Annotated in this window: 41 protein-coding genes and 3 pseudogenes (2 of these 44 cut by a window edge); 28 read left to right on the top strand and 16 right to left on the bottom strand. The window is 44.8% G+C overall.

The window, feature by feature from the left end; translation table 11 throughout:
• A protein-coding gene (locus tag ACYX4W_RS06615; protein ID WP_474808731.1) for an SDR family NAD(P)-dependent oxidoreductase crosses the window boundary here: on the top strand, positions 1-372 show its 3' portion. Its footprint begins 420 nt before the window's first position; the window shows 372 of its 792 coding nt (coding positions 421-792); its start codon lies beyond the left edge, outside the window; the stop codon is at positions 370-372.
• A gap of 152 nt (positions 373-524) precedes the next feature.
• On the top strand, positions 525-1,400 hold the full coding sequence (locus ACYX4W_RS06620) for an amidohydrolase family protein (RefSeq protein WP_474808729.1): 876 nt from the start codon (positions 525-527) through the stop codon (positions 1,398-1,400).
• Positions 1,401-1,572: 172 nt separating this feature from the next.
• On the opposite strand, the gene ACYX4W_RS06625 is transcribed toward ACYX4W_RS06620, so the two are convergent.
• From ACYX4W_RS06625 to ACYX4W_RS06635, 3 genes are all read right to left on the bottom strand, one after another.
• Positions 1,573-2,757 (bottom strand): mandelate racemase/muconate lactonizing enzyme family protein, encoded by a 1,185-nt coding sequence (locus ACYX4W_RS06625; RefSeq protein WP_179982367.1) that lies wholly within the window; start codon positions 2,755-2,757, stop codon positions 1,573-1,575.
• 55 nt (positions 2,758-2,812) lie between these two features.
• On the bottom strand, positions 2,813-3,580 hold the full coding sequence (locus ACYX4W_RS06630; RefSeq protein ID WP_474808727.1) for a class II aldolase/adducin family protein: 768 nt from the start codon (positions 3,578-3,580) through the stop codon (positions 2,813-2,815).
• A 65-nt stretch (positions 3,581-3,645) separates the two neighbouring features.
• On the bottom strand, positions 3,646-4,110 hold the full coding sequence (locus ACYX4W_RS06635; RefSeq protein WP_474808725.1) for an NUDIX hydrolase: 465 nt from the start codon (positions 4,108-4,110) through the stop codon (positions 3,646-3,648).
• Between the two features lie 318 nt (positions 4,111-4,428).
• Here ACYX4W_RS06635 and ACYX4W_RS06640 point away from each other — a divergent pair, with 318 nt between their 5' ends.
• The 5 genes and pseudogenes from ACYX4W_RS06640 to ACYX4W_RS06660 all read left to right on the top strand — a co-directional run bounded on the left by ACYX4W_RS06640 (position 4,429) and on the right by ACYX4W_RS06660 (position 12,493).
• Entirely contained in the window at positions 4,429-5,478 is a 1,050-nt protein-coding gene (locus ACYX4W_RS06640; RefSeq protein WP_474808723.1) for an efflux RND transporter periplasmic adaptor subunit, read from the top strand.
• A gap of 13 nt (positions 5,479-5,491) precedes the next feature.
• Positions 5,492-8,600: pseudogene (locus ACYX4W_RS06645) on the top strand (efflux RND transporter permease subunit).
• 495 nt (positions 8,601-9,095) lie between these two features.
• On the top strand, positions 9,096-9,500 hold the full coding sequence (locus ACYX4W_RS06650) for a type 2 periplasmic-binding domain-containing protein (RefSeq protein WP_474808720.1): 405 nt from the start codon (positions 9,096-9,098) through the stop codon (positions 9,498-9,500).
• Positions 9,501-9,534: 34 nt separating this feature from the next.
• The gene (locus ACYX4W_RS06655) at positions 9,535-10,716 is read left to right on the top strand and encodes a topoisomerase IV (RefSeq protein WP_474853634.1); all 1,182 of its coding nucleotides are present in this window, start codon (positions 9,535-9,537) and stop codon (positions 10,714-10,716) included.
• A gap of 157 nt (positions 10,717-10,873) precedes the next feature.
• A complete protein-coding gene (locus tag ACYX4W_RS06660) occupies positions 10,874-12,493 on the top strand; it encodes a methyl-accepting chemotaxis protein (RefSeq protein WP_474808717.1) in 1,620 nt (539 codons plus the stop codon).
• Between the two features lie 173 nt (positions 12,494-12,666).
• On the opposite strand, the pseudogene rpoD reads toward ACYX4W_RS06660, so the two are convergent.
• The 4 genes and pseudogenes from rpoD to rpsU form a co-directional block, all read right to left on the bottom strand.
• Positions 12,667-14,504 (bottom strand): annotated as a pseudogene (gene rpoD, locus ACYX4W_RS06665) (RNA polymerase sigma factor RpoD).
• A 444-nt stretch (positions 14,505-14,948) separates the two neighbouring features.
• Positions 14,949-16,727, bottom strand: coding sequence for a DNA primase (gene dnaG / locus ACYX4W_RS06670; protein ID WP_476075055.1), 1,779 nt, complete (start codon positions 16,725-16,727; stop codon positions 14,949-14,951).
• 219 nt (positions 16,728-16,946) lie between these two features.
• On the bottom strand, positions 16,947-17,393 hold the full coding sequence (locus ACYX4W_RS06675; RefSeq protein ID WP_118490272.1) for a GatB/YqeY domain-containing protein: 447 nt from the start codon (positions 17,391-17,393) through the stop codon (positions 16,947-16,949).
• Between the two features lie 442 nt (positions 17,394-17,835).
• Entirely contained in the window at positions 17,836-18,051 is a 216-nt protein-coding gene (gene rpsU, locus ACYX4W_RS06680) for a 30S ribosomal protein S21 (RefSeq protein WP_012517258.1), read from the bottom strand.
• A gap of 521 nt (positions 18,052-18,572) precedes the next feature.
• Here rpsU and tsaD point away from each other — a divergent pair.
• Positions 18,573-19,599, top strand: a pseudogene (gene tsaD / locus ACYX4W_RS06685) (tRNA (adenosine(37)-N6)-threonylcarbamoyltransferase complex transferase subunit TsaD).
• A gap of 191 nt (positions 19,600-19,790) precedes the next feature.
• On the top strand, positions 19,791-21,122 hold the full coding sequence (locus ACYX4W_RS06690; RefSeq protein ID WP_476075056.1) for an alkaline phosphatase family protein: 1,332 nt from the start codon (positions 19,791-19,793) through the stop codon (positions 21,120-21,122).
• Here the strand turns inward: ACYX4W_RS06690 and plsY are convergent.
• Positions 21,112-21,714, bottom strand: coding sequence for a glycerol-3-phosphate 1-O-acyltransferase PlsY (gene plsY, locus ACYX4W_RS06695; RefSeq protein ID WP_476075057.1), 603 nt, complete (start codon positions 21,712-21,714; stop codon positions 21,112-21,114). The two genes, ACYX4W_RS06690 and plsY, sit on opposite strands and share 11 nt — an antisense overlap.
• 290 nt (positions 21,715-22,004) lie before the next feature.
• Between plsY and folB the strand changes: the two genes are divergently transcribed.
• The 4 genes from folB to ACYX4W_RS06715 all read left to right on the top strand — a co-directional run bounded on the left by folB (position 22,005) and on the right by ACYX4W_RS06715 (position 24,153).
• Positions 22,005-22,358, top strand: a complete 354-nt coding sequence (gene folB / locus ACYX4W_RS06700; RefSeq protein ID WP_476075058.1) for a dihydroneopterin aldolase — start codon at positions 22,005-22,007, stop codon at positions 22,356-22,358.
• Complete coding sequence (folK, locus tag ACYX4W_RS06705; protein WP_179982380.1) at positions 22,358-22,852, top strand: 2-amino-4-hydroxy-6-hydroxymethyldihydropteridine diphosphokinase; 495 nt, start codon at positions 22,358-22,360, stop codon at positions 22,850-22,852. The genes folB and folK overlap by 1 nt, the downstream gene beginning before the upstream one ends.
• 8 nt (positions 22,853-22,860) lie before the next feature.
• Positions 22,861-23,661: an undecaprenyl-diphosphate phosphatase gene (locus ACYX4W_RS06710; protein WP_474808706.1), complete on the top strand. Its 801-nt coding sequence runs from the start codon at positions 22,861-22,863 to the stop codon at positions 23,659-23,661.
• Between the two features lie 120 nt (positions 23,662-23,781).
• A complete protein-coding gene (locus tag ACYX4W_RS06715; RefSeq protein WP_179982381.1) occupies positions 23,782-24,153 on the top strand; it encodes a histidine triad nucleotide-binding protein in 372 nt (123 codons plus the stop codon).
• Positions 24,154-24,261: 108 nt separating this feature from the next.
• Here the strand turns inward: ACYX4W_RS06715 and ACYX4W_RS06720 are convergent, their stop codons facing one another.
• Positions 24,262-25,956 (bottom strand): dipeptidyl-peptidase 3 family protein, encoded by a 1,695-nt coding sequence (locus ACYX4W_RS06720; protein ID WP_476075449.1) that lies wholly within the window; start codon positions 25,954-25,956, stop codon positions 24,262-24,264.
• A 445-nt stretch (positions 25,957-26,401) separates the two neighbouring features.
• Between ACYX4W_RS06720 and ACYX4W_RS06725 the strand changes: the two genes are divergently transcribed.
• Complete coding sequence (locus ACYX4W_RS06725; RefSeq protein WP_474808704.1) at positions 26,402-27,238, top strand: HDOD domain-containing protein; 837 nt, start codon at positions 26,402-26,404, stop codon at positions 27,236-27,238.
• Positions 27,239-27,367: 129 nt separating this feature from the next.
• On the opposite strand, the gene ACYX4W_RS06730 is transcribed toward ACYX4W_RS06725, so the two are convergent.
• A complete protein-coding gene (locus ACYX4W_RS06730) occupies positions 27,368-28,558 on the bottom strand; it encodes a benzoate/H(+) symporter BenE family transporter (RefSeq protein WP_476075059.1) in 1,191 nt (396 codons plus the stop codon).
• A 185-nt stretch (positions 28,559-28,743) separates the two neighbouring features.
• Between ACYX4W_RS06730 and ACYX4W_RS06735 the strand changes: the two genes are divergently transcribed.
• Positions 28,744-29,313 (top strand): helix-turn-helix domain-containing protein, encoded by a 570-nt coding sequence (locus ACYX4W_RS06735; RefSeq protein ID WP_474808701.1) that lies wholly within the window; start codon positions 28,744-28,746, stop codon positions 29,311-29,313.
• 202 nt (positions 29,314-29,515) lie between these two features.
• Here the strand turns inward: ACYX4W_RS06735 and rdgC are convergent, their stop codons facing one another.
• Both rdgC and ACYX4W_RS06745 read right to left on the bottom strand, forming a co-directional pair.
• On the bottom strand, positions 29,516-30,427 hold the full coding sequence (gene rdgC, locus ACYX4W_RS06740) for a recombination-associated protein RdgC (protein ID WP_474808699.1): 912 nt from the start codon (positions 30,425-30,427) through the stop codon (positions 29,516-29,518).
• Between the two features lie 136 nt (positions 30,428-30,563).
• A complete protein-coding gene (locus ACYX4W_RS06745) occupies positions 30,564-32,294 on the bottom strand; it encodes a sensor histidine kinase (RefSeq protein WP_474808697.1) in 1,731 nt (576 codons plus the stop codon).
• Positions 32,295-32,560: 266 nt separating this feature from the next.
• On the opposite strand from ACYX4W_RS06745, the gene phoB reads away from it, so the two are divergent.
• From phoB to ACYX4W_RS06800, 11 genes are all read left to right on the top strand, one after another.
• Positions 32,561-33,250 (top strand): phosphate regulon transcriptional regulator PhoB, encoded by a 690-nt coding sequence (phoB, locus tag ACYX4W_RS06750; RefSeq protein ID WP_118490259.1) that lies wholly within the window; start codon positions 32,561-32,563, stop codon positions 33,248-33,250.
• A 101-nt stretch (positions 33,251-33,351) separates the two neighbouring features.
• The gene (gene phoR / locus ACYX4W_RS06755) at positions 33,352-34,653 is read left to right on the top strand and encodes a phosphate regulon sensor histidine kinase PhoR (protein ID WP_474808694.1); all 1,302 of its coding nucleotides are present in this window, start codon (positions 33,352-33,354) and stop codon (positions 34,651-34,653) included.
• A gap of 67 nt (positions 34,654-34,720) precedes the next feature.
• Positions 34,721-35,701 (top strand): PstS family phosphate ABC transporter substrate-binding protein, encoded by a 981-nt coding sequence (locus ACYX4W_RS06760; RefSeq protein ID WP_474808692.1) that lies wholly within the window; start codon positions 34,721-34,723, stop codon positions 35,699-35,701.
• A gap of 424 nt (positions 35,702-36,125) precedes the next feature.
• The gene (locus ACYX4W_RS06765; RefSeq protein WP_474808690.1) at positions 36,126-38,906 is read left to right on the top strand and encodes a hypothetical protein; all 2,781 of its coding nucleotides are present in this window, start codon (positions 36,126-36,128) and stop codon (positions 38,904-38,906) included.
• A gap of 117 nt (positions 38,907-39,023) precedes the next feature.
• Positions 39,024-41,672 (top strand): TonB-dependent receptor domain-containing protein, encoded by a 2,649-nt coding sequence (locus tag ACYX4W_RS06770; RefSeq protein WP_476075060.1) that lies wholly within the window; start codon positions 39,024-39,026, stop codon positions 41,670-41,672.
• Positions 41,673-41,848: 176 nt separating this feature from the next.
• Positions 41,849-42,607 (top strand): DUF3450 domain-containing protein, encoded by a 759-nt coding sequence (locus ACYX4W_RS06775; RefSeq protein ID WP_474806290.1) that lies wholly within the window; start codon positions 41,849-41,851, stop codon positions 42,605-42,607.
• A 13-nt stretch (positions 42,608-42,620) separates the two neighbouring features.
• On the top strand, positions 42,621-43,985 hold the full coding sequence (locus ACYX4W_RS06780; RefSeq protein WP_476075061.1) for a MotA/TolQ/ExbB proton channel family protein: 1,365 nt from the start codon (positions 42,621-42,623) through the stop codon (positions 43,983-43,985).
• Between the two features lie 2 nt (positions 43,986-43,987).
• Complete coding sequence (locus tag ACYX4W_RS06785; protein ID WP_025256525.1) at positions 43,988-44,506, top strand: MotA/TolQ/ExbB proton channel family protein; 519 nt, start codon at positions 43,988-43,990, stop codon at positions 44,504-44,506.
• A gap of 32 nt (positions 44,507-44,538) precedes the next feature.
• On the top strand, positions 44,539-44,946 hold the full coding sequence (locus ACYX4W_RS06790; protein WP_012517280.1) for an ExbD/TolR family protein: 408 nt from the start codon (positions 44,539-44,541) through the stop codon (positions 44,944-44,946).
• A gap of 3 nt (positions 44,947-44,949) precedes the next feature.
• A complete protein-coding gene (locus ACYX4W_RS06795; RefSeq protein ID WP_071817099.1) occupies positions 44,950-45,558 on the top strand; it encodes an energy transducer TonB in 609 nt (202 codons plus the stop codon).
• A 6-nt stretch (positions 45,559-45,564) separates the two neighbouring features.
• Complete coding sequence (locus ACYX4W_RS06800; RefSeq protein ID WP_474853660.1) at positions 45,565-46,890, top strand: tetratricopeptide repeat protein; 1,326 nt, start codon at positions 45,565-45,567, stop codon at positions 46,888-46,890.
• 150 nt (positions 46,891-47,040) lie between these two features.
• Here ACYX4W_RS06800 and ACYX4W_RS06805 read toward each other — a convergent pair whose 3' ends face one another.
• The 4 genes from ACYX4W_RS06805 to ACYX4W_RS06820 form a co-directional block, all read right to left on the bottom strand.
• On the bottom strand, positions 47,041-48,120 hold the full coding sequence (locus ACYX4W_RS06805) for a response regulator (RefSeq protein WP_476075062.1): 1,080 nt from the start codon (positions 48,118-48,120) through the stop codon (positions 47,041-47,043).
• Positions 48,104-50,992 (bottom strand): PAS domain S-box protein, encoded by a 2,889-nt coding sequence (locus tag ACYX4W_RS06810; RefSeq protein WP_476075063.1) that lies wholly within the window; start codon positions 50,990-50,992, stop codon positions 48,104-48,106. Before ACYX4W_RS06810 ends, ACYX4W_RS06805 begins: the two co-directional genes overlap by 17 nt.
• Before the next feature lie 251 nt (positions 50,993-51,243).
• Entirely contained in the window at positions 51,244-52,812 is a 1,569-nt protein-coding gene (locus ACYX4W_RS06815; RefSeq protein WP_476075064.1) for an AMP-binding protein, read from the bottom strand.
• 107 nt (positions 52,813-52,919) lie between these two features.
• A complete protein-coding gene (locus ACYX4W_RS06820) occupies positions 52,920-53,399 on the bottom strand; it encodes a hypothetical protein (protein ID WP_476075065.1) in 480 nt (159 codons plus the stop codon).
• 151 nt (positions 53,400-53,550) lie between these two features.
• Between ACYX4W_RS06820 and ACYX4W_RS06825 the strand changes: the two genes are divergently transcribed.
• Together ACYX4W_RS06825 and ACYX4W_RS06830 are read left to right on the top strand one after the other, a co-directional pair.
• Positions 53,551-54,786: a PQQ-dependent sugar dehydrogenase gene (locus ACYX4W_RS06825; protein WP_476075066.1), complete on the top strand. Its 1,236-nt coding sequence runs from the start codon at positions 53,551-53,553 to the stop codon at positions 54,784-54,786.
• Positions 54,787-55,178: 392 nt separating this feature from the next.
• A protein-coding gene (locus ACYX4W_RS06830; RefSeq protein WP_474808671.1) for a bifunctional aconitate hydratase 2/2-methylisocitrate dehydratase crosses the window boundary here: on the top strand, positions 55,179-57,671 show its 5' portion. It continues 318 nt past the right edge of the window; the window shows 2,493 of its 2,811 coding nt (coding positions 1-2,493); its start codon is at positions 55,179-55,181; the stop codon falls past the right edge of the window.

The raw sequence follows: 57,671 nt of genomic DNA on the forward strand, positions 1-57,671 counted from the left end.
ATTGTGGTGATGGGATCTGATCAGTCGTTTGTAGGAAAGCGAAACTCCTTTGCCTACGGGGTAAGTAAAGGTGCGCTGGCGTCTATCGCAAAAACCACGGCACTTGATTATGCCCCATACAACATTCGCGTTAACGCGGTATGCCCAGGAACCATTGAAACCCCTTTATTTCATAACGCGATTGACAATTATGTAGCTCGCTCTGGTGTAAATAAAAGCGATGTAGTAGCTGAAGAAGCTGCAGCCCAGCCCATTGGGCGATTAGGTCAGCCAGAGGATGTAGCGGAACTGACCTATTTTTTATGTAGCGACAAGGCGTCTTTCATCACAGGAAGTTTGTATGCTGTGGATGGGGGCTACACGGCTCAATAGAAAGGGCGAGATAAATAGAGCTCAACACAAGCGGCGCAAAAAGAGGCACAGAAGGCGCAGCTCACTAGTGAGAGCGAAATAGGAACACAGCAAGTAGGTGATGTAAAAAACGCCACAGTTAACCGTACAAACTTTGGGTTAAAGAATAAAAAATGATTCAGCATTCACAAAGGTGGGTAGACCCTCATATTCATCTTTTTGCTTTAGATGAAGGGCAGTACGATTGGCTAAAACCCACTAATGCGCCTTTTTGGGCTGATAAGAAAAATATTGCCAAAAATACCACAGAGGCGATGCTTCATCGGGCTTCTCTAGGACAGCTTTATGGGTTTGTGCATATTGAAGCTGGCTACGATAACAGTAGACCGTGGAGAGAAATTGCCTTTCTAGAGCGTCATTGTACGCTGCCATTTCGCTCGGTTGGTTGCATAGATTTAGCTGGCTATAGTGTTGGCAGTCATATTGACAAGCTAGAACTTTACCCCTCTGTACGTGGACTTCGCCATATTTTAGATGACGACGCTGCAACGCTTTTGCGCGCCCCTAGAGTAAAATGGGCGATTAGTCACATGGCTTCTAAAAGCTTGTCTTTTGATGCTCAGTTAAATATTGCGGATACTAACGCCGTAGTTGCATTACTTAATGTATTAGAACAAAACCCAGCTTTGAAAGTAGCAATCAACCACGCCGCTATTGCGCCACTTGATATAAATAGCTTTGCGTTTAGAACATGGCGGCAGAATATCCGCGACTTGAATGAAACCGGGCAGGTTGCGTTTAAGTTTTCAGGGTTAGAAATGCAAGAGCGGAGGTGGCACTGGCAGCGAGCCAACTATATTTTTGAAACCTTATTGAACACAGTTGGCACAAATCAGGTCATGTTTGCGAGCAACTTCCCGTTGTGCCAGTGGCGAATGCCTTATGCAGCGCTTTGGCGAGGGTTCTCGAATATGATAACGCCGCTTTCTGAAACTCAAAAAGCGGCGCTGTTATCTATAAACGCTAAGCAATGGTATGACATCGCTTAAGCGCTAACCTGAAACAAACTTCACAGCTTATTTCGGCGTTGTGAATCTGCGCAGGTATCTTTCATAAATACCTAGCGCAGATACCTAGCACAGATACTTTGCACAGATACCTTACACAGGTGCTTTGCGTAGGGACCGTGCAGGCTTACCAGTGTGCCTGTATGTCACTTTGCTATTTAAGTTCCGTTACCGTCATATGTGGCGAGCGGTAAACCACCTCATCGTTTAGGTCAATACCGATTCCAGGCGTGTCGGGCGCTTCTATAAAGCCGTTAACTGGCTGAGGGTCTTGAATACAAAGCTCACGGTTCCAGTCTTTGATGGCATAGGTGTGATGCTCGTGAATTAAAAAGTTTGGAATAGCCGTTTCTAGATGCAGACTTGCCGCCGTAGCAACTGGGCCGCCGCAAACGTGAGCCTGAATGCGAACGTCGTAAATGTCGGCATAGTCGCATACCTTTTTCGCTTCTGTGAATCCACCGCAAAGGCCAACGTCAGGTTGAAGTACATCAAGAGACTGGTCTTCAAGGTACGGGCGTACGTCCCAGCGGTGATACAAGCGTTCACCGCCCGCAATCGGCACGTTGACGTTCTTCGCCACTTTGTCGTGAAGTTTAGAGTTAAGGTAATTAACCGGCTCTTCATAATACAAGCAGCCAATTTCTTCTACGATATCGCCGAGCTGAATGGCCGTTGATGCACCTAACAAGCTGTGACATTCAAAGATAATGTCGCCATCTTCGCCCATGGTGTCTCTAATTGCCTGAAGGCGAGCTTTGAAAAGTTTAAGCTCGGGCTTAGTAAACAGCTTAGTTCTGTCAAAGTGAGTGTTGCCATCTTTATCGTAAACGATGGGATCAACTTTCACGGCGTCGTAACCGTCTTTCAGGGCTTTTTCAGTAGCGCGAGCATAATCTGCTGGGTCATTAAGTTTGGTGACTTCTTTATCCCAGTCAAACTGTAGCTGGCTGGCATAGCTGCGGAGCTTGCCATTTGTTTTACCACCAAGTAGTTCGTAAACAGGTAAGCCAAGTGCTTTGCCTTTAATATCCCAAAGCGCGGTATCAATGGCGCTCATTGCGGCATAAATTACCGGGCCGCCGCCTAGTCCCCAAAAGCCTTCGCGCAGCATTCTCGACCAAAGCAGCTCAGTGTGGAAAGGGTTAAAGCCAATTAGCATGGCTTCGGCAATTTCCTTAATCATATGCGCTGCGGCGCTGTGACCCCAGTCATAAGCAAGCCCTGCTTCACCTACGCCAGTAATGCCTTCATCGGTATAAACACGCACAAAAACAGGGTTCCACTGGGGGCGTTTAGGGCATTCGATATCAAAAATTTCTACTTTGGTGACTTTCATGTGTTAAAACAATTCCTGTTTAAAAATGAGTTGGCGTTTAGCTAAATAGGCTTAATTATTCGCAAAAACTTGGATCTAATTTATAGGCTTTGCGCAACATAGCAGGCCATGCTTTTTGACCGCCAGTCTCGCCGCTGTGAACAACATTTGCCTGAGCATATATACCATCAATAATGCTTTGCGGTATTTCGATAACTGATTCGTTAGATTGCATTAATGCAAGCTGAATTTCGCACGCACGCTGTAAATCGTAAAAGCGCATAAAGGCGTCGCCAACAGTTGGGCCAAGGGTTAAACCGCCATGGTTAGGCAAAAGCATATGATTCGTATCACCAAGATCGTCTTGCAAACGCTTCTTTTCGCTATCGTCTACGGCCAAGCCTTCATAGCTGTGATAAGAAAGCGAAGGAAGCGAAAACATTGAATACTGACTCCACGGCTTCAATCCGCCTTTCACCGAAGCCACAGAGATGGTAGCTAATGTATGTAGGTGGATGACGCACTGGGCGTCGTGGCGCACTTCGTGAATGGCACTGTGAATAGTGAATCCGGCCGGGTTAATTCCATAGGGTGTGTCGTCAAGTATATTGCCGTCTAAGTCGACTTTTACCAAGTTAGAAGCCGTAACTTCATCGAAGGTAAGCCCAAAGGCATTAACAAGATAATGGTCTGTGCCCGGTACCTTGGCGGAAATGTGGGTATAGATAAGATCGCCCCATCGCATATCGGCAACTAACCGATAGCACGCCGCTAAATCAACACGGGTTTGCCATTCTAGTTCAGATACTTTGCCTTTTAGGCTTAATGTTGGCAGTGAAAACAAGCCACTTCTCCTGTTTATTCAGTTGGGACAATTTACCAATCCCCGACACATTGAACAATGCTTTGTCAGTGCTGCTTTATAACGAATTGGGTGTAGCCATCGCGCAAGGGAATAAGATCATCAGCATAACGCAACGCATCATGGTCGAGCATAAATGGGTCTGCCTTAACGAGCCTGACAACTTCTAATTTTGCCCACGGTGGTGCATCGAAAGTGTTAGGAAACTTTTCAATTCCTGCATCTACATGACAGCCAAATATGACTAAGCCATTAGCTGTCGTCGATAGATATTCTTTTACTTCAACGTTAAAACCTGTTTCTTCCCACGTTTCTCTATGGGCTGTGCAGGCAAGTGATTCACCTTCGACTATCCCTCCGCCGGGGAAGTCTAATTTGCCAGACAGGCGGTGCTTTACCAGCAACACTTTGCCCTCAGTTTTTATCAAACAGGCCGCGCCAACGGGGGAACCTTGAGCGTTTACTTCATCGTGAACATACTTAGATAACAGTGCATCAGAAACACGGCACATTGGGGAACTAGGCGTTGACGGTGAACATGCGAAAAGCGTTAAAACAGCGAATATAGCTGATAAGCGAAATAAGATGACCATTGATTTGGGTAAAATACTCTAGCGGGTGTTTGCGATTGCTTTAAAAGTAATCAATATTATCAAGCAGACTCTACGCAAAAATAAAAATAACACAACTAACAATAATAACGCGGTACACAAAAAAATGTTTGGGAAAGTTTGCGCTTAAATAAAGCGAACTTTGTGTACTGAAGCATTCAATGAGTTTTTAAAAAAGTTCACGCTCAGCGCAATGCTATTTTACCAATAGGAAAGGTTATGTCTTCTCGATTCTCGTTATCGCCCTTAGTACTTGGCGTGCTGTTGCTTGCAGGTGTTGTTGCATATTTAAATATGCCACAGGAAGAAAGTAAAGCAAGCGCTGGCGCTAGAGCCACACCAGTAAAAACAGCAGTTGTTTCGTCACAGGCATTTCCTATCACTATCGAGTCGCTCGGCACAGCTACTGCTAACGAGTCTGTAAATATCACCGCTCAAGTTACCGATACGGTAAAAACGATAAATTTCGATGATGGCGATAAAGTCGTAGAAGGCGAGCTTTTGGTGCAGCTTAATAACACTGAAGAGCGTGCTAGGGTAGAAGAGCTAAAAGCGAACATTGACGAGGCTAAGCGTCAGTTTACCCGCATAGCCGACTTACGTCAGTCAAATGCTACTTCTGAACAGCTTCTCGATGAGCAGCAAGCTCGAGTGAAAGCATTACAAGCCCAGTTAGATGTCGCGTTAGCTCAGCTTAACGACCTTCAAATACGCGCTCCATTTAATGGGTTGCTAGGCAACCGAGAGATCAGTATCGGTTCACTAATTCAGCCAGGCGACTCTATCACCACGTTAGATGATATTAGCCAAATCAAAGTTGATTTTAGTATCGCTGAAAACCACCTGGCTAGCCTGGCTAAAGGGCAATTCGTAAGTGCGTCGTCAGTTGCTTACCCTGGAGAAGAGTTTACAGGAAAAATTACCAATATTGATACGCGCTTGGACCCCATTAGTCGCTCCATTCGCGTGCGCGCAACTATTGATAACCAAGACAGTCGTCTACGCCCGGGTATGCTGCTAACCGTTGTGGTAGAAAAACGTGTACTTAGCGCTTTAGTCTTGCCAGAAAAGGCACTGGTGCCAGTGCAAGACAAACAGTTTGTTTATGTGGTTAAAGATAATGTCGCACATCAAACTGAGGTAAAAATTGGTGAGCGTCGGCCAGGACAAGTGCAGATTGTCAGCGGTTTAAGTGAAGGAGATGAAGTAATAACCGAAGGTACACTTCGCGTACGTGACCAATCTCCGGTTAATGTATTAAACCGCTAGGGAGTATACAGTTATGCTATTGTCAGACGTTTCTGTAAAGCGCCCGGTTTTTGCAACCGTACTCAATTTACTGTTGATTATCTTTGGTATTGTCGCGTTCTCCATGTTGAGTTTACGGGAATACCCCGACATCGACCCACCCATTGTCTCGGTTAATACAAACTACACAGGGGCTTCGGCAAACATAGTCGAGACCCGAATTACCCAGCTTCTTGAAGACAGAATTTCGGGTATTGAAGGCATAAAGAATGTTACCTCTACATCTCGCAATGGTCGTTCAGACATCACAATCGAGTTTAAACTTTCTCGAGACATTGATGCGGCAGCTAACGATGTGCGCGAGCGCGTCAGTCGCGCGTTAAATAACTTGCCCGATCAAGCCGATCCCCCTGAAGTATCTAAAGCGAACTCAGATGAAAGTGCCGTGGTGTGGTACAACTTACGAAGCACCAACCTCAATACTATGGAGTTGACCGACTACGCAGAACGTGTGCTGGTTGACAGGCTATCCATTGTGGACGGTGTGGCTAGAATTCAAATTGGTGGTGGAAGACGTTACGCCATGAAAGTGTTTTTAGACCGCAATGCTATGGCGGCTAGAGGCATAACAGTTAGCGATGTAGAGCAAGTGATCCGCGCCGAAAACGTAGAGTTGCCTGCTGGTGAAGTAGAAAGTAATGATCGTGACTTTGAAGTACGGGTAGCGCGAACTTTTCTAACGCCGGATGATTTTGCAGCGCTAACCGTTGCAGTAGGGGATAACGGCTATCTGGTGCGTCTAGGCGAAATAGCCCACGTTGAGCTAACCGCCGAAGATGACGAGACAGAGTTTCGGGGTGATGGCGTCAATATGATAGGCCTAGGCATTATCAAGCAGTCTAAAGCCAATACTCTCGAAGTAGCCCGCGCAGCGAAAGCGCAGATTGAAAAAATAGAAGCGACCCTTCCAGATAACATTTTTATTGTGCCAAGTTACGACTCATCAGTTTTCATTGAGGCATCAATTGATGAGGTGTATGAGACCTTGGGGATCGCTATGCTCATGGTAGTGATCGTAATATACCTTTTCCTAGGTAATATTCGCGCCACGCTAATTCCTGCGGTTACCGTACCTGTTTCTATTATTGCTGCTTTTATTGTGATGTATGCGCTGGGCTTTTCAATAAACCTGCTAACTCTGCTTGCTATGGTATTAGCGATTGGCCTAGTGGTAGACGATGCTATTGTTGTACTTGAGAACATATATCGGCGCATTGAGATGGGAGAACCGCCTATTTTGGCTGCCTATCGCGGTGCCAAAGAGGTCGGATTCGCCGTAATTGCCACTACTCTGGTACTTATTTCTGTGTTCGTTCCTTTGGTTTTCCTTGAAGGTAATATAGGCAGACTTTTCACCGAGTTTGCGTTGGCCATTGCTGCGGCAGTCGCATTTTCTAGCTTTACCGCGCTTACTTTGTCGCCCATGATGGCGTCAAAAATACTTAAAAAACGCCCACGTTCGTCAGGCTTCGGAAGCTGGATGGATAAGCGATTTTCAAAGCTTGAAAGCAGTTACTTTAATACGTTGGGTAAAACCTTACACCAACCTTTACTTATGCTGATCATGCTTATTATTGCGGTTGTTGCGTTAGTCCAACTTTCAGAGAAAGTACCTAGTGAGTTCGTTCCTAAAGAAGATAGAGGTAACTTTTTCATCTTAATGAACGCTCAAGAAGGGGCGAGCTTTGAAAGTAACGCAAGAAATTTAGAGCAAATAGAAAGCATATTAATGCCCTATCGCGAGAGCGGTAAAATCAATCGTCTTTTGGTGAGAACACCGGGTTTCGGCGGAAACGCGGGGATAGCAATCGTCGGTTCTGCAGATTGGGATGAGCGTGATTTCAGTACATTTTCACTAATGGATGAAATCAGCGGCAAGCTTAACAGCGTACCTGATGTTCGCGCGTTTGCGATCATGCGAAGCGGGATATCAGGAGGTGGGCTAGGGCGTCCTGTTCAGTTCGTCTTACAAGGTGATACCTATGAGAACCTTGTAGAGTGGCGCGACATAGTGTTACAAAAAGCAGCGCAAAACCCGGGATTAATTCGCCTAGACTCCGATTATAAGGAAACGTCACCAGCGACTGTTGGTCAAAATAAATCGGGACAGAGCAGCTGATTTGGGTGTATCAATTAGTGATATTGGCGGAACGTTAGAAGTAATGCTGGGGCAGCGTAGGGTGTCTACTTTCCTCGATAGAGGTGAAGAGTACGACGTTATCATGGAAGGCATAGAAGAAGACTTTAGAAGCCCTAACAGTATTGAAAATTTATACGTACGTTCATCTCGTACCGGTGAGCTTATCCCTATGGACAACTTACTCACCTTTGAAGAGCAGGCTACCTCGGCAAGGCTAAACCGCTACAACAGAATGCGGGCCGTTACTATATCGGCTAACTTAGCAGATGGTTATACACTTGGTGAGGCACTTGCCTACTTAGAAGATATTGTGGCTACTGAACTTCCCGATAACGTATCTATCGATTACAAAGGTGAGTCACAGCTTTATCAAGAAGCGGGCAACTCATTTGTTTATGTCTTTATGCTAGCACTTGCGGTCACTTACTTAATATTGGCCGCGCAGTTTGAAAGCTGGGTGCATCCGTTAGTAATAATGCTTACCGTGCCCTTAGCTCTCGTTGGGGCATACATCGGGCTGTTTTTTAGCGGTATGACGATTAATATCTACAGCCAAATTGGTTTGGTTATGCTTATCGGGCTTGCCGCAAAAAATGGTATTTTGATAGTAGAGTTCGCTAATCAACTTCGTGATGCAGGTATGGAGTTTGAACTCGCACTTAAGCGTGCTGCCGCACAGCGTTTGCGCCCTATCGTAATGACAGGGTTTACCACCGTGTTTAGCTCTTTACCTTTGGTGCTTGCATCAGGACCTGGCGCTGAAAGCCGGATGGTAATCGGTATGGTTATCTTCTCAGGTGTGCTTGTTTCAGCATTTATGACCCTTTATGTTGTTCCTACAGCGTATAGCTGGCTTGCAAGGAAAACAGGCTCTCCAATGCAGCGAACCAACGAAATCGAAGCGCTGGAAAAAACAATTCCTTACAAGAAAGGTGAGTCATAGGTATTCGCTTATAGACTATTGTTTACTCTTGGGCCCGCGCCAATGCCAGTTGGGCGGGTTCAAAAGTTCAGGTATCTTCTTTCATACTCTAATATGAGTATCTATCACTTCTATTACAATGCTTAACTTTTTTAAGTGGCTGATATATATAGGCTAGTTAAGTTTTTCTGCTATGCATTTAGTTTTTTTATTAATGTTTATAAGCGCTAACGGTATGTATTAGACAATCGTATAGTTGTTTAACTTTCTACTTTCACTACACTGCGCGCCATTCCTAAGTACTTATATAAGCTATTAATTTATATAAGATAAATATTTAAAGCTCAAAGTGGCGAATATTGCGTTTGTGACCAATACTTATCTCGTTGTAAATGTTTGGACACACAAGCACCTGTTTGCTTCATATCGCTCTAACACGCAAATGTCGTTTTTAGCGCCTTCAAAGAAAGTGAAGAGCGATGGGCTAGCATCCAAAAAGACTCCAGAGGACATATGATGAAAAAATGGATACTTGCAGCCGGACTGTGCTGTAACGTGGCGATTGCTGATGTAGCAGTCATCGTGCATCCTAGCAATGGCGATTCACTAGATAAAGATAGTATAAGCCGTCTTTTCTTAAACAAGGCCAAAGCATTCCCTAGCGGTACAAAAGCAGAGCCTGTTGCGTTAGCTGAAGGTCAATCTGCTACAGACGAATTCAACGGCAAGGTCTTAAACAAAACTGCAGCTCAACTTACTGCGTTTTGGTCAAAACTTGTTTTTACGGGTAAAGGTCAACCTCCTGAAGCGTTAGGTAGTGACGCAGACGTTATATCTGCAGTTGCAAGTAACCCAGGCGCTATTGGCTATGTCGACGCTGGCGCGGTAAACGATAGCGTACGTGTTGTCGCTACCTTCTAACCTACCGTTAATACAAAGAATTTAAGGAACACGCATGAAAACCAAATTAGCTATCTTATCTATTGCTGGCCTTTTAGCTACTCCAGCACTTGCCGACATTCAAATTAACGGCTTTGCAAACCTTATTGGCGGAATGACGCTAGATGATGACGAGTCAGTATACGGCTACGACAGTGATTTTAACTTCGACCCAGCCAGCGTCTTTGGTCTACAGGTGCGCGGTGACGTTAGCGATAAACTTTCTGCAACTGCACAGCTAGTTGGCCGCGGAAGTGAAGACTACGACGCAGATTTCGAGTGGGCTTACATGACTTACATGTTGAACAACAACGTCAACATCAGTGCCGGTCGCCTACGTATGCCTCTTTTCAAATATTCTGCATCACTTGATATTGGTTATTCTTATCACTGGCTAACGCCACCTGACGCTGTTTACGGTATCGACTTTAACAACATCGATGGCGTACGTATTGACTATATGAATTACTCTGGTGATTGGGAGTATGGCGCTCAGCTTACCATGGGTCGTGTAGAGGCTGACACGACCATTTCAGGTACGCCTGCGGCGCTAGAATTAAAGAATGTAGTGGCTGTTTCTTTTGAAGCAACGCGTGACTGGTTCAGTGCTCGTACATTATTTGCACGTGGTTCGACTAGCGCTGCAAACGAAGATTTTGATACGTTTATAGATGGCATGTCTGCGTTTGGCGCGGTTATTCCAACTGCAGCCACTTCAGCTGAAGGTTTCAGCGTTAATGACGACACGGGAACCTTCTTTGAAGTAGCGGTTGATATCGACAAATATGATTGGTTTGTAGGTGCAGAATTTACTCAGACAGAAGTTGATGGTTCTGTTATCGCTGACAATAAAGCGTGGTACGTAACTGCAGGCATGCGCTTCGGTAAGTTTACGCCGCACATCACATATGAAGTAGAAGAAGCGGATAACGCTAATCAGCTTGGCCTTGTAGCAGCACTTCCATCAACTATCTCTACTGGAGACGCGGTTACTGATGCGACTTGGGCTTCTATCTATCAAGGTGCTGCTGGCATTGCAGCTCAACAAGAGCTAGATGTATCGGCAGTTACTGTGGGCCTACGCTACGACGTGGAGCCAGGCTTCGCACTTAAAACCGATGTAACTTGGTACTCAGACGACCTAAATGATCTGAATGATGCAACACTACTTAAAGTTGGCGTAAATTATACGTTCTAACTACCTATCTATGGCCTTGTACTTGTGCGAGGCCATAATTTCGTTAAAGTTTTTTACTAATAGGTAGATAAATTAGGTAGACCAAACAAAGTGCAGCGCTTTTTGAAAAGTTAAGTGAAAGGCAGTTGCACGATCATAAAAAATAGTGGGATAGTTGATGAACTTTCTAAAGAAAATGCCAATTGCGACTAAGATCTTCCTTATACCGGGGATCGCAGCGCTAAGTTTTATTATTTATTTGCTTATCACTATCTACACCGCGCTCAATAATGGCGCAACGCTAGAAAAAGTACAGAAAGTTCAGTTCCCAGCATTACAGCTATCGGCATCGACACTGGTCGACATGCAAAAAGTGCGTGACACCCTAGCAAGTGCAGTAACAACAGGTGATCAAGATACCCTTACTGTGGCGCAAGAATTGGCAGAAGAAGCGAAGAAAGGGCTTAATCAAATCGCGAATATCAGCCCGGAGTTTCGTTCAGATATCTCGCGTATATCCTCAGGTTTCGACGAATACTTTGACGTCGCCTACGAAGTTTCACAATCCATGGTAGACGGCACAGCTGACTTTAGTCGCCTAGGTGAACTGTCTGCTCAAATGAATCAGTCTTACGATGGGGCTATTGCCGCTATGTCACAATTTCGTGATGCACAGCAAGCTGCATTCGAGAAAGCCTTTGAAAACACAGATAGCGCTAATACATCGCTTATTAGTACGGGCGTTATTTTAGCTATTGTTGTAACCATTTTATTGTTTGCAACCGCAGTACCTATTGTTCGCGGTATAAAGCAGAGTATTGATGATGTTGTTCGCTCTCTTAAAGATATTGCGCAAGAAAATGGCGACCTAACGGTACGTATTGATACGAAAAGTGAAGACGAAATTGGTGAGCTGGTTTACTGGTTCAATCAATTTATGGATAAGCTACAAGGCGTAGTGCGTGATGTGGTTGAGGCGAGTTTACCGCTATCGAACTTAGCGCAAAACCTACGCGGCGTTACAGAAGAAACTCAGCGTACCATTGATGTACAGCAAAAGTCTGCAACTAATGCTAAGAGTGCAGTAGATACCATGAGCGGCTCTGTAGATGGTGTTGCACACAGTGCAGCGCAAGCCGCAAGCGATGCCAATGAAGCTACCACAGCGGCGAGCGAAGGTCGTCAAATTGTGCAGCAAACCGTAACTAGCATTCAGCAGCTTGCTGAAAACGTACGTGAGACAGCTGATGTTATTGGGCGCTTAGAATCTGACTCAAACAAAGTCGGTTCAGTGCTAGATGTAATCAAGGGCATAGCGGAACAAACCAACCTGCTTGCACTTAACGCGGCTATCGAGGCTGCAAGGGCCGGTGAACAAGGGCGAGGCTTTGCAGTAGTGGCTGACGAAGTTAGAACGCTAGCGTCGCGCACGCAGCAATCTACAGAAGAGATTCAAAGTACAATAGAGCAGCTTCAAAGCGCAGCGCATTCAGCAGTTGAAGTAATGGCGCGTGGTACCGAACAAGCCACAAATAGCGTTGAAACCGCCAATAAAGCGGGCAGCAGCTTAGAGACCATTACCAGTACTATCGGTCGCATCAACCAAATGAATGAACAGATTGCTCACAATACGGAAGACCAGCGCACTGTTGCGGTCGATATTGTACGTCACGTGGATGAAATTCATGAGCGAACAGAGCAAACTGCAAGCCGTTCAGGCGAACTTGGGACTATGTGTAATGAGCTTGCTGACCTTGCGCAGCACCTTGAATCAATCGCTAAGCAGTTTAGAGTGTAAGCTCTAACTAACCTTTCTAAAACGTATTGAAAGCCTCCTGACGGGGGCTTTTTTATGTGTGCAGCAAAATATTGAAACAACGAGTTGCAGCTTTTTATGGAGAGAACTTCGGGAAGTTAAGACAAAAAAATCCCCAGCCAAGGCCGGGGATTTACAAACAAAGCAATGCTTTTCTATTCGTCTAAGAAGCTGCGTAGCTGCTCAGAACGACTAGGGTGGCGAAGTTTGCGAAGTGCTTTAGCTTCAATCTGACGAATACGCTCACGAGTAACGTCAAACTGCTTACCTACTTCTTCAAGCGTGTGGTCGGTATTCATGTCGATACCGAAACGCATACGTAGTACTTTCGCTTCTCGAGCCGTTAGGCCTGCTAGTACTTCTTGTGTTGCGCCTTTTAAGCTACCGCCAGTTGCTGAATCGAGGGGCTGAATAATAGTGCTGTCCTCGATAAAGTCGCCAAGATGTGAATCTTCATCATCGCCGATAGGTGTTTCCATCGAGATTGGCTCTTTAGCAATCTTAAGTACCTTACGAATCTTGTCTTCAGGCATTAGCATGCGCTCTGACAATTCTTCAGGCGTAGGTTCACGTCCCATCTCCTGAAGCATTTGACGAGAGATACGGTTTAGCTTGTTAATCGTCTCAATCATGTGCACAGGAATACGAATAGTACGCGCCTGGTCAGCAATTGAACGAGTAATCGCCTGACGAATCCACCATGTAGCGTAAGTTGAGAACTTATAACCACGGCGGTATTCGAACTTATCTACCGCCTTCATCAGACCAATATTACCTTCTTGGATAAGGTCAAGGAACTGAAGACCGCGGTTGGTGTACTTCTTCGCAATTGAAATAACAAGACGAAGGTTAGCTTCAACCATCTCTTTTTTCGCACGACGCGCTTTCGCTTCACCAATCGACATGCGACGGTTAATATCTTTAATATCAGCGATAACCAAGCCAGTTTCTTGCTCAACTTGATTCATCTTGCTAATGCAGCGCTCAATCTCTTCTTGGTTAACTGCAAGTTCGAGTCTGCATAAGGCGCACCTGATTTAACTGCTTCGTGTAACCACGCAGTAGACGTTTCGTTACCCGCGAAAGCTTTAATAAAGTCTTTCTTAGGCATTTTTGCATTAACAACACAGAACTTCATTACAAGACGTTCTTGGATACGTACTTTGTCCATCATTGCACGCATGTTTTTAACCATGCGATCAAATTGCTTAGGAACTAGACGGAACTCTTTAAATACGTCGCTTAGTGCGTTGATTTGTGTACGAGAATCAGCATGTGAACGACCCTTCTTCTCGATAACATCACGAGTTTTGATGTACTGTTCACGAAGTTCTGCGAAGCGTTCGCGCGCTAGCTCTGGGTCTACGCCGCTATCGTCTTCATCTTCGTCGTCGTCATCATCATCATCGCCATCTTCGTCATCTAACTCTTCTTCAGATAACTCAGAGCCTACGTGCGTTGCAGTTGGCGCGAGATCTTGATCATCGTTAGGATCAACAAAGCCCGAGATAATGTCACTTAGGCGAATTTCTTCGGCTTCGTATAAATCCCACTGATCTAACAGGTAAGTGATCGCTTCTGGATATTCAGCAACCGAGCACTGTACTTGGTTAATACCGTCTTCAATACGCTTAGCGATTTCAATTTCGCCTTCGCGTGTAAGAAGTTCAACGGTACCCATTTCACGCATATACATGCGAACTGGGTCAGTCGTACGGCCAATTTCACTTTCTACAGTAGCAAGTGCTTGAGCTGCCGCTTCTGCAGCATCTTCATCAGCATTCGCTTCTTGCATGAGAAGTTCATCTGCATCAGGAGCTGATTCAGAAACTTGAATTCCCATGTCATTAATCATGCGGATTATGTCTTCGATTTGATCAGAATCGACAATATCTTGCGGCAGGTGGTCGTTTACTTCTGCAAAGGTTAAGTAACCTTGCTCTTTACCTTTTGCAATCAGGAGTTTAATCTGAGACTGCTTGCTTTGCGCCATATAACCTACACTTCTCACATTCAATTAGTTTGCAATAGAAAAGACAACATACGCCTAGGTATGTTCCCTGTTCTGCTGTAGTACTGCATTTGTATCAAGGCCGTTAATGCTAGATGCCACGCTGGTGTAAACCAATATATTTACGATGCACATCTGCTCGGGTTCGGTTCTGCCCGTTATGTTCGGCTATATCTTTGCTACTCGTGTTGCTGCATTTTTGTTCACATGAAAAGTGTGAACCATGTTCAAACATGCCCGCAGCGAATTAGCCAGTATAGCAGAATAAGCGGTGGTTTTACCAGATTGACGGCCGATTTTTTAGTCAATGCTTTTTACATTTCCGCCTTTACTACTTGCATAGTGCATAACTGCAAGGCGAAGGCGAGCTAAACGTAAAGCTTACTACGCAAAAACAGACCAACCCAAAGTTCATTTTCCCCTGGGTTAACTCTTCTGTCTTTCCCTCATAAGCAGGTTCAATTCCTGTTTTTCCGCTTGAGTCAGCGGTTGAACCCGCGAGCGTGAAATTAAGGTTTCAATGCGGCTATCGAAATGCCCGTCTAGTAAGCGAGCGAAGCTGTCGTTATATACACGCTCAGCATCCTCATCTTTGACTAAGTGTTCTTGCAACAATAATTTCGCGATAGTAGAAGAATGGGGATGGTCGCGGAAATTTTCAACAAGCTGCGCAGTTTTTGCGTGAGGGTGATTGACACAATAGCTGTGAATATCGCGCAATAAATCCATACCGGCAGCATTGCTACCGGCGAATATATCTATCTGCACATCTTCGCAATGTGCGGCTAACTCTGGCTTATCAAGCAGTAAGCGTATCAGCATGCGAAGTGGCGATAGTTTAGGTTTGTTTACCTGGTTGCGATTAGGGGAGTAAGCTTGCTTTGAACCTTGATTCGCTTTGGTAATATCTTGTTGAAGTTTAAACCTATCGAACTCGCCAGTGTGCTTGGCTAACTCTTCCAGCAACATTTGCTTTTGGTCATCACCTAAGGTGCTTTCAATCAGTGGCATAGCCGCTTTTTTAAGGGCAATCTTACCTTCTGGCGTACCCACGTTGTGAGTTTTTAGCAAGTTCTCAAAAAAGAAACGAGACAAAGGCGTCGCGCTATCGAGCATTTCCATAAACGCATCTTTGCCCACCTGACGCACCATGGTATCTGGGTCTTCGCCATCGGGTAAGAATAAAAAAGATATACGCACGCCGTCTTTTAACGCCGGTAAGGCGTTCTCTAGCGCGCGCCATGCAGCTTCACGCCCAGCGCGGTCACCATCATAACAGCACACAATGTGCGAAGTAGCGCGAACCAGCATTTGAATGTGTTCAGGTGTGGTAGCCGTACCCAAGGCAGCGGTAGCAATATTAATGTCGAACTGACTCAATGCCACCACATCCATGTAGCCTTCAACAACGACAACCGTATCTAAAGTGCGATTGTTCTGGCGCGCTGAATAAAACCCAAAAAGTTCGCTGCCTTTATGAAAAATGCGAGTTTCTGGTGAGTTTAAGTATTTAGGACCGCCGTCATCTAATACTCGACCGCCAAAGCCGACCACGCGACCCCGTTTATCCCTAATTGGAAACATGATGCGGTCGCGGAAGAAGTCGTAGGTACGTCCTTGGTCGTTTTTATTGACCAGTTTTAAATCGACCAACTGCTTGATGCGTTGGGGATCTTTACCAAAGGTATTTAGCAGTGCGTCCCAGCTGTCAGGGGCATAGCCAATTTCCCACTGCTTGACGATATCACCACTGAGCCCACGGTTCTTTAAATAGTCGATGGCTTTTTTACTATTACCGTTTTGGCGCAACTGATGCTGGAAAAAGCGTGTGACTTGTTCCATTACTGCATAGTCGTCTTGCTGTTGCTGTTTTTTCTCTTCGCTCATGGCAGGCCGGCTGCCTTTTTCTCGAGGTACTTCAAGCCCGTGATAACGGGCTAGCTCTTCAATCGCCTCGACAAATTCTAAGCGGTCGAATTCCATAATAAATGAGATAGCATTACCGTGAGCGCCGCATCCGAAACAGTGATAGAACTGCTTATCTTGACTAACAGTAAAAGAGGGTGACTTTTCGTTATGAAAAGGGCAGCACGCCTGGTAATTCTTACCTGCTTTTTTGAGTTTGACTCGACTATCTACCACTTCTACCACATCGGTACGTGACAGCAGGTCATCTATAAAATCGCGAGGTATCTTTCCAGCCATGAGGGTACTTTCAACAAAAGTTAGTTAAAAAAAGAGTTAGTTAAAAAAGAATGAGTTCAAAAATAAAGAGAAAAGCATAGTCTTAGCTGCGCTTTAAACGACAGGCTACAACATCATGAAAACAGTGAAGTACTGTAACAGGGAAGTGGTTAAATGAGAATAACGAAGGTGAGACAATGCCCACCTTCTGCGCGATTCACTGCTACACGTGGGCAGTACTTAAGCGTTCAAACGCGCCTTAATTTTTGCACTCAAAGCGCCCATGTCGGTGCGGCCTTGAACTTTAGGCTTCAATGCGCCCATGACTTTACCCATGTCTTGCATACCCGACGCGCCTGTCGCAGCCATAGTTTCGTCGATAAGGGCATTGAGTTCATCGTCAGTCAAAGGCTGAGGCAAGAAATCTTCAATATAAGTGATTTCTTCACGCTCTTTGCTCGCTAGGTCTTCGCGATTGGCTGCGTCGTATTGCGCTGCCGCGTCTTGACGCTGTTTAACCATTTTGGTCAATACCGCTAAGATTGCGCTATCGTCTAGCGTGATTTGTTCATCGATTTCTTTTTGCTTAATGGCAGCCATAGCCATACGAATAGTACCAAGACGTACTTTTTCTTTTGCACGCATCGCATCTTTTTGCGCTGCTTTTAAATCATCAATTAGTGCCATGATGTTTCCTGATTTTTATTAGTAGAGTTTATACCAATCCGCATAGATCATTGCCCACTCAGAAGGCGCTGGCAAGTTTCCTAGCGAAGCGTGGGAATGCAGGAATAGCTGTTCCCTTTCAAATTCCCAGAATGAAGCTAGGAAGCTTGCCAGACCTTCCCGAAGGGCGAGTTTAAAATGTCCGTACTCTTTGTTGTGTCCCCTTGATGTAGAACCACTATACCTGCGGTAACACGCCGCGATTACGAACATTTTAAATCTCGCTGAGTGGATAATCATCTATGCGGACTGGTATTATTAAGCCCCAGGTTAAAAATCAAATGCAACCATTTGAAAAGGAAAAAAATGGAGTCGTTAAGAATAAGGCCAAAAAAATAGAGGCCCAGAAACGCGAAAGGTGCTGCAATTGCAACACCTTTCAGACTCGTTACTTAACCCTATATTAGTAGAGTTTTACGCGACGTGCGTTTTCACGAGCTAGCTTCTTAAGATGACGCTTCTTAGCGGCAGCTTTCTTGCGCTTGCGTTCCCAAGTTGGCTTTTCGAAGAATTCACGACGACGAACTTCAGAAAGAACACCTGCTTTTTCACAAGAACGCTTAAAACGACGCAGCGCCACATCAAACGGCTCGTTTTCTCTAACTTTAACGATAGGCATTAAACACTCACCTCAAAACTTTTACTGTGTAAATCCGGGTAAAATTGTGCGCTAAAAAGGCCACCCGGGTTAAAAATGGTGCGAAATTCTAATCATATCTACAGAGAAAGTAAAGGATGAATTGCCAAAAAATAGCCAATATTGTGCATTTACCGTTCATTTACCTGTTCACTGGCATTCCATGAATGCAGGATAAAAGGTAAACTCTGCGCTCGTTAAGCACCGTGTTGTTTAACGCGGCTTGTATAAGCGCCCTTTTCAGAATGCTTTTTGCTCATGTTTCTTCTGATATATTTTTGTGATCAAAAGTAGAAAGCAAACGATCCTGACGAGGGTAGTGTTATGATCGCGGCGGGATCATAAAGATGATCGCCACAGATCGCCAGAATTATTTTCTCAGTTTTTGGTATTCGCTTAGTTATCTTGACTCACAACAATTGTATGGACACTTGTTGTGATAAAAAGATGACAGCAAATTCAGAAACTAGGCATTGAAGTTAGTAGTAAAAGGGTTGCTCCCCATGCGTATTTTAGGAATAGAAACATCTTGTGACGAAACTGGCATCGCCGTTTATGACGATGAAAAAGGCTTGTTGTCACACGAACTATACAGCCAAGTAAAGCTACACGCTGATTATGGCGGTGTGGTGCCCGAGACTTGCTTCACGGGATCACGTAAGAAAGATCATTCCTTTAATTGAAAAAGCCATGGAAGATGCGAATACCCAGCCATCAGAAATCGACGGCGTTGCCTTTACTCAAGGCCCAGGTTTAGTAGGGGCGTTATTAGTGGGTTCGTCAGTAGGGCGTTCATTGGCCTATGCGTGGAATGTACCTGCTGTGGGCGTTCATCATATGGAAGGGCATTTATTAGCGCCTATGCTTGAAGACGATGCGCCAGAATTTCCTTTTGTTGCGCTATTAGTGTCGGGCGGTCACTCGATGTTGGTTAAAGTAGAAGGCATTGGCCAGTATGAAGTACTCGGCGAGTCTATCGATGATGCCGCTGGTGAAGCCTTTGATAAAACCGCCAAGTTACTTGGTCTTGATTATCCTGGCGGCCCTCTCTTAGCAAAATTGGCCGAAAAGGGAGAAGCGGGGCATTATAAGTTTCCTCGCCCGATGACCGACAGACCCGGGCTAGATTTCAGCTTTAGCGGTCTTAAAACCTTTGCAGCGAACACCATCCGCGATGCTGACCTAACCGGTGATGATGCTGAGCAAATTAAAGCGAATATTGCCTACGCGTTTCAAGAAGCCGTAGTGGATACGCTTATCATTAAATGTAAGCGAGCATTGAAGCAGACGGGTATGAAGCGTTTGGTTATTGCTGGCGGCGTAAGTGCAAATACAATGCTGCGCAGTGAGATGAAAGCCCTGATGCAAGAGCTAAAAGGTGAGGTGTTTTACCCTAGCTTAGCGTATTGTACTGACAATGGTGCCATGATTGCCTATGCGGGGATGCAGCGCTTAAAAGCAGGCGAAACCTTGGCGTTATCGTCACAAGCCAAACCGCGATGGCCTCTTGATACCTTATCAGCAATTTAAAAACGCCGACTGGGTTTTAGATGATGTTGTGAAATTGATACTGCTTATCTACATATACATAAGATGTGCAAAAGGCAGGTATCAAGCATAACAAGCAGGCAAAATAGACAAACAAAAAGTAAAGGCAATGGGAGCGCGTCCCATTGCCTTTTGTTTTACCACGGCAAATATTGAAGAAAGGACATAAAAATATGCGCTTAGCAACAAATAAAACAAAACAAAATGCATCGCTATTATTTTTAGCGCTGTCGTTATTTATTTTGATTTTCTTTGCAGCGCTCACCTCGCCTAATGCACTTGCCTCAAGTAAAGTTCCTTCAAATGAATCAGCAAAAGAGCTAAAGCAAAAGCAACAGCCACAGAATCAGCAAGATCAGTATGTCGTGTTAATTTCTCTTGACGGTTTTCGCCACGACTATATCGAGTTACACAACGCCGAGAGCCTTGGCGCCATTGCAAAGCAAGGCGTAAGGGCGTCATCAATGACCCCTGTTTATCCGTCGAATACGTTTCCTAACCATATTTCGTTGATCACAGGGCTGCTTCCTAAACACCACGGTATAGTGAATAACCGCTTTTATGATAAATCACGCCCTACAAAAGACGGTTATGCAAAATATCAGTTAGGCTATGGCAAAATGGATAGCACCTGGATCACGGCAACACCGCTATGGAATTTAGTGGAATACCATGGGATGAAGGCTGCTACCTTTTTCTGGCCAGAGTCTGACGCACGCATATCGGGTGCTTCTCCGACTTATTTCTATCATTATTCAAAATATGCTGACTACCAGATGCGTATTGATCAGATCATCAACTGGCTAAAATTGCCCGAGGTATCGCGCCCTCGTTTTATCGCGAGCTATTTTTCGCTTACCGATTCGGTAGGACACGATGAAGGCCCTTTTGCCGATAAAACCAATGATGCAGTGCAGGAAGTGGATGCGCTTATCGGTCAACTTTATAAGCGTATTAATGCATTAGACTTACCAGTAAATCTGGTAGTGGTGTCTGACCACGGCATGACGCCTATTGATGAAAGCCAGCTTATAGAGGTTGAGTCTTTATCCATTCCTGATAGCTTCATTATTGAAAATGAAGGGGCGCAAGTGCATCTTTACGCCAAAGACGGCGTGCCCGATAAACAAATTAGCGAAGAAATAGCACGTCTTACCCATATAGCCGAAAACCGCTTCATTGTGCTCAATGATACCCAGCGCGCTCAGCGACACATGGAAGTAGGTAGCAGAACCGGCGACATTATTTTGGAAATTGCGCCACCGGCCCGTTTCAAAAACGCTAACAGTACGCATGTGAGTAAAGGTGGCCATGGCTACGTAAATACGTTACCTGATATGAGAGCGACCTTTGTTGCAGTGGGGCCGGCGTTTAAAACGAACACCACTATTCCTACATTTAGCAACCTAGAAGTTTATCCAGCGCTGGCTAAAATATTGGGTATTTCGCCTGTTACACCTATAGACGGTAAGCTGGATGTACTACAGCAGGCACTTACTCTTTAACTTTTCCTTTATCCCACACCTTACTTTCATTGCCTGCTAACAGGCGGGCAATGTTGTCTTTATGGCGTAAAATAATAAGCAGCGAAAGCATTGCTACCGGCACGGTATACAAAGGCTTGATTAAAAATGTGAAAAGCGGCGCAAGCGACACCGCAATGAGCGCACCTAGCGAAGAATAGCCGGTAAGAAAAACCACTACTACCCAGCTTAGAATAAGCAATCCGGCTAAATCGAGCCCAATCGGCAGCATGGCACCAAAAGCGGTAGCGACGGCTTTACCGCCTTTGAAACCGAAATAAAGCGGAAGTATATGGCCTAAACAGGCAAAGATAGCAATTATGCCCAGCATTATAGGCTCTATACCCAAAAAGTAGCTGCCGTAAACGGGAATAGTGCCTTTCAAAATATCCATAATAAGTACAAGTAGCGCAGGAATACGACCACCTAAGCGGTACACATTGGTTGCACCAGGGTTTTTAGAGCCAGCGGTCCTTGGGTCGGGTAAACCAAATAATTGGCTTATAACCACTGCACTTGATAGTGAACCGAAGAGGTAGGCAACAGCAGCCATTAAAAGCGTTAGCGAAATCATTTTTTCATTCTAATTATCAAAAGCGTTTTAGAAGCACTACCTTCTGTCGGGTTTTACTTCTCTTGTAGGAGGTTGAGGCTTGTGTCCTATTAAATTACAAAACCTTGGTTGCCCCCAGTTGTCATACAGCGGTATAGTTGTGCCACACAAGCGTAAAGCTACTCCATCCAAACGCGATATACCACCGTTTACCAGCAATATGTGGTTGAAAGCGCAGTAGTAAGACCAGTATTGAAGCCGGAAAGTAAGGCAATAAACTGGGTTGATAACAGACAAGATGAAAAAATTCCATGGGAAAAATTTATATAACAGGGCTTGAAGTAGACACCCTGATTGGTGTTTATGACTGGGAGCGAGTAAGAACCACCCAGCTACTTCTCGATGTAACACTTGATGTTGACTTAAGCGCGGCGATGCAAAGTGATGATGTTGCTGATACGGTAGATTATGCCAAAGTAGCCGAGTGCATCGTGGAAGTTGGTAAAGAAAGTACGTTCGAACTACTTGAGGCTTTCGGAAGCAAGGTTATGGACACCGTCCTTGCTCACTTCTCGATTTCAACAATAACGCTTAAAATTGTTAAACCTAATATTCTTCCTAATGCGCAAACCGTTGCCGTTGAAATGCGAAAAGAGCGCAACTAATGCCTGAACATACCATTTTAATCAGCATTGGTTCTAATATTGAGCGCGAACATTACACTAGGCAGTCTTTAGTTGCCCTAAAACAACACTTCTCAGATGTTTCAGTGTCTTCCGTTTATGAAAGCGAAGCTGTAGGCTTCAACGGCAGTCCTTTTTATAATGCTGCCGCACGGGCGACAACATCAAAAAATGTTGAAGAGGTGTGTGCAATACTAAAGGCAATTGAGAAAGACAATGGAAGAGTGCATACCGACAAAAAATTCTGCGCAAGAACCCTTGATCTCGATTTGCTTACCTATGATAGTAAGGTAACCACATCCCCTGTGGTTTTGCCTCGCGAAGAGATTTGTTACAACGCGTTTGTGCTTTGGCCGTTAGCTGAACTTGTTCCCGACGACATTCACCCTGAAACGCAAGAAACCTATGCCCAAATGTGGCAAAACTTTGATAAACAGAAACAGCAATTATGGCCAATTGACTTTACTTGGAGTTAAGCAAAGGAATGACACTTTTCGAAATCATTATTTTAGCAATTATTCAGGGCGTGACTGAATTTCTTCCAATCAGTAGTTCTGGGCACTTGCTGCTACCCGCTGAGCTTTTCGGTTGGGTAAGCCAAGGTTTGGCGTTTGACGTAGCAGTACATGTGGGAAGTCTTCTTGCAGTTATGATCTATTTTCGTCAAGAAATAGGGCAGATGACAGTAGCATGGGTGACTCAAGGCTTCAGCAAGCAGCAATCTACCGACAGTAAACTGGCGTGGTACGTTATTGTGGCGACTATTCCTGCGGTCATCATTGGTTTTTTGATGAAAAGCTGGATAGAAGACAATGCACGTACAGCATTGGTGATCGCAGGTACCACCATCATTTTCGGTTTGCTTTTATGGTATGCCGACTCGACAGCAAAGCGGGAACAAGAACTTGAAGGCCTAACGCTAAAACAAGCCATTTATATCGGCTTAGCCCAAGTGTTAGCGTTGATTCCTGGGACGTCTCGTTCGGGTATAACGATGACCGCTGGCTTGATGCTAGGATTAAAACGCGAAGCCTGTGCGCGCTTTTCTTTCTTACTGTCTATACCTGTCATCTTAGGTGCAGGGTTGCTAGCCACCTTAGATTTACTTAAAGCAAATGAAGCCGTCGACTGGTATGCATTGCTGTATGGTGCAGCATTTTCATTCGTAAGTGCCTACCTTTGTATTTATTTATTCCTAAGCTGGATATCCCGTATAGGCATGCTGCCTTTTGTTATCTATCGCTTAGCGTTAGGCGTAATACTTCTATGGTTTGTTTTTGCATAAAACAAGGCATCGAGCCGAGTAAAAACACTGTAGTTAAGACTTTGTAATTGCGTTGGTGAGAGAACCATCATCGTTCGCTAACGCAATAGTTAAACACCTAATTAAAAAGGAATGTGAGACATGGCAGAAACAATTTTTGATAAAATTATCAGCAAGGAAATTCCAGCAGAGATTTTGTACGAAGACGAACTCGCGCTGGCGTTTAAAGATATAAACCCTCAGGCTCCGACTCATTTTCTGGTTATTCCGAAAAAGCAAATTGCCACGGTAAACGATATTGCTGAAGAAGACCGCGAAGTAGTGGGGCACTTGTCATATGTGGCCGCAAAAATTGCCAAGGAGCAAGGCTTTGCCGACCAAGGCTATCGTACTGTCATGAATTGTAACGAATACGGTGGGCAAACCGTATATCACATTCACCTTCACGTGTTGGCGGGCAAACCGCTAGGCTGGCCTCCGTATACTGAAAATATGAAGCAACACGTAGAGTAACGTTTGCGCTTAAAGATAAAAAATGCCGCCCTTTATTCAAAGGGCGGCATTTATATTTACACTGCAGATAAATGAGGTAAATGATATTAAAAAGTAAAACCTAATGGCTTACTCAGCAAGCCCCAGCACTTTTTTACCTTGATTAAAGTGAATATCAACCGGGATGCTGGCTGCTTCTAAGCGCGCTAAATCTGACGCAAGGTCAGGCTTAATCACACCCATAGTTTCTACAAGTTTTGCGACACCGTCGTAATCGCCGTCACCTTGAAGGGTAAGGATTAGTTCAGATAGCGCTTCTACTGCGGCGCCCATCTTCTCCATATTTACGCGATACATGCCGTCTTCTGTTTTCTCAAACGCACCTTGCTGTGCAAAAAAGTTAAAACGGATCATGTTCGCTTTGCCGTGAGCAGAGCTTGCTCCAAAACGCACAGAACGGAAAATTCCGGCCATAAAGGTAACGTAATAATCTTCTAGCGTACCTTCGGTAATTTCACCTTTCTCAAGAAGGCTTTGTACCATGTACAAACCTAAAATATCGGCTTTACCTTCTTCAAGGGCTGAAGCATGTTCTTTAAGTGCGCCGCGCACGGTACCCGAACCGTCTAGGGTGTTTTTAATACCAAGGCCGTGAGCCACTTCGTGAAACATAGTGTTGGCGAAAAAGGCGTCGAACGTAATGTGCTCACGTTGCTCTGGCACAATTAGCGTATCTGCAATAGGTACCAAAATAGTATCGAACTTAGCGCGCATTGCGTTTTTAAGCTGTAGGCGGCGAGTTCCCTTTTCTAACTGAACGCGCTCGTCATTGGGCAGGTTAATCGCAATGGTTTTACTGCCAGCATTAGAGTGGCCTGCGTAATAAATAACGTCATATGCATTAAGGTCGGCATCAGAGCCGGGCATCTCAGCTTTGTAAGCATCAGCAACAGGAAGGCCTTGCTGAAGCTCAGGTAGGAAAGCCGCGTACTTCGCCAGCTTTTCACTCCATGCTAAATCTTTAATAAGCACGTAGGCTTCAAAGGCAGCGCGGTAGCCGTATAGCTGGTCTTCATAGCTTTCAATAGGGCCAATAACCAGCTCTACTGGGTTAGTCTTCATATCCATCCAGGCCATATCAGAGGCAAGATAATCGTTAGACAGCAATGCCTCAGAACGCAGTTGCAGGTATTGCTTGAAGCTTTCATCTTCAGCTAACTCTGACGCTTTTTTTAGTAGGTCAGATGCTTTCATTAACTCACTCTTAAAGGCTTCAGAGTAAGGCACTGAATAAAGGTTACCTGCTTCATCGCGCTTCACTATAGAATACAAGCCTTGCTTGTCGGCAAACTCAGCCGTAGCAAATTCTTCCTTTTCCATGTCGTGAGGATAAAACTCAGCGCCTAGGGCTTTATCTTCATAGCCGCTAATAAATGGCGTGTCGCCATTTAGGCGATCCCAAGGACCATAGTTAATCGCTGCAAAGTGACGTACCTTTTCGTCGCTTATCGATGAAAGAAAAGCATCTTTATCTTCAAAAAATGCCTGCTTCCAAAACAGGTCATCCATAATTTTCGACGCATCGATTAAAAGCGAAAGCATTTTATGCTGGTTGTCATTAAGGTGTGATAAATCACTGGTAAGGTCTACACCGTGATAAATAGACAAGCGGGACTCGTCTACAAGTAAGGTTTGCGCTGTATCGGTTTCAGGCTTTGCCGTTTGAGTTTGCGTTGTATCGGCACTTTTGCTGCAGGCGGTCAGCATAAATAGCCCTGCTACTGCAGCAGCAATAGGCGAATAAGTTGAAGTCGTTTTTTTAATCATAAGGTTTACCGTGTCGTTTTCCCGTATTGATTTAAGTATGTGGGGAGGTGTTTGCGTAACTCACTATAGCTATGCTTTTGATTTTATACAAAAGTATGAAAATTATTTGCTTAATATCAATAGTGGTTTGCTGCTTGTTGTCTATACTTTGATTAAGCTCTTGTGCTTCTGCGGTCGTTAAACATTCGCACTAAGCCTGTCTTTTTTAGTTGGTCGAAACTAAAGAGCTACTATAGTATGGTGATAGAAATACCATAATAAAACAATAAACGGTTTGTATTTTAGCGTGAAACATAGAGGCCTATGTGAATAAGCGCAGGGAATGCAACGCACAAATACTCGATTTATTTGGCGCATCAGGATTGATGTTAGCTATGTGGATAACGGGTAACGCAAACTATCGCCTTATCAAGGCAATTTGGAACTTTCTAAGGGTAGAAATATGTCTACACAGAACGCGCTTTCAACCATCTTGGTTGAAAAGATAAACAACGACACACTGGTCCTTCCTACACTTCCTGCTATCGCATTAAAAGTCCGTAAAGCAGCAGATGACCCTGACATTAACCTTAATGCTATGGGCGAGGTAATCGGACAAGACCCATCACTTAGTGCAAGAATGATCAAAATTGCAAACAGTGCTTATATGGGGCGCAGTGTTAAAGTAACCTCTATCAGTCAGGCGGTAACCCGTATTGGTTTGCGACAAATTAAGAATATCTCTACCGCACTAGCAATGGAGCAGCTGTTTGTATCTAAAAATGATGTAGTTGCTCGTTATTTGCAACAGGAATGGGCGAATACGGTAAACATAGTTGCCAGTGCAATGGCGGTATTACAGCTTTATATAGCCCGCACTAAAAAGCGGGAAATGAGCATGGATACTATGACTTTAGCTGCATTGGTACATAATATTGGTGTACTGCCTATTTTGACCGAAGCTGAGCGCCACCCTGAAGTTTTTGCAAACCCTTCTTTCCTTGAAGTGGCAATCGATAAACTAGCGGGCCGCATTGGGGCAAGCATAATGAGAGAATGGGGCTTTGGTGAAAGCTTCGTAAATGTAGCGAAAAACTGGAAAGACTTAAGCTATCTTCCTGATGAGCTAAGCTATATTGACTTTGTTCGCGTAGGTGCGGCAGTCTCGGGAGCTGCAGGTAGTCAAAAAGACGCAATGCTAAACTTAGCTATTCAGCGTGGTGTGGTCGAAGATATGGGCGAGCTTCACTCTGATGAGTTCGAAGAGCTCACAAGTGCCGCGAAGCAAATTTTCTTATAGCAGTTAAGCTTTTAAGCTACCCCTCAGATCTACACCGTAGTGTTAGGCCGATACAGAAGTGAAACCTCAAAACGTATCGGCCTTTTTGTTATATAGGTTAGCTACACGTACAGCGCATAATAAGCAACACTATGCGTTAGCAGGTTTCTTTTGAACAAACAGCAATAGTAAACCTAGACCCAATCCCCACACCGCTGAAGTCATAGAAAATAAGCTAAAGCCTGACGCCGTACACAGCATGGTGAGCAGTGCTGGGGCTCTGTGATGTTCTACTTCCATCGCGCGAACCACCGACCCTTGAAGCGTAGCTAAAAGTGCGAGCCCTGCAAGTAGATGAATAATGATACTGGGCATGCTAACAAATAACGCAACGACCACAGACGCTAAAAGTCCCATAAACAAATACGCTACGCCGGCCGCTATGGCAGCTCTATAGCGCTGTGATTTTTCACTATCAGCCTGCTCACCCATACACAGTGCTGCTGTGATAGCGGCTAGGTTAAAAGTAAAGCCACCAAACGGTGCTAATAGACCTTGTATAACGGCAATGCCTGATAAGATAGGCTTATGGTCGGGCGCATAGCCGTGGGCGTGATGAATAGCTATGCCGGGCAAGTTTTGAGAAAGCGTGGTGATAAGAAAAAGAGGAAAGGCTAAGCCAATGGCGGCGCTGAGAGAGAAAGTGGGCGTTACCCAAATTGGCTCGGGCAGAGTAATTATTGATGGCAGCCCTGATGAGGTACTTGGTAAAGCGACAACACCGCTGGCACTACCCATAAACAAACTAATGCCCACCGACATAATTAGCAACAACAGCATCAGATAGCGGGGGAATAGTCGGCTTCCTATTAGATAAGCGGAAATAAATAACGCGACTAGGTGCGGCGCTTCATTAACATCGGTAAATATAGCAAGGCATATAGGCAGAAGAATACCGGCTAAAAGTGCAGATGAAATGGCCGGAGGAATGCGACTAATTTGTTTAAGTAAAGTCCGACTTTGCGCTGTTATCAGTGAAAGCACTGCGCATATTACAAATGCACCAATGGCTTCACTTAAACTATAGTCGCCGATACTGGTTAACAAAAAAGCCGCACCAGGGGTAGACCAAGCGGTAACAACGGGCAGTTTGGATAGCCACGAAAACAGAATACAGGTAATGCCCATTCCTAGACCAAGCGCGAATAACCAACTTATTACCATGTCATCGCTAGCGCCGGCTTTGCGCGCAACATCAATGATAATGACAACAGAACTACTATAACCTACCGTAACGGCGGTAAGCCCTGCGCTGATATGACTTAACTTCCATTTATTCATGAAAACCCTCGTGATGGAATTCGATTGGAAACGATTGAGCGATAAAAATACGCTTTTAGCGTCTTTCGAATGTGCTACTCTACCTATTCGTGCGCTATAACGCACAATGGATAACTTAACATTTGTGCGTTATAGCGCACAACTGCTTTATTAACATCAGCGACAAAATAAAAGGCCTTCATTACATGACAAAAGCAAATGGGCAGCCTTCTGCTATTTCAAGGAGTATTGCACAGCACCTGCAGTCTGTTCGCAAAGCAAGGGGGCTTTCGCTTGATAAAACAGCGAAGTTGACGGGGGTATCGAAAGCTATGCTTGGGCAAATAGAACGAGGTGAGTCTAGCCCAACCATCGCTACCCTGTGGAAAATAGCCACAGGTCTTGCGTGTTCATTTTCTTCTTTCTTATCTGGTGACGAAACAGCACCTTCGTCTCAACACGCCGATAACAAGTTCGCTAACGACCCAAACGTAACCATAAAGACGCTATTTCCGTTTAACTCAGCTACTCAGTTTGAGATGTTCGAACTATGCTTAACAGGCTTTCATGAGCAGCACTCTTCAGCTCACCAAATTGGTGTCACCGAACATATTCACGTACTACAAGGAAAGTTAGGGGTTTTGCAAGATGGACAGTGGAAAAGCTATCAGGCTCAGGAGCAATGTATATTGCGTGCAGACCAGCCCCACGGTTATCGAGACGAAGCCGGAGAGACGAGCTTTATTGTGGTAATTCACTATCCAACTTACACCTAAAGCGGTTGGACAACTTTCTTGCAAAGGCTAGGAAAAGGGCTAAAAAAGCTAGGAAGTATTTGCGCTTCGAGACGGTTGCCAGTTCAAACATGCAACTTAATTAACAGGCCCTAATAAAAAGCCTAACGACCCTTAGGTAATTAGGCTTTTCGATAGCGCTAGGCTACCTTTATCATTTGCTTATTATTTACTTACCGTTCGCTTATAAACTATCGTCGTTAAGATTAAGCGCACCGCGAAGGAAGTTCAGCAGCGTACAAATCTCTGCTGACATTAGCGCAAACTCTGCATCAAGGCGAGCTTCTACCTGATCCTTTGGTACGTCGTCAGTTTCTTCTTTAATGCGGTCGGTGAACTTAATACGCTTAATGGCGCCATCTTCACACATAATAGCCGTTAGGGTTTCTGCATATTCAAACGCGACTTTTTGAACCAGCTTACCGGCATCTAGGTGAATACTGATTTCTTCGCTATCAAGCGGCTGGTTCTTACAGCGAATAACACTGCCCGTGTCGTCGGTAGATTTAAGCTCAGCTTCTTCAAGTAGCCCAACGCCTTCTGGTGTTGACTCAGTAACCCAATGCGTAAGTTCGCTTTGAAGGCTTCTACGCGTAAACGGCACTACTGGAAGTGAACCTATGGCCTTTCTTACCATGGCCAAAAAGGCTTCGGCTTTGCCGTCAGACGACGCATCAACCACTACCAAGTTGTCGGAAAGCGAAATAAAACCGTGGGTGTAGGTGTTTTTGGTAAAGGCCTGTGGCAGCAAGCGTGTCTGAATTTCTTGCTTAAGGTCAGCTTTGGCTTTTTTGCCAACTGGTGAACCGGTTTCCATTTCAATTTTAGCTACCATCTCGTCAAGCTCGGCATTGACCACAGCACCGGGCAAAATCTTTTCTTGTTTCTTTAGCGTTATCCAAAAACGCTGTTGAACAACATGAAACATGGTGCCTTGCTTACCAGCCTGAGAAAACGGAGAGGCAAACCCCATGGTTGCCAAATCTTGGCTGCCGCACGGGCGAAAAGCATGTTCGTTTAAGACTCGCTCTAAATCACCCTCGTCTAGCGATAGCGGCTGAGTAATTTGATAGGCTTTTACATTTTTAAACCACATAGTGTAAGCATTCTCTTAATAAAAATAGGGCGCAAGCGTACCAACGTAAGACTTGCGGTGCAATTGAATAAAGGGTTGTTAAATACATAAAAGGGCGCTTGCAGTGCGCGCCCCAAATTGAAAATAGTAAAAAGGCTTACACACTCTTTTTGGGAAAACGAATGATGTACTGTAAGCCGTTGCCGAGTGTACTGTCGGCTTCAATATGGCCATGCAGGGACTGCGTAACTAGATTATACATAATATGTGTGCCCAAACCGCTGCCACCTTGGCCTCGTTTAGTAGTAAAGAAAGCATCAAACAATTGACTTAATTCTTCTTCACTTAAGCCCCTGCCGTCATCCTTATAGTAAAGAACAACATTATCACCTTCTTCTTTTACATCGAGGGTTACCGTGCCTGCGTTTTTGCCTTCAAAGCCGTGCATAAGCGAGTTAACGACCATATTTGTAACAATCTGTGCAATAGCGCCGGGGGCACAGGTTACTACTAAATTGTCAGGGCAGGTTAGGTTAATTTGATGTTCGGTTTGCTTGAAACTCGGCTTTAGGGACTGGATGATTTCGTTGATGTAATCGCCTAATACAAACTCGCGTTCGGTTTCACTGGTCTGGTCAACGGCCACTTGTTTAAAGCTGGCGATAAGGTCTGATGCGCGCTCTAAGTTACTCAAAAGTAAAAGCGCAGTTTGCTCGGCTTCGTCAATAAAGCTTGCCATATTTTTACTGGTCAGGCTTTTATCTTCAAAATCAGTCTTTAAGTTATTAAGTCGTTCTTGCAGAAAACTGGCTGCGGTGACGCTCACCCCTAACGGCGTGTTTACGTCGTGTGCAATACCGGCAACAAGGCCGCCAAGTGAAGCCATGCGCTCTGACTCTACTAACTGCTCTTGCGCTTGGTGAAGGGTATCCATTGAGCTTGCGAGTTCTTGGTTACGTTTGCGAAGCTCTGCTTCTATATACTGGCGATTTTCGTTTTCCTGGCGCAGCTCTCGCTGGTGAGCAACAAGCTCATCTTTCTGCTGCTCTAAATCAAGCATGATTTGCGACAAAGACGCGGTTTTTTTTGCCACTTCCTGTTCTAAAATAAGGTTTTGATCATCTAACTTTTTATTGGCAAGCGTTAGCTCGCTTTGCGCATTATTCAACTTATTATTTGAAGCGATAAGGTCATCAATAACATTGTTGTACGATTCTTTAAGCTGCAATAGCTCGTTATCATCATCCAGCTTGATGTTGAACTTACTCTCTTCCGGGTGCTGAGGGTTGAAATTGCCCATTTGCTCAGTGATGGACTGTAAGGGTTCAGAGAGCATGGTGCGAAAGGCTGTCATAAATAAGAAAACAAGGAAGGTTGTCTTCACTATCGCGTTGCCGATAAGAAAGAAAACACCTACTTCAATACGGCTAAATATAGTGTCGAAGCTTGAGTATAAAGTAACATCGCCGACGGTAGACTCACGGCCAGAGAATTTGAAAACAAGCGGGAAGCTATAGCTAAAAACGCCTCCGGGATGATCCTCTATCAGCTCTTGGTCGACAGGCGCGGGAGAGCGCTGGACCCGAATGCCGTACTCGGCAATGTAGTTACCGTTTTCACCACGAACTTGCAGACCTTCAACTATTGGGAGCGACATTAACCCTTCAGCGATGGCTCGGACTTGATCATTGTTAAGCTCCCATAGCGCGCGAGTAAGACTAGAAGAAAAGGTGTTTTTTAACGTTTGAAGCTCGCTTTCAACGTGATTTTTGGTGCTGAGATATTCTGTGAAAATTTGTCCTACTGTCACAATAAGTGTGAGCGCAAAGTATACCGATAATACCCTTGCTAAGAGCTTCCTTGATAACCCTGTCTTGACCGCAGCCATAGAAAAACACACCCCTGTTACTTCGGACTTTGCATGATTCTCCCACTTGTGGTGAAAGCACCATTTTGAATTACATACATGTAGATATTTTTGACAATTCAAGAATATGCGCAATTGTATGAATAAACAAGATTGTATGTATAAACTTTGGACGAAGCGTGTTTTAAAACCGTATTAAACTTGACACATTAATGTAATCGTTTTAATAAAACTGTCACAGACCACATTAATAATAACGGCGTTTATAAATGAGCAGGAATATTACGATGTCTCGTACAGTGTTGGTGGTTGAGGACGAAGCGCCTATCCGTGAGATGCTTAAGTTTGTACTTGAGCAATCTGGTTTTAATATTATTGAAGCCGAAGATTTCGACATCGCGCAGGAAAAAATTTGCGAGCCTTACCCAGATTTAATCCTACTGGATTGGATGCTACCGGGTGGAAGCGGTGTACAACTGGCTAAAAGTTTAAAGCAACACGAGTTTACTCGTGACATTCCCGTTATCATGCTAACAGCCCGTGGTGAAGAAGAAGATAAAATTCGCGGCTTGGATGCTGGTGCCGACGATTATGTGACTAAGCCCTTCTCGCCGAAGGAACTAGTGGCAAGAATTAAAGCGGTAATGCGCAGAGTCACGCCCACATCAAACGAAGAGCCCATTGAGTTTAACGGACTTAAACTTGAGCCTGTATCGCATCGCGTTATGGCCAATGAAGAGCCATTAGATATGGGGCCCACAGAGTTCAAGCTATTGCACTTTTTCATGACTCATCCAGAGCGAGTATACAGCCGAGAGCTTCTTCTTGATAACGTGTGGGGCACCAATGTTTACGTTGAAGACAGGACGGTAGATGTACATATTCGACGCTTGCGCAAAGCTATCTCTCGTCACGGACATGATGCTATGATCCAAACTGTACGCGGTGCAGGCTACCGTTTTTCTACTAAGCTTTAATAAGATATGGTGTTTAGGGAGTGGTATGACGCCATTCCCTTCACGTCTGTGTGCCATCTGAACGTACGCCTATTTCCACTTTCAACAACGCGAGCTTTTTCATGTATTACCCGTTCTCTTGGTTGAGAAGTACTTTGCGCTTAGTGCTATTCCTTGTGGTTTTTGCGCTGGTCGGGTGGTACCTGGATGATATGTTATTCGCTGTCGCCATAGGTGCGACTTTGTTACTGCTGTTTAACTATTGGCACCTTTATAAGCTGAATCGCTGGCTGTGGCATAGTCGCAAAATGTCTCCTCCTACCGTGCGAGGTGTATGGGAGCATATTTATGAAGGTATCTATTACCTTCAGCGTCGAAATCGCAACAAGCGTAAAGAGCTTGGCGAGTTAGTAAAACGCTTTAGAGAGGGGTCTGAAGCCTTACCAGATGCAGCGGTAGTGGTTGACTCAAAGGCTTGTATTATTTGGTGTAATCGTCTTGCACGTTTAGATCTTGGGTTGAAATGGCCTCAAGACTCAGGCCGTAGAATCGACAATTTATTGCGTCACCCAGAATTTATTCAGTATTTTCACGCGGGTAACTATAAATACCCTATTGAAGTACCGTCGCCAACGAACCCCAATAAAACTTTCGAATATCGGATAATGCCTTATGGCGACGAGCACCTTCTGCTGATTGCTCGTGATATAACGCGTGTATCTCAGCTTGAAGAAATGCGTAAAGACTTTGTGGCGAACGTATCTCACGAGCTTCGCACGCCGCTCACGGTTATAAATGGGTACTTAGAAATTCTTCCGGTTGATGAAGCGTCAGACCCGTTTATGCACAAAGCGATGAAAGAAATGACATCGCAAACCCAGCGTATGCAAAACTTAATTGAAGACTTATTAGTGCTATCGCGCATTGAAGCAAGTTCGGAACGTATTTATGAAAATACCGTTAATATACCCGTGGTCCTCGCGCAAGTGGAACGAGAAGCTCAAGCGCTGAATAAAGAAAAAAATCACACGATAAACTTCCATATTGACAAAGAGCTATATGTCTTTGGTGTGGAAACCGAACTACGCAGTGCCTGTTCTAATTTGGTGTTTAATGCCGTTCATTACACCCCCGCTGGTGGCGAGATAAACGTATATTGGCGCCGCGGTACGAGTGGCGCGCAGTTTTCTGTTGTAGACAACGGTGAGGGCATTGAACAGAACCATCTTAATCGCTTAACAGAACGCTTTTACCGTGTGGATAAAGCCCGTTCCCGTAAAACCGGTGGTTCAGGCTTGGGGTTGTCCATTGTAAAACACGTGCTAAGTCATCATAATTCTCGATTAGAGATAACCAGTACGTTGGGCGAGGGCAGTAACTTCTCCTTCGTGTTGGATAACGAGTTAATTGCAGAGCAGCTGTAATCTTAAGAGGCAGTAAACCTTGGTGAGCAAACGTCATAACATAGTGAATGGGCTATGCCATAGTTTCATGAGCTTATTGTTGGTAATAAGCTTGTTGATGCCACTTAAATTACTCGCCAGCACTCAGCTTATGCAAAGCTCTTCTTCTGTTCCAAGCACTTATCAAGTGCCCGCCTATGAACGCAAGCCCGGTGTTGCAGGGAAAATATCCTCAGTGGGCTCAGATACACTGGCAAACTTGATGACCTTTTGGTCACAGGAATTCAAAACTCTCTACCCTCAGGTCGGCTTTCAAATTCAGGCATCTGGTTCATCTACCGCTCCGCCGGCACTTATTGAAGGTACTGCCACCATAGGTCCCATGAGCCGGGAATTAAAACCCAGTGAAATACGCGACTTCACGCGAGTTCATGGTTACCCACCCACTGTTTTAAAAGTTGCGATGGATGCCATCGCAATCTTTGTGGACAGACGAAACCCACTTCCAGGTATGACGTTAGAGCAAGTAGATGCCGTATTTTCTGAAACCCAGTTTTGTGGCAGCAATACCGCCATAACCAATTGGTCTCAACTCGGCGTTAACGATATAGGCTACCGTTCTCCCATCAGGCTGTACGGCCGGAATTCAGTATCGGGTACTTATGGCTTGTTTAAAGTGATGGCGCTGTGTGATGGGGACTTTAAAAATACGGTTAATGAACAACCTGGCTCTGCATCGGTGGTGTTATCTGTTGCTAGTGGAACTGGCGCTATTGGCTATGCCGCTTACGGTTACAAAACCGCCGGGGTTCGCGCTCTGCCACTAGGTGAATCGCTAGATAGCTTAATCCCTCTTTCTATTGACACTGTGCGCAACGAAACCTACCCCTTTGCCCGTTTTCTTTATTTAGTGATAAATAAAAAGCCCGGCGAGCCTTTACCTACTTTAGAACGGGAGTTTTTGCGCTATATCTTGTCACAGGAAGGGCAGCAGCAGGTGTTAAGAGATGGCTATTTCCCTATTCGTGAAGATGTATTGGTGCGCCAGCGTCGATTACTTGGTGAATAAATAAGCCAAATTTATGTGATGAAATAGTTTCGGCGTTGCCGTACGATTTCATGGTTATTCACTGAATAAGCACTATCCAAAACACATGTGCCAATAACCTTGAGTGGTCATGATTTTGTCACAAAATAGTAATGTAACTTCATGAATACCAGGTTTATCTTAGACAAAAGATCAATTTTCAATGAAGAATAAAAGACTTATCTCAGCCAATTTGGCCAATGTGAGTTCTGCAACTATCTGAAAATAAGCAAAAAATAAAGTCCCATAGAGCTTTAAGCATTAATTGTGTGATTTTTTAGCTCAAAATTGAACTTTTTATGTGAAACTTTTGTTACAGTGCCTTAATGTAACAAATGTGTCATCTACCTCAGTTAAAGTTTCCGCGTTTTTAAAATCCATAATTATACCGTACTTGGAGAAACACATGGAACTTAAGCAACTTTTCAAAGCTTCAGCTATTGCTACAGCGCTTGTGCTAGCTGGCTGTGGTGGCGATATTAATATCAGTGAAGGTGATATTGATAACAGCGTAACTAATAACAATGGTGGCGACACTGGTGGCGATACTGGTGGCGATACTGGTTCAGATGATACAGCTCCAGGTGAAGTAAGCTCTTTCCTAAGTGGTGAAGTTTCTGATGCGTTCGGCCAGTCGGTTGAAGTACGCGTTCTTTCTGGTCGTTTAACAGCTGATGATGCTGACGATCAAGGCGTTATCACGCTAACTAATGACACAGTGTGGGCACTTGAAGGTCCAGTATTTATTGGTAACGACAAAGCAGACAGCGTAACGCTAGCAATCGAAGAAGGTACAATCATCTTTGGTCGCACTGGTGCAGATTACCTTGTAGTTAGCCGTGACTCTCAAATTGAAGCAGAAGGCACAGCATCTTCTCCAATCATCATGACATCTTTCAACGACGTTGTAGGTGACGAAGTTGGAGCAGGCCAATGGGGTGGTGTAGTTATCCTTGGTAACGGTACTTCAACTAAATGCCCGCAAGACGGTTCTGATTGTGCGCTTCAGGTTGAAGGTGCAGAAGAGGGTGCAGTATTTGGTGGTACAGACGATACAGACAGCTCTGGTATCCTTAAATACGTAGTTGTTAAATACGCTGGTTTTGAAATTGCGCCAGACAACGAACTTAACGGTATCACTTTTGGTGGTGTTGGTTCAGGTACAGAAGTTGACTATGTACAAGTACACAGCAACGCTGATGACGGTGTAGAATTCTTCGGTGGCGCGGTAAACGCGAAACACTTAGTTTTAACAGCTAACCAAGATGACTCAGTAGACTGGGACAACGGTTACAAAGGTAAGCTTCAGTATGTTTACGTTCAGCACGCTGCTGACAACTCTGACGCAAACCGCGGTATTGAAGGTGACGGCGACGGTGGTGACGGCCTAGAATTCTCTAAGCCAATGATCGCAAACATGACAGTTATCGGTAACACTTTCGACACAGCTGACGCAGATTCTGAAGGTTTACTACTTCGCGACCAAACTGGCGCAAACCTAATGAACTTCCTTATCACTGGTCCAGAAGCAATGGGCGAGTGTTTAGAAATGGACACAGACGAAACGGTTCAAGCTAACCTTTCTGACGGTGACCTAACCATGACTTACTCAGCTATCGCTTGTTCTGAGCCGTTCAACACGCCAGAAGGTGCAGTTGACCTAGAAGCGTGGTTTACAGGTCAAGAAGGCAACCAGCTAATCGCCTTTGAAGACCGCGCAAATCTTGGTCTTAACCCAGATGGCACATTAACAGCTCAAAGCGACCTTCTTACCGCCGGTGGCGACGCATCTACGTTGCTTGATACTTTCTTTGAAGCAAACACATTCATCGGTGCTATCGGTGAAGATGACTGGCGTCAAGGTTGGGCATTTGGCTTCGGTGGCGGTAACATCGAACTAGCACAATCTGCTTCTGGCTGCCCATCGGGTACTACTTCTATCACACCAGTAGACGGTTCAACCACTACGTGTGAAGTGTCTGGCACCATCACGTCTGACCTAACGCTTACAGAAGGTAACTTCTACGCGCTTTCAGGTGCAGTATTTGTAGGTGGCGACAAAGAAAACAGCGCAACGCTTACTGTTGAGCCAGGCGTAACTGTTTATGGCGCATCTGGTAACGACTACCTAGTAATCAGCCGTGACTCAGAAATTAATGCAAACGGTACTGCTGAAGACCCAATCACATTCACTTCACGTGACCACGTTGTTGGCGGTCTTGAAGCGGGTGAAGCTGGTCAATGGGGCGGCATGATTGTTCTAGGTAACGGCGAATCTACTAAGTGCCCTCAAGACGGTACTGACTGTTCACTTCAAGTTGAAGGTGCACAAGAAGGTGCAGTGTTCGGTGGTACAGATAACACTGACAGTTCAGGTACGCTTCGCTACGTTCGCGTAATGCACGGTGGTTTCGAAATCGCCCCAGATAACGAACTAAACGGTATTACGTTTGGTGGTGTGGGTTCTGGTACTACTGTTGAGTATGTACAAGTACACAAAAACGCAGACGACGGTGTTGAGTTCTTCGGTGGCGCAGTAAACGTTAAATATCTTACGCTAACAGGCATCCAAGATGACTCTGTAGACTGGGATAACGGTTACAAAGGTAAACTACAATTTGTTCTTGTTAAGCACGCAGAAGACAACTCTGATGCTAACCGCGCAATTGAAGGCGACGGTGACGGCGGTGACGGTACTGCGTTCTCTAACCCAATGGTTGCTAACATGACTATCATTGGTAACGAGTTCGATACTGCTGACTCTGATTCTGAAGGCGTTCTTCTTCGCGACCAGACAAATGCACAGCTTTATAACTTCGTAGTTACTGGCCCAGCGGGTATGGGTGAATGTTTCGAAGCTGACCTAAGCGATGGCGACACTACGCTACTTGCTAACATGGACGGCACTAACGACCCACAACTTACTTTTGAAACGTCTGTACTAGCATGTGCGGAAAACATCAAAGATTCTGGTGATTTTAGCCAAGAAGACTGGTTCACCGCACAAACAGGTAACAGCCTACTTGATAATACTGCGACAGTACTTAACGGTATCTACACAGTAGACGCAACTGCTGCGACTGACGTATCGACGCTAGACAGCTTCTTCTCTTCAGTAGACTTTATCGGCGCAGTTAAAGACGCTGATAACGACTGGACTGCGGGATGGACTGTTGGTCTTGAATAAGACCCAGTTCGCATAGCTAAAAACAAGCAAGTGCGTTGCAAAAGTGGCGCACTTGCTTTTAAGTTTGTAAGACACGAATTATTTTCGTGAATGTATTCCTTTCTAAAGAGGTTCATCATGAACAGACCTGCTAACAGGTTTCTTCTAAAGCCCATTAGCTTAGCCGTTGCAGCAAGTATTTTGCTTCCAGCGTCTATAGCCAACGCTCAATCAAATGAAGACGAAGTGATTGAGGAGGTTGTCGCTACCGGTACGCGCTTAAAAGGCACCGCGACAGCAGTAATGGAAGAACGTAAAAATCAAGCCTTCGTAGCTGATATCATGGGTGCTGAGCAGATTGCTCGTACTGGTGACAGTGATGCTGCGGGTGCACTTCGCCGTGTAACTGGTCTAACACTGGTAGATGGTCGTTTCATCTACGTACGTGGTCTTGGTGAGCGTTACTCATCAACACAATTAAACGGCGCAATCGTGCCAAGCCCAGATCCAACGCGTAACGTAATACCTCTCGACTTGTTCCCGTCGAGCATTATAGAAAGCCTTGCGGTTCAAAAATCGTATTCGCCTTCCATGCCTGCGGCATTCGGTGGCGGTAACGTAAATATCCGATTGAAATCTATACCTTCACAGCGTGTTTTCAACGTATCAGCTGCGGTTGGTATCGATACGGAAAACTCTGGCGATGTCCTGGATTATGCTGGTGGCGGTCGCGACTGGACAGGTGAAGACGACGGAACCCGCGCAGCCTCTGCTGCTATCCAAGAGCGTTGGGATTCAAAGAATTTCCTAGACGACCTAGAGCCCGAGGAAGCGCTAGAGTTGTTCAAGGGCGTTAACAGAGAATATGGGCTTGAGAGAGAATCAGCTGACCCAGATATGCGCGTTAACGTTACCTATGGTGACAGTTACGACTACGATGACGACTGGCGCTTTGGCTTTTTGGTAACTTCACGTTACTCAGCCCAAACTCGCTCTTCTGAAGAATACGAGCTACAAGACCCTGACTTAGTGGGCGATGACATTATCAATGTACGCTTCTTTGACGATATTCAAGGTACTGAGCAAACGGTGACTTGGTCTTCACTATTAACATTAGGTGTAGACTACAACCGTCAACATCGTATTGATTACAGCCTTATTGTACTAAACGACACTCGCGATGAAATTCGCGAAATGTTTGGTAACACGGAAAACTTAAACCAAGCAGAAGGTTTGCGTATTCGCGATATCGACGTTCAGTACGAAGAACGCTCGCTTTATACCAATCAGATTAAAGGTCAGCACACCATCCCAGAACTAAACTTCATGGGTATTGACTGGACTTACTCGTTGGGTCGCTCTGTACGTCATGCGCCGGGTAACTTCAATGCGCGTTTCGTAATGGAAGACGTGAACCAAGACGGCATCTTCGATGATGAAAACGAAATCTTCTTGTCAGATGCACAAACTGCGGCTCGATATACGTTTCAAGACCTTCACGACCGCTTGGAGAATTTTGGTTATAACGTGACTTACCCAATGACAATGGGTAAGTGGGAAACCGAGTACAAAGTGGGTGCAAGCTTTGTAACCAAAACACGTACTGCTGAAAACCGTCGTTTCGACATCAATACACTTGGTGTTGAAGACCGTTCAATTCTAGACGGTAACGACTTTAGCGAAATTTTCAGCGACAGTGTTCTAGACACCCTATCTTTGTCTAGCCGACCCATTATTCGTGATACGACTATTGCCGGTGATGACTATGTAGCGGGCCAGAAAATTGATGCTTACTATCTAGAAGCTGATTTCTTCTATGACAACAAGTGGCGTTTCACTGGTGGTGCACGTTATGAAGACTTCCGTCAGGTAGTGGCGCCGCTAGACCCGCGCACAAACCAGTTTGACTTGAGTGACGAAGCGGATCGTTCGCAGTTTGCGTTCCAAGAAGACGGTTTTTATCCAGCACTTGCAGTGACTTACTTCTTAGAAGACGATATGCAGCTACGTGCAAGTATCGGTCAAACGGTTGTACGTCCCGATCTTCGTGAGGTTTCTTCGGCGACTTACTTAGACCCGTTAACTAACTTCCCGATTGCTGGTACACCTGGTGTAAGCACAACAGATATCATTAACTATGATTTACGTTGGGAGTGGTATCGCGAAGCAGGTAACAACGTGTCTGTAGGCCTATTCTATAAAGACATGGAGGCGCCGATTGAATCGGTACAGTCTCCGGCTCAGGATGGTCCACCCCTAATTCGTATTGCTAACGCTGAATCTGGCGAGGTTTACGGAGTTGAAGTTGAATTCCTACAAGACTTAGCCTTTATTGGCGACGGTATTTGGGACAACTTGTTTACTACAGGTAACATCACTGTCAGTGATTCTGAAATCGTATTAGATCGTCAGAATATCGTTGAGCAAACTGGTGTTTCTGCGGCAATTACTAATGTTGAGCGCCGAATGACCGGCCACTCTCAGTATGTACTTAACATGCAGTTGGGTTATGACTCTGATAACGGTGAACACACTGCATCATTAGTCTATAACGTATTCGGTGAGCGTATTCTAATTCCGGGTATTGATGGTTTCGACGATAACTTCGAGCAACCATTTCATTCATTGGATATGGTATACAAGTACTACCCAGACTTTAATAGCACTGTCACATTACGTGTTCAGAATATTCTAGGCGAAGATCGTGAAATTGAATTTAACGATACCCTGCTTAGGTCTGAGACACGAGGTACAGGTATTAGATTGTCATTTAAATATGACTTCTAAAAACTGAACTTATCCTTAAGGCCGCTACATGCGGCCTTTTTTATGAGTTAAACATGACACTTTCGGTTCTAATATGACAGTTTCGTAATAAAACTGTCACAGAAAAACTCTATCCTACGCGCAGAAATTTATAGTCGGATACAACCGATTTCTTTTAACTTTAAAGGTTTGAATGTATGAAGCTTATCAATGCTTTGTTAGTTGCAGGTGCGCTTACAGCGACACCGGTACTGGCACAAGACGATGAAGTCTTAAAACCCGTTGTCGATGAGGCAGCGAAAATCAATGAGTCAGCGGCAAAATCGCAAGAAAAAATAAACGGTATTACCGATCAAATTGACAGCAAACTTCAACAGTTCAAAACATTGATGAAAGAAATCGAAGGCCTTGAGGTTTATAACACTCAGCTTCGTAAGCAAATCAATAACCAAGAACAAGAAATGGCAGATCTGAACTCAGCTATTGACGAAGTGTCTGTTGTTGAACGCCAAATCACGCCACTTATGATGCGTATGATTGACGGCCTAGAGCAGTTTGTTGCTTTAGACGTACCTTTCCTTCCAGAAGAGCGCGCTAACCGCGTCGCTGACCTTCGCGCCATGATGGACCGCGCCGATGTTGCTGCATCTGAAAAATTCCGCCGCGTTATGGAAGCGTATCAAGTAGAGATGGATTACGGCCGCACTATGGAAGCGTATAGCGGTATTCATTCAATTAACGGTCAAGAGCGTGATGTAGAATTCCTACGCCTTGGTCGTACAGCGCTAATTTATCAAACACGTGATGCTAGCATGCAGGGTGTTTGGAACAAGCAAACCCGTCAGTGGGAAGAGCTTGATAGCAGCTACCGTACACAAATTACAAAAGGTCTGCGCATGGCGAAGAAGCAACTTGCACCAGACTTGCTAATGCTGCCAGTGGCAATTACAGACTAAGAGGTTGATGAGAATGTTTAACACAGTAAAACGTATCGCTGTTGGTCTAGCAGCCCTTAGCATCAGCGTTGGTGCTTTCGCACAAAGCGACCGTGCGATGGACTTAGACGCACTTCTAAAGCAATTAGAAGAAGGTCAGTTCGCACAGTCTCAGCAAAACAAACAGCGCGAGCGTGATTTCCAATCACAACGTGCAGAGCAAGATCGCATTCTTCGCGAAACCCGTGAAAAGCGTGACCAAATGCTTGCACAATCTGAGCAGCTTGAAACTCAGTTTGAAGAAAACGAATTCAAACTGGCTGACTTAAACGGTGCACTAGACACGCGTCTTGGTTCACTAAAAGAGCTATTCGGTGTGCTGCAGCAAATCGCTGGCGACACCAAAAACAAATTCTATAACTCAGTAATATCTGCGCAAATTCAAGGCCGTTCAGAGTTCCTTGACCAAATGGCACAAGATATGGGTTCAAGCTCAAAACTTGCTTCAATTGAAGAGATTGAGCGCGTGTGGTTTGAAATGCAGCGTGAAATGACTGAATCAGGCAAGGTGACTACCTTTACCACTGACGTTGTTGAAGCTGGTGGCGAGAAAGTGAACAAATCTGTTGTGCGTGTAGGTCCGTTCGCGCTAGTTGCCGACGGTAAATACTTAGAGTACAACGGTGTAACAGGCACAGTGTCTGAACTAGTACGTCAGCCTGCTGACCGCTACATGAGCTCTGCGGCAGAGCTTCAAGCATCAAATGGCGAGTTAGTTCAATTCGGTATCGACCCAACAGGTGGTTCTATCCTAGGTCTTCTTGTTCAAGCGCCTAACCTTCAAGAGCGTGTAGAACAAGGTGGTCCAGTAGGTTATATCATTCTTATCGTAGGTGCTTTCGGTTTACTCCTTGCTCTAGAACGTCTAGTAACGCTTACGCTAACGCGCATGAAAGTGAACAAGCAGCTTAAGAGCAAAGAAGTTAACACTAATAACCCACTTGGCCGTGTACTTAAAGTACGTGACGAGCATCCAAACGCTGACGTGGAAGCGCTTGAACTTCACCTTACAGAAGCGATTTTGGGCGAAGTGCCTAAGCTAGGTCGTAACCTAACTATCATTAAGATTATCTCAGTAGTTGCGCCGCTTATGGGTCTACTAGGTACGGTAACGGGTATGATTAACACCTTCCAGGCAATTACCTTGTTTGGTACAGGTGACCCGAAACTAATGGCTGGTGGTATTTCAACAGCACTTGTAACAACAGTACTAGGTCTTGTTGTAGCGATTCCAATGACACTGCTTTACGCAATGCTAAACACACGTTCTAAGAACATTGTGTACATCCTACAAGAACAGGCGTCTGGCGTAATTGCAGAGCGCGCTGAGCGAGGCTAATCATGATCGAGTTTCTAGAAGCAATTCGCGATTTCACAGAAACAGGGGGCCAGGTTCTCCTGGTCATCGGTCTGCTGATATTCGTTATGTGGCTTTTGATCCTCGAGCGTGCGATGTATCTGATGGTTTGGCACAAGCAAGCCAAGAAAGAAGCGGTAGCAATGTGGACTGCACGTGCTGATCGCTCTTCTTGGTTCGCTGAGCAAGTTCGTCAGAAAACAATTTCACAGTTGACCATGCGCCTTAACGGCAGCATCCCAATTATCCAGTCACTGGTAGCGCTTTGTCCGCTGTTAGGCTTGATGGGAACGGTTACCGGTATGATTGAAGTGTTCGATGTAATGGCGATTGCGGGTTCAGGTAATGCTCGTTCAATGGCATCAGGTGTATCGAAAGCCACTATCCCGACAATGGCGGGCATGGTTGGCGCACTTTCAGGCGTATTCGCCGCTACCTGGTTAACTCGTATGGTGAAATCAGAACGCACGCATCTTGAGGATGCATTGATTATTCAACGTTAATGCTAGCTAAGCGTTAAGGTAAGGTATTTATTATGAAGCAGCACTTTCAAAACCTAGTCGATGAGGAAGAAGCAAACATCGACATGACGCCCATGCTGGACGTTGTATTTATCATGTTGATCTTCTTTATCGTGACTGCGTCATTTGTGAAAGAAGCCGGTATCGATGTTAACCGTCCTGAAGCAGCCACCGCTGTGAAAAAGGATCGCGCTAATATCCTTATCGCTATTTCAGATAAAGGTGAAATTTGGATTAACAAACGTCGTATCGACGTTCGCGCAGTACAGGCGAACATTGAGCGCCTACACGCTGAAAACCCACAGGGTACTGTTGTTATTCAGGCTGACAAAAAGGCCACAACAGAAACCTTAATTAAGGTTATGGACGCGTCGCGAGCCGCTGGTGTTTACGATGTTTCGATTGCAGCCCAAGAGCAATAAATCATGCCACGATATTTAATCGCATTTGTTATTTCCCTTGCGATCACGTTAGGCCTGTTCTTCTTGATGCAATCGCTTATCAAGATGGGTGGCAGCGCACTAACTGAGCCGCCTAAAGGAAGCGTGCTTGACTTCGTAAGGGTTAAGCAGGATGAACAGGTTGAGAAAAAAGATCGTAAGCCGAAGAAGCCACCTAAGCCAGAAGAGCCGCCACCGCAAATGGAGCAGCCTCAAATGGACTCACCTTCTCCAGATGCAGAAGGAACGTCTATGGACTTTGGTGCTGAAGTGGGAGACGACATCTCGCTAGAGGGCGGTTTGGCTCTTGAATCTGGTGACGGTGAATATCTGCCTATTGTTAAAGTTGCGCCGGTATATCCACGACGTGCTCTTCAGCGGGGTATTGAAGGCTTTGTTATTGTTGAATTTACGGTAACTAAGCAAGGCGCAGTACGCGACCCAATTGTTGTTGAAGCTAACCCAGAAGGTATATTCGAACAAGCGGCTATCGATGCTGCCATGAAGTTCAAATATAAACCTCGCGTGGTTAACGGTGAAGCAACAGAAGTGTCGGGTGTACAAAACCGTATTACGTTCCAAATTGACGGGTAACAGAACATGATGAAAAAACAGACGAATACATTGCTTAGTGCACTGGCGTTTGCATTTGCATCGGCCACGGTATCTGTACCTAGCATGTTGGTTGCCAATGATGCTGTTGCGCAAGAGCAAAAAGCCAGCGAGAAGAAAACTCGCCGTGTACCTACACTTCGCGGCAAGGTGTACGAGCAGTTAGCCCGGGCCCAAACGGCAGCAGATGAAGCGGGTAATGTTGAAGAAGCTATCGCTATTTTGAAAGAAGTAGAAGATAAGGCTGACTCAATGAACGCTTATGAAAAAGCCATGATGTACAACTTTTTCGGCTTCATTTATTACAACAACGAAGACTATGCAAAAGCATTGGAATCGTTTGCCAAAGTGGTAGAGCAGCAGCCAATTCCTGAAAAGTTCGAAATGACCACGCTTTTCAGTCTGGCCCAGCTTAACCTTATGCAGGGTAATTACGACGACACCATTACTTACCTAGAGCGTTGGGAAAGTCTTAATACAGGCCCTGTACCGGTTAAAAATAAAGTGATAAAAGCCCAAGCGTACTATCAGAATAAGAAGTACGACGAAGCTGCAATGTGGATTTCTGAAGCCGTTGCCGATCACGAAGCAGAAGGCATGATCCCTGATGAAGGGTGGTTAATTCTTCAACGTGCTATTTTTTACGAACTCAAGCAGCCTCAAAAGGTTAAAGACGTTCTTATTAAAATGGTTAAGTTGTTTGACGAGCCTAAGTATTGGATCCAGCTAGCTGGCATGTACGGTGAGCTAGGTGAAGAGCGCAAGCAATTGGCCATCATGGAAACCGCTTACCAACGTGGATTTGTTAATACGTCAGCTGATGTGTTCAACATGGCGCAGCTTTATTACTATCACCGTGTACCTTATAAAGGTGCTAAGTTGATGGAACAGGCGATGAACGACGGTGTGCTCGAGAAAAACTTGCGCAACCTTAAGTTCTTAGGTCAAAGCTGGTCACTTGCTAAAGAGCAAGACAAAGCCATTCCCGTTATGATGCAAGCGGCTGAACTGTCTGAAGACGGTGAGTTAGATGCACAGTTAGCGCAAATTCTTCTTAATGAAGAGCGTTTTGACGATGCAATCGCTGCTGCAGACCGTGCTGTTGAAAAAGGCGAATTAAGAAACCCTGGTTTGGTTTACTTGATAAAAGGCATGGCACTTTACAATAAAAAGCAATATGCCCTTGCGCTTAATCAGCTTGCAGAAGCTGAAAAGCATCAGAAAAGCCGTGCTATGGCACAGCAATGGAAGCAGTTTGTGCAGGGCGAAAAACGCCAAGCTGACGCTATCGCTGCCGAGCTTGGTGCCAGTTAAAGCTAGCGGTTGAATGCAAGCGTTAATTGAAAAGGTCGATAAAATATCGACCTTTTTTTATATCTTCATGCGCAATATCTTTAATTAGAAGTCGCGAATCTTTTGGTTTGTCAGATAGGGTTTATAGTGGCTATAAGTGACTAGAAGTAATTAGGGGTTTAGATCTGATACTGATGCCATTTGGCCTTCTGCCTCTAGCTGATTCCAATGGCTTTTAGTATCTAGTATTTCCTGTTTGATTGAAAAAAAACACTCTACTAGTTTGGGGTCGAAATGTTTCCCTGCCCCCTCCTGAATATATTCAAATGCTTCTTCGTCAGACCATGCTTTTTTATAAGGGCGTTTCATCGTAAGGGCGTCGAATACATCGGCAATGGCGACAATGCGCGCGCTTTCGGGAATGTCTTCACCCGCCAAGCCTTCGGGGTAGCCTGTACCGTTCCATTTTTCGTGGTGACATAATGCAATTTCCGCCGCAAGGTTAAACAAAGGTGTATCGCACTGCGAAAGAATTTTGTGGCCAATTTGTGCATGGGTGCGCATCACCTCCATTTCGCTGTTTATAAGGCGACGAGGCGCTTTCAAAATTGCATCGGGAATACCGATTTTACCTGTGTCATGCATAGGCGCAGCTTGCGCCAACAAGCAAGCGTCGTCATAGGACCAGCCGCAGGCAATAGCTAAACATTTGCTGTAGGCAGCCATGCGCCAAATGTGGTGTCCTGTGTCTGTGTCATTGTAGTGTCCTGCTGCCGCTAACATAGTAATGGCACTTTGCTGGCTTTTGCTAAGCTCTTCAGTGCGTTTTGACACCAAGTTTTCGGTAGTACGCATTTGATGAGCAAGACTAATATGTGTTTTCACGCGCGCTAGTGTAATGCTGGGAGATACTGGCTTGGTTATGTAGTCGACGGCGCCAAGCTTGAAACCCTTCTCCTCGTTTTCTCCTTGGGTCAACGCTGTGACAAAAATGATCGGAATCTGGCTTAGCAATCTGTCAGTTTTTAATTGTTTGCATACTTCAAACCCGTCCATACCTGGCATCATAATATCTAGCAGTATTAGGTCTGGCGTAAACTGCTGAACTATTTTGAGGGCAACCGCGCCGGATGGCGCGACTTTAACATCATAATAAGGGCTTAGTATACCAAGCAATATATCAATATTGGCTGGCTCGTCGTCTACAACCAGGATACTGAATTTTTGTGCTACTTTATTCTGCTTGTTCATGCTTTATTTCATCTAAGATTTTTTGTACGACAGCTAAAGCACCTTCGAAATCATACACAGAGGCGCGCTGTTTTAATTGATTTATGCTGTGTGAATGAATTGAATCACAATGGCAAGCCGCAACTTTAGTAATATGGTCAAGCGCCTTTGCATCATACGCTTCAAGAAAAGCTTTCACCTGTTTTAACGAAGAGAACAGTGTCGCTGCTCCCAAATTGTTACTTTCAATCGACCTATTGATTGTGCCCGTTTTATCTATGGTATGCGCAATTAAACGCAGCGTCGCATCTAGTTCGAAAGAAAGCTGTGCAATGTACTTGGCAATAACCGAATCCGGTCGTTGTTGAACGTCTGCAATACATTGTAAATGTCGTTCTAGCGTACTTGCCCCAATCCTCTGAGCATCTGCGGTTAAATTTATTAATAGCTGGCTTGTGCAGGACGGCGTATGAAGAATATTGAGCAGGTCCGACATTACGCTTCGTTGACTATAGTTGTTGTAGAAATCTAATAGTGCAGTGAAGAACTTATTGGATCCGTCCAACGGCATGATTTCAACGTAGCCAGAGTGAATATGAATATCAATGGTATGAACAATTTCGTTTGCTGTGGCGGGTTTGACTAAGTGATGGCACATACCAGCCGCTAGCGCTTTTTCCGACGCTTCATTGGTTTCATCAGCACTTAGCGCGATAATTGGCGTAAACCAATTTTCATTTTGCGTCAGTGTTTCTGCGATGTCGTAACCAGATATGTCTGGTAGGTGGCAGTCAAGTAAGATGGCGTCAAAGGTATTCGAGTTGCACAGTGCCAGCGCATACTCTCCCGTTGTTGCCGTTAACACTTTTATGCCTAAGTCAGTTAGGATTTGTTGGCTTATTTCCACACTTATTAGGTCATCGTCTACTACTAATACTCGTTTACCTGCCAATCGATTGGTTCGCCACTTTTTGCTTTCAAGACCTTCGGTTGCCTCCTGATTTGTTGGCACTTGCAAAGGTGATAAAGCGGAAATGATTTCGCTTTCTGTAAATGGAAGCTCAATAATTCGAACATCGCTAGGCAAGGTTTTTCCGAATCGCTTACAAACGTCTTCTCGACAAAATGGGGTGATCAGAACATTGACGTTTAAGTCGCGGTATTCACCAAATTGCATGTGATTGGCAAAGCGTTTCCAGCTAGATTCATCAATGGGTAAATAAGCGATGCTAAAGGGCGCCTGCTGTGGCAATAGCCCTTCTGCCTGATCTACAATTTGACAGTTGATGTTGAGTCTTTCTAACGTTTGACAAAGAATATGACATCCTTGCTCCACGCTTTCGTGTGTCTGAATGCAAAGTACTTCCGAGGGGACCGAGACAGGAAGTAAAGCCTCAGCAGGCTTCTCGTCATCAAGGCAAACGGGAAGCGAGAATGCAAAGCAACTTCCCTCATTGATTTGGCTTTCAAGGGTCAGTTCTCCGTCCATGAATTCTACAAGTCGCTTACAAATTGCAAGCCCTAACCCAGTACCACCAAACTTTCGAGAAATGGATGCGTCAGCCTGTTCGAAGGCATTGAAAAGTTTTGCTTTGCCCGCATCGCTAATTCCCATTCCGGTATCGCTTACACTAAAGAAAAGGTGATTATTCCGCTTATCGACTTTGAGTAGAACGTAACCTTTTTCTGTAAACTTGATAGCGTTGCTTAATAAATTCAATAAGACTTGATAGATTTTTTCGCTATCCCCCTTACATGGCATGTTGGTATTGCAGCGAATATCAAAAAGTAACTGAAGATGTTTTTGCTGTGCTTTTACTTGAAACACCTGCGCCAGCTTTTCTATCATTCTAGTTAACGTAAATGGCTCATCGAGAATGTCTATTTTATTGGCTTCAACTTTGGAAAAGTCCAAGATACTATTCATCAGCTCGAGCAACGCATTTGAACTGCGCTGAACTTTCTCTAAGTATTGCTGGCGTTGTTCATTATCGGTCGTTTCCAAGGCTAAATGCGTTAAACCAATAATGGCATTCATCGGGGTCCTTATCTCGTGGCTCATTGTAGCAAGGAAGTCGGTTTTGGCTTTGTTTGCACTTTGCGCTTCGTCATAGGCTTTTTGTAGCTTCTGTTCAATGGCTTTTTGACCGCTAATATCGTTGAATACCCCCACATGCCCGTCGGGTTCACCTTCGTTATTTATCAGTGGTACCGCAACGATAGAAATGGGGAATAGCCTGCCTCGCTTATCGGTAAAAAAGTCTTCATATGAGGTATAAGACTCTCCTTTGCGAATAGCGAGGTTTACTGGGCACTGCTCTCTAGGGAGGAGAGTGCCGTCCCCCTTTTGATAATGGACGGTATCGTGAAAACGGCGGTCTTGAAGTTCTTCTAAAGTCCATCCTAGAAGCTGAGAAGCAGCAGGGTTAAGAAATTGCGTTTGACCCGCTGCATTTACTGCATAAACCCCTTCTCCGATACTATCGGTAATGCTGCGGTAAAAGGCGCGTCCTTCAGAAAGTCGCTTTTCTAAACGCTTCTGTTGGGAAATGTCTGTCCCAATAACAATAAGGTGGTCGACAAGGGGGGCTTTTTTAACAACGGGAACAACAGTGGCAAATACATACCAAGGCTCCCCCGTCTTTCTTATACTATGAACTTCGCCTTGCCATATTTTGCCTAGTGAAAGTGAGCTGAAGATCTCTTGCTTTTCATCGGTTGTAATATTGGTGATGTCGAAGGCGGTGATATTCTCACCCACTATTTCTTGTTCAGAAAACCCTGAGAATTCACAACACTTTTCATTAGCACTAAGGATATTCCCTTTTACATCCATAGTTGCAACCATGCCATGCTTGTCCATGGCCTGACGTTCTAGCAATGGGCGGTTCACAACCAAAAGCCCTTTGGAAGACGTAAAGTTAATCTAGAGCAAGTCAGCGGGTAGACAGGTAATGTCGTAAACTGCATAAGTGCAACGAAAGTGATTGGGGTTTGTTTAAGTTAATGACAGAACCGCGATTTTTTCAACACGTTAAGCTTATTCTTTGGTAGCAGTTGTCTGATATTTAAAATAAAAAAACGCATAGGTTTTGACACTATGCGCTTTTTTTTCAGTTGCTATTTTTGCGCTGTTTTGTGTTTTTAGGCAGAACGGAGTTCTCGACGCAATATTTTACCTACCGTAGATTTGGGTAGTTCTTCTAATATTGTGACTGACTTCGGAACTTTGTAGTTCGTTAACTGCGTCTTGCAATGTTCAATAACGTCCTCCGTCGATACATCCCCTGATAGCGTAATGTAAGCACATACTCGCTCTCCTGTCTTATCATCAGGCTTGCCAACAACGGCCGCTTCCATCACGCTGGGGTGCGACGTTAGCACATCTTCTATTTCGTTCGGATAAACGTTGAAGCCTGAAACAATAATCATGTCTTTTAAGCGATCTACAATTTTAATTGCGCCAGATTCTGTGCGAATACCGATATCACCGGTTTTGAAGAATCCGTCTTCGGTCATTACCTTTGCCGTTTCATCATCCCGATTCCAATAGCCCATCATAACCTGCGGTCCGCGCACTGCTATTTGCCCTGACTCACCTTCTGCAGCTGGCTTATCATAACTATCAAGAAGCGCTACCTCAGTGTCTTCTAACTCATGGCCGACTGTGCCTATTTCTTCTTTTCCTGGAATATTGAATGAAACAACGGGCGCGGTTTCAGACAGGCCATAGCCCTCAGTGATAGTGTTACCCGTCACATCTCGCCAAATTGACACCGCCGCTTGGGTGAGCGCTGTACCGCCAGACATAGTGAGATGAAGATTAGAAAAGTCGAGCTTTGCAAATTCTGGATGTCGTCCAAGACCGACAAATAGCGTATTTATACCCATAAAGGCGGAAATTTTATGGGGCTTGAGTGTTTGAATGAAACCGTCGATATCTCTCGGGTTAGGGATAAGAATAATGTGCGTACCTTTCGCAAATAGCGCCATCATACCGACCGTAAACGCGTAAATATGATAAAGCGGTAACGGGCACACTAACACTTCTTCGCCGTCTTTGAATCCTTCACCAATGCGATCAAGCATTTGAATACAGTTAGCCATTACATTTTTATTGCTAAGTGCTGCGCCTTTAGAAACGCCGGTCGTACCTCCGGTGTATTGCAGCATGGCGAGCTCGTCTAACGCTATTGAAGGACGAGAGAACGAAGGCAGTGCACTTCCTATTTCAATTGCTTTGCTAAAAGAAACCGTCCCGTCAAGCGTTGGCGCTGTACTAGGGTCTAGCAACTCTGTTGCCGACGTCGTAATGACTGTCTCGATACCAGTATCATCTTTAATGTTGGTAAACTTAGGAAGTAAGTCACTTAAGATAACTAAGGCTTTTGCCCCGCTATCGGTAAACTGATGCTTCATCTCCCGCTCAGTATATAGCGGATTAGTATTTACTACGACAAGACCTGCACGGAGTGCGGCATAAACGACAATAGGGTTTTGGATAAGATTGGGAAGCTGAATGGCCACTTTTGTACCAGGAGTCAGTTTTGCTTCGTGTACGAAATAGCGTGCTAACGCAGACGACTTACTGTCGATATCGGCAAACGTGAGAGTTTGTCCAAGAGCCGTATATGCAGGTCTATCTGCGAACTTCTTTAAAACACTTTCAATATAGTCGGCTAGGCATGTCACATTATCTGGGTAAGTTATCATGTTGCTTATTCCTAATAAGGCAAAAGATGTAAGGTATGCTCCTTACATTAGCAAACTTAACTTTTTATTTACATCAGTGTTGGCTTATTTAGTAGTATAAGTTTTGGTTATTGATGGCGGCTGAAACTATCACTGAATTGGCGATAGAGAAACCCTGAACAGACGCCTGCAAAACACTGTGCTGCAAGTCCTAGTGTCGAGCGAGCACCTGCAATAAGGGTGACATTTAAAATAGGCTGCATGGCTAGCAACATCAGTAGGAAAGAAAGGCCGCCTGCAGCAGCGAAGAGAACCGTTCGACTAGTGCTGTTCGCACTTTTTGCGTCGTTAAGGCCTAGACGGTTGACTATTAAGTGCGTTATTGAAAAAGCTAACAGCAAAGTTACGGCGATAATAGCACCGTAAGTGGGTAAGAGACCTATAGCGTCCTGCCATATCATGGATAGCCAATCGTTAACGTTTAACTCGACGCCAATTTGAACCAAGCCCATCAAAACAGAAATTGAATGAAATAGACTTGCAAGTAGGAAACCGACTGCCCAAGATGGGACAAAATGAAAAATAGCGCGGCGAGTTAAGTGTCTCATGTATCACATTCCGAGGTTCGTCTGTTATTACCATGTATTAACTATCGACAAAGCGCAACAAGAACACTGAATGTAGTTATATTGTGCTTAATAACCAAGCATATCTTTATAGCTTAAATTAGCTTAGCTAAGGCCTTCGAGGACAATAACAATGGAGTTAGAGCGTATCGTAAGAAAGTTTTTGGTTTTTGCGTTAGCTAGTGGAGCGTTTTCGCATGTTCTGGCGTCAAGTCTCGCTTCTGACGCTCGTGTCGAGCCCACACGTAATACCCAAAAGCATGCGGTTATAAGCGATGAGCCGGCGTCTTTAAAACGTTTTGCTAGTAACGTAGTAACCGAAGACTTGGTAACCTCGATAGCGTTTCCAAAGGCGTTAACAACAGTTATCGATAAGGTGAACGCAACTACGCATATAGTGATAGTGACAAGAGATGGAGAGCTTGTTATTGCTGATGATGACGGTGAGATTTCTAGGTTCTCTTTGGCTCTCGATAACTTGTATACAAAAGGTCAGGGAGGTGTGCTAGACATTCTTATCCCTTCCCAGTTTCCCGCCAATCCCGCGGTGTTACTCAGTTATTCCAAGGGTAGTGATGATGCTAACCGTCTTGCTGTAGTAAAAGGTGAGCTTTCTCTCACTTCTGGCATTAGTAACATTGAACCCGTAATTGAAGTAGCGCAAACAAAAGATACGCCTGTGCACTATGGCGGGAAGCTTCTTCAGCTTAGAACTAGTGAAGCAAGCCAAGGGCAGGGCTTTCTAGTCACTACCGGTGACGGATTTGATTACCGAGAGCAAGCGCAGGTTGTTAGCTCACAGTTAGGTAAAGTGCTAGGGTTTACACTATCAGGTGAACCGCTAACGAATCCTTCTTTCTCTAAAAGTCCTTATGTATTTACCTTGGGGCATCGCAACCCTCAAGGGTTAGTGCAGGGGCCTAAAGGGCAGATATTTCTGCATGAACACGGTCCCGATGGCGGCGACGAGGTAAACTTGCTTCAAAAAGGCGCGAACTATGGTTGGCCTGTAGTTACGCTAGGAAAAGACTATTCAGGTGCCAGAATTTCACCTTTTTCAACTTATCCGGATATGACAGACCCCATTGTGGATTGGACACCATCCATCGCGCCGTCATCCATGATTTACTACTCACATGATCAGTATCCAATGTTGACCGATACCTTACTTGTTACCAGTTTGAAAGCGAAAGCCTTATATGCGGTCCATAAAATACCGAATAAATATGTTTCTACGAAAATTTATGAGGAACTAGAAGTGCGATTACGAGATATAGCGGTTGATCACCAAGGTAACCTTCTACTTTTAACTGACGGTGAGAATGCCAAGGTAGTAAAAGTTTCACCTAAACAGAACAATGCACAATAAAAAATCAATAAACTGAAATTTTGTTTCAAATTTGAAGGTAATTTGTACTGGTAGCACCATAAATAGAATGAATCTTTATCATAAGTGCAACACTATTATTTATCTTTATTGGTCAAACCATTCTTATTAAAAATGATTTTGTACTTCAGTCTTTATCTTTGTAAGTAACTGAATTTAATAATTATTGCGCATTTTTTTCAAAAAGTCATTTTTTGCACCTATGCTCTTTGAGGTTTATTTTACTTTGGTTTAAGCGGCTGTATAACCAACTGATTACTTTCAGTCATTACGTAACTGCTAAAAATCAGTTAAAATATCCCTCATTTTTATATGCGTATAGCTAAGACCGACTTAACACTACGCCCAAGTAAAACTAAGACCGAGAGAACTATATGAGTTTGTATTCAGAATATCTGGCAGAGATCGAAACCCGTAAAACGGAATTAGGTCTTAACCCTAAGCCAATTGACAGTGCAGAACTGCTGTCTGAAATTATTGCTCAAATTAAAGATACAACAAACGAGCACCGCGAAGACTCTCTAAAATTCTTTATCTATAACACCTTGCCAGGAACGACGCCTGCCGCTGGTGTTAAAGCACAATTTTTGAAAGAAATTGTACTTGGCGAAGAAAAAGTAGAAGAAATCACGCCAGAGTTTGCACTTGAGCTACTTTCACACATGAAAGGTGGTCCGTCTGTAGAAGCACTTCTAGATCTTGCTCTTTCTGATGATGAAGCCGTTGCCAAGCCTGCAGCTGAAGTGTTGAAAACTCAGGTTTATCTATACGAAGCCGATACTGAGCGTCTTGAAACGGCATTTAAAGCAGGTAACGCGATTGCTAAAGACGTGCTAGAAAGCTACGCAAAAGCTGAATTCTTTACCAAGCTTCCTGACGTTCCAGAGAAAATCGAAGTAGTGACCTATATCGCTGCTGAAGGTGATATCTCAACTGACCTTCTTTCTCCAGGTAACCAAGCGCACTCTCGTGCAGACCGTGAACTTCACGGCCAGTGCATGATTTCTCCTGAAGCGCAGCAAGAAATTGTTGAGCTAGGTAAAAAGCACCCTAACGCAAAAGTTATGCTTATTGCTGAAAAAGGCACAATGGGTGTAGGTTCTTCACGTATGTCTGGTGTGAACAACGTAGCACTTTGGGCTGGTGAGCCTACAAGCCCTTACATTCCTTTTGTAAACAAAGCGCCAATTGTTGCTGGTACTAACGGTATCGCACCTATCTTCCTTACTACTGTAGACGTAACTGGTGGTATTGGTCTTGACCTTAAAAACTGGGTTAAGAAAACAGACGAAAATGGCGAAGTGGTTCGCGATGCAAATGGCGACCCAGTGCTTGAAGAAGCTTACTCTGTTGCAACGGGTACGGTACTGACTATTGATACCAAAGCGAAGAAGCTTTTCAACGGTTCAGAAGAACTGGCTGACGTATCTGCCTCATTTACTCCTCAGAAAATGGAGTTCATGAAAGCGGGTGGTTCTTACGCTGTAGTATTCGGTAAGCAGCTACAATCTTTTGCTGCACGTACACTAGGTGTTGAAGCTCCAGCAGTTTATGCGCAATCGAAAGAAGTTTCACACGAAGGCCAAGGCCTTACTGCTGTAGAAAAAATCTTTAACCGCAATGCGGTAGGCGTAAATTCAGATGCGCCGCTTCACGCGGGCTCTGACGTTCGCGTTAAAGTAAACATTGTGGGTTCTCAGGACACTACTGGCCCAATGACCTGCCAAGAACTAGAGTCTATGGCGGCATCAACTATTTCACCTACTGTTGACGGTGCATACCAGTCTGGTTGTCACACGGCGTCAGTATGGGATAAGAAAGCACAGGCTAACATTCCTAAGCTAATGTCATTCATGAACAACTTTGGCGTAATCACAGCACGTGATCCTAAAGGTGTTTACCACTCAATGACTGACGTTATTCACAAAGTGCTTAACGACATCACCGTAGACGACCGCGCCATCATCATTGGTGGTGATTCGCACACTCGTATGTCAAAAGGTGTAGCATTCGGTGCCGACTCAGGTACGGTTGCATTAGCACTTGCAACGGGTGAAGCGGCAATGCCAATTCCAGAGTCTGTGAAAGTGACCTTTAAAGGTAGCATGAAAGAGCACATGGACTTCCGTGATGTGGTTCACGCTACTCAAGCTCAAATGCTTAAGCAATTCGCTGGCGAGAACGTGTTCCAAGGTCGTGTAATTGAAGTACAAATCGGTACTCTACTTGCTGACCAAGCGTTTACGTTCACAGACTGGTCTGCAGAAATGAAAGCGAAAGCGTCAATCTGTATCTCTGACAATGAGACTATGGTTGCGTCACTTGAGCTTGCTAAGAGCCGTATCCAAATCATGATCGACAAGGGTATGGATAACGAAGCTAACATGCTTCAAGGTCTAATTGACCTTGCTGACAAGCGTATTGCTGAAATCAAGTCTGGCGAAGTACCAGCGCTTGCACCAGATGACAACGCTAAATACTACGCAGAAGTGGTTATCGACCTAGATCAAATCGATGAGCCAATGATTGCTGACCCAGACGTAAATAACGAAGACGTATCTAAGCGTTATACTCACGACGTTATCCGTCCAGTTTCTTATTACGATGGTAAGCCAGTAGACCTAGGTTTCGTAGGTTCTTGTATGGTTCACAAAGGCGACATGCAAATTATCGCGCAAATGCTTCGTAACCTAGAGAAGCTTAACGGCTCTGTAGAGTTTAAAGCACCGCTAGTTGTTGCGCCACCTACATACAACATCGTTGACGAGCTAAAAGCAGAAGGCGACTGGGAAGTACTTGCAAAATACGCAGGCTTCGAGTTCGACGATGCTAAGCCTAAAGAAGCTGCGCGTACTAAATACGACAAC

It is taken from the genome of Alteromonas sp. ABH4_454, from assembly GCF_056311775.1.

Bases quoted from the DNA above. Each gene is read 5' to 3' on its own strand.
- ACYX4W_RS06620 (WP_474808729.1), top strand. From the start codon at position 525: ATGATTCAGCATTCACAAAGGTGGGTAGACCCTCATATTCATCTTTTT.
- ACYX4W_RS06625 (WP_179982367.1), bottom strand. From the start codon at position 2,757: ATGAAAGTCACCAAAGTAGAAATTTTTGATATCGAATGCCCTAAACGC.
- ACYX4W_RS06635 (WP_474808725.1), bottom strand. From the start codon at position 4,110: ATGTGCCGTGTTTCTGATGCACTGTTATCTAAGTATGTTCACGATGAA.
- ACYX4W_RS06640 (WP_474808723.1), top strand. From the start codon at position 4,429: ATGTCTTCTCGATTCTCGTTATCGCCCTTAGTACTTGGCGTGCTGTTG.
- ACYX4W_RS06650 (WP_474808720.1), top strand. From the start codon at position 9,096: ATGAAAAAATGGATACTTGCAGCCGGACTGTGCTGTAACGTGGCGATT.
- ACYX4W_RS06655 (WP_474853634.1), top strand. From the start codon at position 9,535: ATGAAAACCAAATTAGCTATCTTATCTATTGCTGGCCTTTTAGCTACT.
- ACYX4W_RS06660 (WP_474808717.1), top strand. From the start codon at position 10,874: ATGAACTTTCTAAAGAAAATGCCAATTGCGACTAAGATCTTCCTTATA.
- dnaG (WP_476075055.1), bottom strand. From the start codon at position 16,727: ATGGCTGGAAAGATACCTCGCGATTTTATAGATGACCTGCTGTCACGT.
- ACYX4W_RS06675 (WP_118490272.1), bottom strand. From the start codon at position 17,393: ATGGCACTAATTGATGATTTAAAAGCAGCGCAAAAAGATGCGATGCGT.
- rpsU (WP_012517258.1), bottom strand. From the start codon at position 18,051: ATGCCTATCGTTAAAGTTAGAGAAAACGAGCCGTTTGATGTGGCGCTG.
- ACYX4W_RS06690 (WP_476075056.1), top strand. From the start codon at position 19,791: ATGCGCTTAGCAACAAATAAAACAAAACAAAATGCATCGCTATTATTT.
- plsY (WP_476075057.1), bottom strand. From the start codon at position 21,714: ATGATTTCGCTAACGCTTTTAATGGCTGCTGTTGCCTACCTCTTCGGT.
- folB (WP_476075058.1), top strand. From the start codon at position 22,005: ATGGGAAAAATTTATATAACAGGGCTTGAAGTAGACACCCTGATTGGT.
- folK (WP_179982380.1), top strand. From the start codon at position 22,358: ATGCCTGAACATACCATTTTAATCAGCATTGGTTCTAATATTGAGCGC.
- ACYX4W_RS06710 (WP_474808706.1), top strand. From the start codon at position 22,861: ATGACACTTTTCGAAATCATTATTTTAGCAATTATTCAGGGCGTGACT.
- ACYX4W_RS06715 (WP_179982381.1), top strand. From the start codon at position 23,782: ATGGCAGAAACAATTTTTGATAAAATTATCAGCAAGGAAATTCCAGCA.
- ACYX4W_RS06725 (WP_474808704.1), top strand. From the start codon at position 26,402: ATGTCTACACAGAACGCGCTTTCAACCATCTTGGTTGAAAAGATAAAC.
- ACYX4W_RS06730 (WP_476075059.1), bottom strand. From the start codon at position 28,558: ATGAATAAATGGAAGTTAAGTCATATCAGCGCAGGGCTTACCGCCGTT.
- ACYX4W_RS06735 (WP_474808701.1), top strand. From the start codon at position 28,744: ATGACAAAAGCAAATGGGCAGCCTTCTGCTATTTCAAGGAGTATTGCA.
- rdgC (WP_474808699.1), bottom strand. From the start codon at position 30,427: ATGTGGTTTAAAAATGTAAAAGCCTATCAAATTACTCAGCCGCTATCG.
- ACYX4W_RS06745 (WP_474808697.1), bottom strand. From the start codon at position 32,294: ATGGCTGCGGTCAAGACAGGGTTATCAAGGAAGCTCTTAGCAAGGGTA.
- phoB (WP_118490259.1), top strand. From the start codon at position 32,561: ATGTCTCGTACAGTGTTGGTGGTTGAGGACGAAGCGCCTATCCGTGAG.
- phoR (WP_474808694.1), top strand. From the start codon at position 33,352: ATGTATTACCCGTTCTCTTGGTTGAGAAGTACTTTGCGCTTAGTGCTA.
- ACYX4W_RS06760 (WP_474808692.1), top strand. From the start codon at position 34,721: ATGAGCTTATTGTTGGTAATAAGCTTGTTGATGCCACTTAAATTACTC.
- ACYX4W_RS06765 (WP_474808690.1), top strand. From the start codon at position 36,126: ATGGAACTTAAGCAACTTTTCAAAGCTTCAGCTATTGCTACAGCGCTT.
- ACYX4W_RS06770 (WP_476075060.1), top strand. From the start codon at position 39,024: ATGAACAGACCTGCTAACAGGTTTCTTCTAAAGCCCATTAGCTTAGCC.
- ACYX4W_RS06775 (WP_474806290.1), top strand. From the start codon at position 41,849: ATGAAGCTTATCAATGCTTTGTTAGTTGCAGGTGCGCTTACAGCGACA.
- ACYX4W_RS06780 (WP_476075061.1), top strand. From the start codon at position 42,621: ATGTTTAACACAGTAAAACGTATCGCTGTTGGTCTAGCAGCCCTTAGC.
- ACYX4W_RS06785 (WP_025256525.1), top strand. From the start codon at position 43,988: ATGATCGAGTTTCTAGAAGCAATTCGCGATTTCACAGAAACAGGGGGC.
- ACYX4W_RS06790 (WP_012517280.1), top strand. From the start codon at position 44,539: ATGAAGCAGCACTTTCAAAACCTAGTCGATGAGGAAGAAGCAAACATC.
- ACYX4W_RS06795 (WP_071817099.1), top strand. From the start codon at position 44,950: ATGCCACGATATTTAATCGCATTTGTTATTTCCCTTGCGATCACGTTA.
- ACYX4W_RS06800 (WP_474853660.1), top strand. From the start codon at position 45,565: ATGATGAAAAAACAGACGAATACATTGCTTAGTGCACTGGCGTTTGCA.
- ACYX4W_RS06805 (WP_476075062.1), bottom strand. From the start codon at position 48,120: ATGAACAAGCAGAATAAAGTAGCACAAAAATTCAGTATCCTGGTTGTA.
- ACYX4W_RS06815 (WP_476075064.1), bottom strand. From the start codon at position 52,812: ATGATAACTTACCCAGATAATGTGACATGCCTAGCCGACTATATTGAA.
- ACYX4W_RS06820 (WP_476075065.1), bottom strand. From the start codon at position 53,399: ATGAGACACTTAACTCGCCGCGCTATTTTTCATTTTGTCCCATCTTGG.
- ACYX4W_RS06825 (WP_476075066.1), top strand. From the start codon at position 53,551: ATGGAGTTAGAGCGTATCGTAAGAAAGTTTTTGGTTTTTGCGTTAGCT.